Here is a 57274-nt window from a genome sequence, read left to right as displayed (position 1 = left end):
TTTTCAGCGTGGAGTGTTGCGGAAACCTTCGCGAAAGGGCGCCTCGTCGAAGGGGCGAGAATCATAGCGCCGCGCCGCGCATCTGGGAAGGGGGCGCATGCACTTTTCTCTCAGAAGCGCAGTTGGCCGCAGCGCTACACTGCTCCTCGCGTCTTCCCGCCCGCGACGAGTGCCTGCGATGAAACGATGGATTGTCCCGATGCTCTTCCTGCTGGCCGGCTGTTCCGGCAGCGCCCCCGCGCAGTCCGCAAAGCCGGCGGTCGAGCTGCATGGGCAGCGTTTTTCGGTGGAGCTCGCCACCGACGACGCCAGTCGACAGCGCGGCCTGATGATGCGCACCACGCTGGCGCCCGACCACGGCATGCTGTTCGTGTTTCCCTACACCGGGCCGCAGGCGTTCTGGATGAAGAACACGCTGATCCCGCTGGACATCCTGTATTTCGATGCGGAGCGCCGACTGGTCTCGATGCGGCTGGACGTGCCGCCATGCAAGGCCGATCCCTGCCCGACCTATCCCAGCGACGCGCCGGCGATCTACGTACTGGAGCTGTCTGCCGGCACGGCGCAGCGCATCGGGGCGAAGCTGGGCGACGCGCTGAAGATCGACGGCGACATCGGGCCGGTGCGCTGAGCGGCTGCACGCGGCGCGTCGAGCATGCCGACACGATAGGGAATCAGGTCTTCGGGACGCAGGTTTTCCAGTGCGTCCCAGTCGTCTTCGAGCGGAATGAACTGTTGCATGGGATGTTCCCCGTATGGCGCGCCGCGTGGCCGGGCGCAGGAACATCAGAGCAGGCGGCCCGGTCAATGCACTGACGGGATCGGGCCGTTTGCGGGCAGGAATCGGCGCTCAGTCGAGCTCGATCATCTCGAAATCGTCCTTGGTGGTGCCGCAATCCGGGCAGGTCCAGGTATCGGGCACATCTTCCCAGCGAGTACCGGCGGGAATCCCTTCATCGGGCACGCCCACGGCTTCGTCATAGATGTAGCCGCAGACGACGCACATCCATTTGCGCAAGGCGGTTTCGGTGGAACTCTGGCTCATGATCAGGCTTCTTCGGATCTCTGGGGAATGGAGCATTCTCGCAACTCGCCCGACAATACGAAAGCGCGACGACGTCGCCACCCTTTCCACCACGCTCGCGAGGCCATGATTTGATGATGCCCCCACCCCACCCGGGCCGCGGCCTGTACGCCATCACCGATGGGCCGCGCGCCGATCTGCTCGACGTCGTCGCGCAAGCACTGGCCGGCGGCACGAGGCTGCTGCAATACCGCGACTTGAGCGACGACACGGCGCGGCGCCGTGCCGAAGCGACGGCGCTCGCACAGTTGTGTCATGCCCACGGCGTGCCGCTGATCATCGACCACGATATCGCGCTGGCTCTGGCCGTTGGCGCCAGCGGCGTGCATCTGGGCCGCGACGACGACGATCCGGTCGCCGTGCGTGCCGTGCTGGGCGAACACGCGATCGTCGGCGTGTCGTGCTACGGCTCGCTGCCGCGTGCGCAGGCCGCCGCGCGCGCCGGCGCCAGCTACGTGTCGTTCGGCGCATTCTTTCCCTCGCCCACCAAGCCGCTGGCAGCGCGCGTCCCGATCGACCTGCTGAGACAAAGCGCCGCGCTCGGCGTGCCGCGGGTGGCGATCGGCGGGATCACGCCGGACAATGGCGCTTCGCTGGTCGAAGCCGGCGCCGAATACCTGGCCGCGATCACCGCCCTGTTCGCCGCTGCCGATGTGCGCGCCGCCGCGCGACGTTTCGCCGACCTGTACTCCCTCGACCGAGAATCCGCACGATGACCAACCACGAACTTTTCCAGCGCGCCCTGAAGCTGATGCCCGGCGGCGTGAACTCGCCGGTGCGCGCGTTCAAGTCGGTCGGCGGCGAGCCGTTCTTCACCGCACGGGCGGACGCCGCGTACCTGTGGGACGTCGAAGGCACGCGCTACATCGACTACGTCGGCTCGTGGGGGCCGATGATCGTCGGCCACAACCATCCCGCCGTGCGCGAGGCGGTCGAACGCGCGGTGCAGCATGGCCTGTCGTTCGGCACGCCCTGCCCGGCCGAGGTGACCATGGCCGAGACGATCACCCGGCTGGTTCCCTCGGTCGAGATGGTGCGCATGGTCAACTCCGGCACCGAGGCGACGATGTCGGCGATCCGCCTTGCCCGCGGCGCCACCGGCCGGGCGAAGATCGTGAAATTCGAAGGCTGCTACCACGGCCACGGCGACAGCTTCCTGGTCAAGGCCGGCTCCGGCGCGCTGACCTTCGGCGTGCCGACCTCGCCGGGCGTGCCGAAGGCGAACGCCGACCTCACCCTGACCCTGCCGTACAACGACCTCGACGCCGCGAAGGCATTGTTCGCCGAACAGGGCAACGAGATCGCCGGCCTGATCATCGAGCCGGTCGCCGGCAACATGAATTGCATCCCGCCGGTCGATGGCTATCTGCAGGGCCTGCGCGAACTGTGCACGCAGTACGGCGTGCTGCTGATCTTCGACGAGGTGATGACCGGTTTCCGCGTGGCGCTCGGCGGCGCGCAGGCGCACTACGGCGTGACACCGGACCTCACCACCTTCGGCAAGATCATCGGCGGCGGCATGCCGGTGGGCGCTTACGGCGGCCGCCGCGAACTGATGGAACAGATCGCCCCGGCCGGCCCGATCTACCAGGCCGGTACGCTGAGCGGCAATCCGGTGGCGATGGCGGCGGGCCTGGCGATGCTGGAGCTGATCCAGGCGCCCGGCTTCCACGACAAGCTGGCCGCTCGCACGCGCCTGCTCTGCGATGGCTTGCAGTCGGTGGCCGACGGCGAAGGCGTCGCGTTCAGCACCAACCGCGTGGGCGGCATGTTCGGCCTGTTCTTCAGCACCGAAAAAGTGCGGAGCTACGCGCAGGCGACGGCGGCGGACGTGGCGCTGTTCAACCGTTTCTTCCACGGCATGCTGAAGCGCGGCGTGTACCTGGCGCCATCGGCGTTCGAGGCCGGCTTCATGTCCAGTGCGCACACCGACCAGGACATCGCCGACACGCTGGAAGCCGCGCGTGGCGCCCTGCGCGACGCGAAGGGCTGATTCACCAGCTGCCGGTATTCGGCATCGACGCCCACGGCACGCGCGGCGGCAGATGGCCTTCCTGCAGCAGCTCGATCGAGATCAGGTCGGGCGAGCGCACGAAGGCCATGTGGCCGTCGCGCGGCGGGCGGTGGATGGTGCAGCCCATCGCCTGCAGGCGCGCGCAGGTGGCGTAGATGTCCTCGACGCGGAATGCCAGATGGCCGAAGTTGCGCGCCGAACCGTAGTCCTCCGGCGAGTCCCAGTTCCAGGTCAGCTCGATCTCGGCCTCGGGACTGTCCGGCGCCGACAGGAACACCAGCGTGTACTTGCCCTCCGGCACTTCCTTGCGGCGCACCTCGCGCAAGCCGAGGCCTTCGCAATAGAAACGCAGCGATGCGTCGAGATCGCGCACGCGCACCATGGTGTGCAGATATTTCATCGGTATGCTCCTGATTGGCGGGCGGTACGAGAGTCTCGACTCAGCCTGCCACAAAGTCGTCCAAGGCCGCGTGCAGGCGCGCAAGGCCCTCCGCCAGTTCTTCGTCGGTGATCGTCAGCGGCGGCACGAAGCGCAGCACGTCGGGCCCAGCCTGCAGCAGCAGCAGGCCATGCGCGGCGGCACAGTCGAGGATCGCTCCCGCCTCGCCCTTGTAGGCATCCGCCAGCACCGCGCCGATCATCAGGCCGCGACCGCGCACCTCGGCGAATACCGGCAACTCGCGATTGATCCGGGCCAGCCCGGCGCGCAGGTCGTTCGCCTGCCGCTCCACGTTCATCAGCACTGCCGGCGAGGCCAGCTTGGCCAGCGCGACACGTGCGACCGCGGCGGCCATCGGATTGCCGCCGAAGGTGGTGCCGTGCGCACCGTACTGCATCACCTCGGCCACCCTCGGGCCGGCCAGCATCGCACCGATCGGAAAGCCGCAGCCGAGCGCCTTGGCCAGGGTCACGATGTCCGGCGTGACGTCGTCGTGCGCGTGCGCGAACAGCGTTCCGGTGCGGCCCATGCCGCACTGGATCTCGTCCAGCACCAGCAGCGCGTCATGCTGATCGCATAGTTCGCGGACGCGCTTGAGGAAACCCGGCGCGGCCGGCAGCACGCCGCCTTCGCCCTGCACCGGCTCCAGCATCACGGCGGCGATGTCGCCCGTGGCGAACGCCGCCTCCAGTGCGGCGACATCGTTGAAATCCGCGTAGCCGAAACCCGCCGGCAACGGCTCGTAGCCCGCCTGGTACTTCGGCTGCGCGGTGGCGGTGACCGTGGCCAGCGTGCGGCCGTGGAACGATCCCCTGAACGTGAGGATGCCGCGCTGCTCCGGCGCGCGCCCCTTCGACGCCGCCCACTTGCGCACCAGCTTGATCGCCGCCTCGTTCGCTTCGGCGCCCGAATTGCACAGGAACACGCGCTCGGCGAAATGCGAGGCGCGCACCAGCTCCTCGGCCAGCCGCAGCGGCGGCTCGGTGTAGAACACGTTGCTGCTGTGCCACAACTTGTGCGCCTGCGCGACCAGCGCGGCAAGCAGATCCGGGTCCTGGTGGCCGAGTGCGTTTACCGCGATGCCGGCGCCGAAGTCCACATAATCGCGGCCTTCGGTATCCCACACCCGGGCGCCCTTGCCGTGGTCGAGCACCAGTTCGCGCGGCTTGTATACCGGCAGCCAGTAGCGCTTGCCGAGTTCGATCAGGGCAGAGGGTTGTTCGTGCATGGGGGTTCTCGAGGTGGCGGCGCGGACCGCTGGATGGACGACGGGTGTTGCGTGGCGCGCATCGTAGAGCCACGCCGCGGCCACGCACAATCACGCCTGCCGTTGTAACACCTGCCGACGGACTGTATCGCCCGCGTTACAACCCATCACAACGCAGTTGCAGCGCACCGCCACGCGCACGCGCCGCCCGACGCGGATCGCCGGTGTATCCGCGACGATACGACGACGCCACGGCTCGAACCGAGCCCGATCGCCGCAAACCGCGCTGCAACGGGCTTTGTCGCGAATGGCACGTGGATTGCTCATCCGGCGTGGGGACCCATGCCGAGGAAGCGTCATGTATCCGTGCCACCGTCGTCGGTTCATCGAGACTGCACCGTGCTGACGCTGGGTGCGCTGCTGCCAGCCAGCCTGCTTGCCGCCGACGCCCAGCAGGCCGTGAAGGCCCGGCCGGGGGATGTCGTGCTCCTGGCCGACGTCTCCACGCGTCCGGCGCATCACCCGGCGCCGCCGGGAATGGCGCTGATGGTCGATCCGTCGCCCCGGTACGGGATAGCCCGCGCGCTCGGCAGACGAACAGCCTGGCGCAGGCCGTGGCGCAACCGGACACGGCAACCCCACCGCCCTCGGGCGGTGGCGGCGAATGACACGGAAAGCCGCGCAAGCGGCTAACGAGGGCGGTAACCCGGCAACCTGTAGCCGGGCACCAACGGAACCCCCCCGGCCTGTCCCCTGCGGGCCGGGGGGACTTCCTCCTCAGGGAACGAATTCACGGGAAGTCGTCGATGCGACGTGACCACAACTGCGGCGTCGCCGATGTGGAGTGGATGAAACAGCGCTGCTTCCCCATGCTTGGCGTCAAGCACTACGTGGAATCACTCGGCATGCGCAGCCGCGGCACCGCATCGACGAGGAACGCCCGCGCCCGATGCCGCGCAACCGCCAGATGCCGCTGGCTTTCAGGATTCCCTACATGTTCTGAATCACCGGCCGCCTGGTGGCGTTCACACTTGCGACGGGTCGTCCAGCGCGAAAGGGGAGGCCATTGCCCCGCAACCCGTCCAGTTCCAGCCGGTGCTTCTTGCACAGGCGATACACGGTGACCCGCGACACGTTGAGTCGCCGCGCGCATTCGCTGATGTTGTAGCGGCTTTCGCGCAGGCAGTTCAGCACCGCCTCGCGCTCGGCCGAAACACGCGTCAGGCCGAGGCTGGAACGAGGAGTGGCAGAGGGCTGCGCATCCTGCAGGTCGAGATCGGCCGCGCTGATCAGCGTGCCCTCGGCGACGACCGCGGCACGCTGCACGCGATTGAGCAGCTCGCGCACATTGCCGGGCCAGTCGAATTCGCGCATGGCCTGCCGCGCGCTGCCGCTGAACGTGCGGGCACGGCCCGGGTGGCGGAGACGGAATGCGTCCAGGAAATTCTGCGCGAGCAGCTCGACGTCGCCCCCGCGTTGGCGCAATGCGGGCATGCGCAGACGCAGCACGTTGAGCCGGTAGTACAGGTCCTCGCGGAAGCCGCCCTGCGCCACCACCGACTCCAGGTCCACGTGCGTGGCGGCCAGCACGCGCACGTCCAGCTTGACCGGCTGGCTCGAGCCCACGCGCACCAGCGTGCCTTCCTGCAACAGGCGCAGCAGGCTGGCCTGGGCATCGGGCGGCAAGTCGCCGATCTCGTCGAGGAACACCGTGCCGCCGCAGGCGGCCTCGAAATGTCCGATGCGCCGCGCATTCGCGCCGGTGAAGGCGCCGCGCTCGTGGCCGAACAGTTCGGACTGCACCAGGTTCGGCGGCAACGCACCGCAATTGATGGCGACGAAGGGCCGCTCGCGACGCGCCGACAGGGCGTGCAGCGCACGCGCCGCCACTTCCTTGCCGCTACCGGTCTCGCCGGTGATCAGCACCGGCAGGTCCACCGGCGCATATTTGCGCAGGCTGGCCACCGTGGCGCACATCGCCGGGCTCTGCGCGGCCATGATGCCGGGGATATCCGCCTTTTCCGCGGCCGGCGTCCAGCCCTTGCCGCACTTCATCAGGGTATCGGTCAGGCGCTTCATGTCGACTGGCGCCGTGAAGAAGTCCACGCTGGCGCGCAGGATGCGTTCCACTTCCGGCGTATTGGCGGCGGTCTCCTGGGACACCAGGGCCAGCCAGGGCAGCCACGGGTGGTTGGCCATCAACTGGGCCATCGCCTGCACCGTGTCGGCATCGCTGCGGCGCAGATCGGCCATGGCCACCACGATATCGTCGCGCCGCATGCCCACGCCGCCCCGCAATTGCGCATCGCCGATCCTGGTACGCCAGCCAGCCCGCGCCAGGCAGGCGCATTCCTCATCCGTCGGCTGGCCGAACCAGACCACGCAACGCCTGGCTACCTGATTGTCCGTCATGGCACTGACCCCCCTGTCCCCAAGGTCGCAGTTGCGGTTCGGGACGACACGCCGGGCTGGCGTGCGATCCCGCTGACTCTTGCAGCCGCATCCTGCGCCCCGGTTGCTGCAAAAGTGTGATGTGCGTCACGCAATATACGCCCGAAAAAATGGGCAATATGTGAAAAAACAAAATCTTCTGGACGACCGCCTGGGAAGGGACGGCGCCTGCGGACATAGGCGAATCACCTTGATCGCTGCCGGGTTTCGCCCTGGTCGCGAGAGCCGGGCTCTCAGTCCAGGAACAGGTCCGGCAGCAGCGGCGTACCCGGCTGCACGGCATAGCCGTCGAAATCGCTGACCCCCGCTTCGCGCAGGATCTCTTCGTCGATCGCGAAGTGGCCCGTGTAGTCGCGTGCCGGACGGATCAGGATCGCATGGGCGGCATCGGCCACGATCTCCGGTGTGCGGCACTGTTCGGCCCTCACGCCGTCGATCATGCCGATCGCCGCGGTGGCGATCACCGTGCGCGGCCACAGCGCGTTCACCGCGATGCCGAGCGGCGCGAACTCCGGGCTCATGCCAAGCACGCACAGGCTCATGCCGTACTTGGCGATGGTGTAGGCGGTGTGCGGCGCGAACCATTTCGGATCGAGATTCGGCGGCGGCGACAGCATCAGCACATGCGGATTGGCCGCCTGCTTCAGGTACGGCAGGCAACTGCGGGTGACCAGGAAGGTGCCGCGGGTATTGACCTGCTGCATCAGGTCGTAGCGCTTCATCGGCGTGTCGGCGGTACCGGCCAGCCAGATCGCGCTGGCGTTGTTCACCACGATGTCGATGCCGCCGAAGCGTTCGGCCGCCTGGGCGGCGGCGGCCACGACCTGCGCTTCCTCGCGGATATCCACCTGCAGCGCCAGCGCCTTGCCGCCGGCCGCCTCGACCGCCGCCGCCGCGGTGTGGATGGTGCCGGGCAGCTTCGGATTCGGCACGCCGCTCTTGGCCGCGATCACGATGTTCGCGCCGTCGCGCGCGGCGCGCAGCGCGATCGCCAGGCCGATGCCGCGCGAGGCACCGCTGATGAACAAGGTCTTGCCGGCAAGACTGGCCATGCGCGTCACTCCATCACGGGTGCGAGAGAAACCCGGCCAGTGTAAAGCCCGTCGGCTGGTTCACGGCTTCTGGAAGCGCGGCAGGATGTCGCGCAACTCGGCCAGCCGTTGCACCGGATCATTCAGTTCGAGCATGCGCTGCTGTTCGCCGGCGTCCAGCGGCAGCAGCTCGGCCAGCCGGAAGCCCAGCCAGCTCGCGTCGTCGTAGGCGCTGCGCGGCGCATCGCGCCAGTGTGGCGCCATCGTCTCGATCAGCCTCTCGAGGATGGTCTGCAGCAGCGCAAACTCCACCGGCACCTGCAGCTCCGGTTCGTCCGGCCAGACCTCCACGTCGCCACGCAGCAGGCCATCGGAGCGCACCCGGCTGCGCGCGACACGGAAACGCGCGCCGCCTTCGGCGACGATGCCGAGCAGGCCGTCGTCGTCGCGATGGAAATCGCTGATCCGCGCGATCGTGCCGATCGCCGCCGGCACCGCCGGCTCGCCCACTTCCTGTCCCTGCAGGATCAGGCACACGCCGAAGCCGGTGCCGTGACGCGTGCACTCCCGCACCAGGTCGAGATAGCGCGGCTCGAAGATGCGCAATTGCAGCTGGCCGCCGGGAAACAGCACGGAGGCCAGCGGAAACAGGGGCATCTCGACGAGCGGCGACTGGGACTGGGCAACCATCCGGCGAGTGTAACCAGAGCGGGCGCCGTGGTCAGCCGCGACCCGGCTCAGGCTTGCCGCAGGCTTTCCACGAAACGGCGCGGCGCCGCTTCGAAACCGCCGTTGGACATGAAGATCACCTGGTCGCCGGGCCGTGCCTGCGCACGCAAGGCGGCGATCAGCGCATCGACCGACGGCGCCGTCGTGCCGCGCCCGCCCAGCGCCGCGGTGATGCGGCCGGCATCCCACGACAACTCGGGGCGATGCAGGAACACCACCGCATCGGCGTCGGCCAGCGACGGCGCCAGCGCCGCGGCGTGCGCGCCCTGGCGCATCGAATTGGAGCGCGGCTCCAGCGCCACCAGGATGCGCGCCTGGCCGACCTTCGCGCGCAGCCCGGCCAGGGTGGTGGCGATCGCGGTGGGGTGATGGGCGAAGTCGTCGTAGACGCGCACGCCGTCCACTTCGCCGACCAGTTCCATCCGCCGCTTCACGCTCTCGAAGCTGGCGAACGCCGGCAACAGCGCACGCGGGTCGGCGCCGGCAGCCGCGGCCGCGGCCGCGGCGAGTGCGGCGAGCGCGTTCATCACGCTGTGATTGCCCAGCAGCGACCAGCGCACCTCACCGATCGGTTCGCCGTTGTGACTTACGGTGAACGCCGAGCCATCCGCTTCGACCAGCATGGCCCGCCAGTCGCCGCGGCCGATACCGAAGGTTTCCACCGGCGTCCAGCAGCCCATCGCCAGCACCTCGGCGAGCCGCTCGTCGTGCGCGTTGACGATCAGCCGGCCGTTGCCCGGCACGGTGCGCACCAGGTGATGGAACTGGCGCTGGATCGCGGCCACGTCGGGGAAGATGTCCGCGTGGTCGTATTCGAGGTTGTTGAGGATCGCGATGCGCGGGCGGTAGTGCACGAACTTCGAACGCTTGTCGAAGAACGCGGTGTCGTATTCGTCCGCTTCAATCACAAACGGCTTGCCCTGCCCGAGCCGCGCCGACACACCGAAATTGCCCGGCACGCCGCCGACCAGGAAGCCCGGCGCGAGGCCCGCGCTTTCCAGCAGATGCGCCAGCAGGCTGGTCGTGGTGGTCTTGCCATGGGTGCCGGCCACGGCAAGCACCGTGCGCTCGGCCAGCACCGTCTCGCCCAGCCACTGCGGGCCGGAGATGTAGCGCAGGCGCGCATCGAGCATGTATTCGACGGCCGGATTGCCGCGGGTCATCGCATTGCCGACAACCACCAGGTCGGGCTGGGCGTGCTGAGGCCCGGGCTGCAGGTGTTCGGCGGTGTAGCCGCTCATCAGGCCGATGCCCAACGCCTCCAGCTGGGTGCTCATCGGCGGATAGACGTTCGCGTCGGAACCTTCGACCGTGTGGCCCAGCTCGCGCGCGAGCGCGGCGACCCCGCCCATGAAGGTGCCGCAGATGCCGAGGATGTGCAGACGCATGGTGAGCGGTTCCTTGAAGCCCGCTCTGCAGGGAGCGGGACGTGTGCTCAGCCGTTCGCCGCGGCGGCTTCGTTCTGCAGCGCGCGCTCGATCCGCGCGGTGACCTCGGCCAGCTCGCCGACGCCGTCCACCACCTGCAGCTTGCCGCGGCTGGCGTAGAAGTCCGCCACAGGCGCGGTCTGCTCGGCATAGATGGCCAGGCGCTTGCGCACGGTGTCCGGGTTGTCGTCGGCACGGCCTTCGGCCTTGAAGCGGATCTCGCAGCGCCCGATGATCGCCTCGTTCGGCACGTCCAGCTTCACCACCGCATCCAGCGGCTGGCCCAGCTTGGCCAGCAGGTGGTCGAGCGCATCGGCCTGGGCCAGGTTGCGCGGATAACCGTCGAGGATGAAACCGGCTTTCGCGTCGGCCTGGGCGAGGCGCTCTTCCAGCATGCCGAGCAGGATGTCGTCGGAAACCAGTTGGCCGGCGTCCATCACCGCCTTGGCCTTGAGCCCCATCGCGGTACCGGCGGCGACGGCGGCGCGCAGCATGTCGCCGGTCGAGATATGCGGAACGCCCAGCGCCGCCTTCAGCCGGGCCGCCTGCGTACCTTTGCCCGAGCCGGGCGCACCAAGTAGGACGAGTCGCATAATGCTCCACAAGTTCGGCGGGCCGCCGCACACTGCGACAACCCGCCCGACGCACAGAATTGTCCGTCAAATTAGCCGCTGCACCGGGTGCCGTCAAACAGAGACCTTCGTCGCACCCAGCCAAGTGCTTGTTGCAGAAAAAGATTTGCCGACAGCCACCGCCATCCTTACCACCGCCTGATCGAGGATCCCATGAGCCCGAGCCGCCGTTCGCCCGCCGTCACCGGTCACCTGCTGTATGCCCAGTCCGGCGGCGTCACCGCCGTGATCAACGCCACCGCCGCCGGCGTGATCGAGGCCGCCCGCCGCAAGGGCGTGAAGGCGTACGCCGCGCGCAACGGCATCCTCGGCGCGCTGCGCGAAGAGCTGATCGACACCTCGAAGGAATCGGCCGCCGCGATCGCCGCGTTGCGCCACACCCCCGGCGGCGCGTTCGGCTCGTGCCGCTACAAGCTGAAGTCGCTGGACGAGAACCGCGCCGAGTACGAGCGGCTGATCGAGGTGTTCCGCGCGCACGACATCCGCTGGTTCCTCTACAACGGCGGCAACGATTCGGCCGATACCGCGCTGAAGATCTCGCAGCTGGGCAAGACGATGGGCTACGACATCCGCTGCATCGGCGTGCCGAAGACGGTGGACAACGACCTCGCCGTCACCGACTGCTGCCCCGGCTTCGGCTCGGTGGCGAAATACACCGCGATCTCGACGCTGGAAGCCAGCCTGGACGTGGCCTCGATGGCCGAAACCTCGACCAAGGTGTTCATCCTGGAAGTGATGGGCCGCCACGCCGGCTGGATCGCCGCCGCCGCCGGCCTGGCCGGCGAAGGCGCGGACGCGCCGCCGCACATCATCCTGTTCCCCGAGAACGCGTTCGACGAAGCGGCGTTCCTGGCGAAGGTGAAAGCCACCGTCGAGCGCGTGGGCTGGTGCACCGTGGTCGCCTCCGAAGGCGTGCGCAACGCAGCCGGCCAGTTCCTCGCCGAGGCGGGCACGCGCGACGCGTTCGGCCACAGCCAGCTCGGCGGCGTGGCACCGGTGCTGGCGGCGCTGGTGAAGGAAAAGCTCGGCTACAAGTACCACTGGGCGCTGCCCGACTACCTGCAGCGCTCGGCGCGGCACGCCGCCTCGCAGGTCGACGCCGAACAGGCCTACGCGGTCGGCCAGGCCGCGGTCGACTACGCGCTGGCCGGCATGAACGCGGTGATGCCGGTGATCGTGCGCACGGCCGACGCGCCGTACCGCTGGAAGATCGCGCCGGCGCCGCTGGCGAAGATCGCCAACCGCGAAAAGAAGATGCCGAAGAATTTCATCAGCCGCGACGGTTTCGGCATCACCGCGGCGGCGCGCCGTTACCTGGCGCCGCTGATCCGCGGCGAGGCGCCGCTGCCATACGGCAAGGATGGCCTGCCGCGCTACGTGCGGCTGAAGAACGTGGCGGTGGCGAAGAAGCTGGCGGCGTTCCGGCGCTGAACCGGCCGGGTTCCGTGACCGGTTTCGCAAAGCTGAGCGCCACCTGAAACCGCTTCGCCGATATCGGACTACGTTCAGCCGCAACTTCCTACGATCCGTCCTGCCCGGGTCGATCGCCGCGCTGTCGCGGCCACGACACCCAAGGAGGAGCCCTGAGATGAAACTCTTCAGTCGCCTGCTCATCGCATTCGCCCTGCTCACCACCGGCAGCCTCGCGCTGGCCGACCAGGGCGGTCACGGTCACGACCGCCGCGGCCAGGGCCACGGCTACGCCGACCATCGCCACGATGGCCGCCACGGCGACTACCGCCGGCACGACGATCGCCGCCACGACTACCGGCGCTACGACACCCGCCGCTACTACGGTTACCGGGACTACGGCTACCGCGACGGCTACCGGCACTATCGCCACCATCCGCGCTGGGAGCGCGGCCATCGCTACTACGGCCCGACCTATGTCGTGCGCGACTACGGCTACTACCGCCTGCGTCCGCCACCGCGCGGCTACCACTGGGTACGCGCGAACAACGACTACCTGCTGGTCGCGATCGCCACCGGCATCATCCTGGACATCGCGCTGCAATAAATCCGCGCCGACGTGAATGAATCGGGGCCATGCCTTTCGTGCATGGCCCTTTTCTTTGCCGGACGGCGCTGCGCCGCACAACGGCCTGCGCCGCAACGTCTGCCTATACTCCCCGGGACCGCCCGTTCCGGACGGCCACTTACAACCCATGGGGAGGCTCCGATGCTGCAGCAGTATGGCTGGTGGATCGTCGTTGCGTGTGCGGTGGTGGCGGTTTTGTATGGCGCGTTCTCCGCGCGCTGGATCCTGGCGCAATCGCCAGGCAACGCACGGATGCAGGAAATTGCGGCGGCCATCCAGGAAGGCGCACGCGCCTACCTCAACCGCCAGTACACCACCATCGGCATGGTCGGCGTGGTGCTGTTGCTGCTGATCGGTTTCTTTCTCAACTGGCCGACCGCGATCGGCTTCCTGATCGGCGCCATCCTTTCCGGGGCGGCCGGCTATATCGGCATGAACGTGTCGGTGCGGGCGAACGTACGTACCGCCGAGGCGGCGCGACGCGGCCTGGGCGCGGCGATGGACGTGGCATTCCGCGGCGGCGCGATCACCGGCATGCTGGTGGTCGGCCTGGCCCTGCTCGGCGTGGCCGGCTACTGGCTGGTGCTGGGCCATTTCGGCGTCGCCGGTGAAACCGCGCTGCATGCGCTGGTCGGCCTGGCGTTCGGCAGTTCTCTGATCTCGATCTTCGCGCGCCTGGGCGGCGGCATCTTCACCAAGGGTGCGGACGTCGGCGCCGACCTGGTCGGCAAGGTCGAGGCCGGCATCCCCGAGGACGACCCGCGCAACCCGGCGGTGATCGCCGACAACGTGGGCGACAACGTGGGCGACTGCGCCGGCATGGCCGCCGACCTGTTCGAGACCTATGCGGTGACGGTGATCGCCACCATGCTGCTGGGCGGCCTGATGATCGGCGAGGTGGGCGCCAACGCGGTGCTGTACCCGCTGCTGCTCGGCGGCGTGTCGATCATCGCCTCGATCATCGGCACGCTGTTCGTCAAAGTGAAGGAAGGCGGCTCGATCATGGGCGCGCTGTACAAGGGCGTGATCGTCTCGGCCGTGCTCGCCGCCGCCGCGTTCTACCCGATCACCATGCAGCTGATGCCCGACTTCGGCCACGGCGCGATGAACCTGTGGGGCTGCTCGCTGATCGGCCTGGCGCTGACCGGCGCGATCGTGTGGATCACCGAGTACTACACCGGCACCCAGTTCAAGCCGGTGCAGCACATCGCCGCGGCATCCACCACCGGCCACGGCACCAACATCATCGCCGGCCTCGGCGTGTCGATGAAATCGACCGCGATGCCGGTGGTGGTGATCTGCGTGGCGATCTGGGGCGCGTACGGCCTGGGTGGCCTGTACGGCATCGCGATCGCCGCCACCGCCATGCTGTCGATGGCCGGCATGATCGTGGCGCTGGACGCCTACGGCCCGATCACCGACAACGCCGGCGGCATCGCCGAGATGGCCGACCTGCCGCCGGAAGTGCGCGGCGTCACCGATCCGCTCGACGCGGTCGGCAACACCACCAAGGCGGTGACCAAGGGCTACGCGATCGGCTCGGCCGCACTGGCCGCGCTGGTGCTGTTCGCCGACTACACGCACAACCTGCAGGCCAGTCATCCGGGCGAGGTATTCACCTTCGACCTGTCCGACCACATGGTGATCATCGGCCTGCTGATCGGCGGTCTGATCCCCTACCTGTTCGGCGCGATGGCGATGGAGGCCGTGGGCCGCGCCGCCGGCGCGGTGGTGGAGGAAGTGCGCCGGCAGTTCCGCGACATCGCCGGCATCATGCAGGGCACCGGCAAGCCGGAATATTCGCGCGCGGTGGACATGCTGACCAAGTCGGCGATCCGCGAGATGATCGTGCCGTCGCTGCTGCCGGTGGCGGTGCCGATCGTGGTCGGCCTGCTGCTCGGGCCGAAGGCGCTCGGCGGCGTGCTGATCGGCACCATCGTCACCGGCCTGTTCGTGGCCATCTCGATGACCACCGGCGGCGGCGCCTGGGACAACGCGAAGAAGTACATCGAGGACGGCCACCACGGCGGCAAGGGTTCCGAGGCGCACAAGGCCGCGGTCACCGGCGACACCGTGGGCGACCCGTACAAGGACACCGCCGGCCCGGCGGTGAACCCGCTGATCAAGATCATCAACATCGTGGCGCTGCTGCTGATTCCGCTGCTGTAAGCCTGCCACCGCAACGACAGGAATCCCGCCCGCGTGGCGGGATTCCTGTTTCCGGCCCGCGCTCCTGACTTTAGTCACAGGCAGCCGTGCGCTCGGCCGGTTACGCTCGACTGACGACGAGCCGCGCCCGTCATGCCCATTACGTTCACTCGCACATCTGGGAGCACACGATGAAATCGCTCTGGCTGACGCTGGCACTCGGCGTCACACTGACGGGCATGAACGACATCCATGCCCGCGACACGACACCCGATCCCGCAGCCACTGCTCCGGCCAGCGACGACCCGTTCCTGTGGCTGGAGGACATCCACGGCGACCGCGCGCTGGACTGGGTGAAGCAGCAGAACGCGGCGACCGCGAAACAGTTCGTCGACAACGCCGAATTCACACGCACCCGCGACAGCATTCTCGAAGTGCTCGACTCGGAGGCGCGCATCCCCTACGTCAACCGCATGGGCGGCCACCTTTACAACTTCTGGCGCGACAAGGCGCACCCGCGCGGCGTCTGGCGGCGCACCACGCTGGCCGAGTACCGCAAGGCCGAGCCGGCGTGGGAGGTGCTGCTGGACGTCGACGCGCTGAACAAGGCCGAGAACAAGCGCTGGGTGTTCAAGGGCGTGGAATGCCTGAAGCCGGCGTACGAACGCTGCCTGGTCTCGCTGTCGCCGGACGGCGGCGACGCGACCGTGGTGCGCGAGTTCAGCATTCCGCACAAGGCATTCGTGAAGCGCGGCTTCGAGTTGCCGGTGGCGAAAAGCCAGGTCGGCTGGATCGACGAAAACACCCTCTACGTCGGCACCGACTTCGGCCCCGGCTCGATGACCGAATCGAGCTACCCACGCATCGCCAAGGAGTGGAAGCGCGGCACGCCGCTGGCGGCGGCCAGCACGGTGTACGAGGGCAAGCCGGGCGACCTCGCGGTCAGCGCGTACCACGACCGCACGCCGGGCTACGAGCGCGATTTCGTTTCCGTCGCCAGGGATTTCTACCACAGCGACCTGTACCAGCGCGTCGAAGGCAAGCTGGCCCGCGTCGAAGTGCCGGCCGACGCGGAGGCCGACGCCCATCGCGATTGGCTGCTGGTGCGGACCCGCTCGCCGTGGACCGTCGACGGCACCACCTACCCCGCCGGCGCGCTGCTGGCGACGCAGTTCGACAACTTCATGGCCGGCAAGCGCCACTTCACCGTGCTGTTCGAACCCGACGCGCATACCTCGCTGGACTCGTACGCCTGGACCAGGAACCACCTGATCCTCAACCTGATGGACGACGTCAAGAGCCGGCTGGAGGTACTGACCCCACCGCAGATGGCAGCGCCCGGCGGCGACTGGAAGCGCGAGCCGATGGCGGGCGCGCCGGCGATGAGCACGATCAACGTGGTCGACACCGACCCCGACCACAGCGACGAGTACTGGCTCGACGTCACCGGCTTCCTGGCGCCGTCGTCGCTGCAGCGCGGCGTGCTGGGCGGCGCGGCGGCCGAGACGGTCAAGCAGGCGCCGGCGTTCTTCGATGCGGCGAAGTTCACGGTCAGCCAGCACTTCGTGAAGTCTGTGGACGGCACCCGCGTGCCGTACTTCGAGATCGCCCCGAAGGACCTCAGGCGGGACGGCGCCAACCGCACCCTGCTGTACGGCTACGGCGGCTTCGAGGTCTCGCTGCAGCCGCAATACAGCGGCAGCGTCGGCCGCGCCTGGCTCGAGCGTGGCGGCGTCTACGTGATTGCGAACATCCGCGGCGGCGGCGAGTACGGCCCGCAGTGGCACCAGGCTGCGCTGAAGGCAAACCGTCCGCGTGCCTACGAGGATTTCGCCGCAGTGGCCGAGGACCTGGTCCGGCGCGGCGTCACTTCGGCGAAACACCTCGGCGCCGAAGGCGGCAGCAACGGTGGCCTGCTGATGGGCAACATGCTCACGATGTACCCGCAGCTGTTCGGTGCGATCGCCTGCGAAGTGCCGCTGCTGGACATGAAGCGCTACATCCACCTGTCCGCCGGCGCCTCGTGGATGGCCGAGTACGGCAACCCGGATACGGCCGACTGGAACTTCATCAAGACCTTCTCGCCGTACCAGAACGCGAAGCAGGGCGGCCACTATCCGCCGGTGCTGTTCTACACCGCCACCAGCGACGACCGCGTCGGCCCGGTGCAGGCGCGCAAGATGGCCGCGCGGATGCAGGCGCAAGGCCACCCGAACGTGTGGTTCTACGAGAATCTCGAAGGCGGACACGGCGCCGGCGCGGACAACCGGCAGTCCGCGCACATGCACGCGATGGCCTACGATTTTTTGTGGGACCAGCTGAAGTAGAAGCCTAAGGGCTACTCTTCCTGCCGGCATCACCCGGAGCGGCATGACTTCGCTCCGGGCAATCCGCTCCTTCTGCCTGCACTCAACCCGCGCGATTGGCCTGGGCCAGCGTCATCTTCTGCGCATCGCCGCCGATGACGCGCGGCGCATAGCCCAGGCGATCGGCACGCCGACCAAGCTACGTGCACGATGCTGCTGACGATTCAGCTCGGCGGCATCGGCGCACTGGCTGCGGCCGACAATCGCCCGACCCATTCAGCACAAACGGCAGCGTCCCGCACGGCCATCGTCGATGCAGCACATGCCATGCGCGACGGTCGGCCTCGGCGGATGCAAACACCTTCGCCTGCATCTCGTTTACAGGGTGCGAGGACATGCGGCCGATGCGGCCTGACTGCGCTCCTTTCCGCGAGCGGCTTGTCTCTGCCTGGCGAATTGGCATTACCCGATTCCGCGGAATTGGTTATGTATCGAATCGGCTCCGGTCACTACGCTACAAAAAAAGACGCTTTTGTAACGAAATGTTGACATCGGAAAAAATCCCTCCCCCCGCCCAGCTTCGTTTTCAGTCTCGGATAAGGCTGATTCCCCACGGAGACCACCACTATGCCGACGATTGCGCCTTGCATTGAACCGCGCCCACCTCGCGTGCACGCGGATGCAGACCATGCAAACAACCTCATGCGCAACGACCCCATTGCTCGCGCTGCACCGCTGAAGCAACCACCCACGATGCGCGTGGTGGCGCCGTTTGCGCCGGAGTCGCCGCTGTCGACGGAACGCGTGCCCCATCCCGCACGCGGACTGTCGGCACGCATGCAACAGTTGATCGAACTTCAAGGCGGAACTGGCGTCATCGCCGAACAGTGCGGTTTTTCCGAAGGAGCGGTGCGCAGCTGGCGCGATGGTCGCAGCGATATCTCGCGCGAGCGCTGCGTCATCATGGCGCGGACTCTCGGCATCTCGCTGCTCTGGCTGGTTGCGGGCGAAGGACCCATGGGTACCGAGGCGAAAGTCCCGACACTCGCGGACGCGATTTCCGGCATTCCATCGGAATCCGAGCAGCGTGCACCGGACACGCCGCACGCACCGATGCTTGATTCCAAGCTGCTCGCGGCCGCCCTGCGTCTGCTGCAGTCGTACATAGGGCTCGTCGGCGGCTCGCTGGACCCGAACTCGCGCGCTGCCCGGCTGGCCGAGCTCTACGACATCCTCGGCCACGCCGGCGGCGGCACTCACGTCAGTCGCCTGATCGATTTCCATCACACGCTCGGCGAACAGCTTCGACGCAACCGTCCGCTGATCGCCTGAACCGTTCCGGGCAACGCCACCGCAAGTCTCCGGCACAAGCCGCCGCCTGCCCGAACAAGGCGGATCCATTGCACCGAATTTCCATTCCTAGGTGGACGCGGGTTCATTCCTCCGTATCCGCTTCCACCATCACTGAGACGGGGAGTTACATGAAAAACCGCAAGAGCAACATTGAACACGAGTCTCGCAAGCGCCGCTTGACGGGGCACGCATTGAGCCTCGCCGCCGCGATCACCCTGGGCCTGTACGGCGCTGCCGCACCGGCACCGGTCCACGCGCAAGCCACCACGGGCAGCATCTTCGGCCAGGCACCTGCCGGCAGCGGCGAGAGCGTGCTGGTCCGCAGCAATTCCGGCGTCTCCCGCCAGGTCGCGGTCGATGCGAACGGCCGCTACACGGTGGACTCGCTGCCGCTGGGCGACTACACCGTGACCTTGCAGCGCGACGGGCAGGCCATCGATACGCGCTCCCATGTCACGATGCGCGTGGGCGCCGGCACCGAGGTTTCCTTCGCGGGTGCGGCGGGCGCGCAAACGCTGAGCGCGGTCACGGTGCAGGCCAACGCGCTGCCCAGCATCGACGTGACCGGCGTCGACTCCCGTACCGTCATCACGTCCCAGCAACTGGCCCGCCTGCCGCTGGCACGCAGCGCCGAAGCGATCGCGTTGCTGGCTCCGGGCGTGGTTGAAGGCAGCGGCCTGTTCAACGGCTTGAGCACTACCGGCGGTTCGGTGGTGTCGCTGGGCGGCTCTTCCGTCGTCGAGAACGCGTACTACATCAACGGTTTCAACACCACCGACCCGCTGAGCGGCTTCGGCGGCTTGACCCTGCCCTACGGCGCGATCGACCAGCAGGAAGTGCTCAGTGGCGGCTACGGCGCCGCTTATGGGCGGTCCGACGGCGGCGTGATCAGCCAGGTCGGCAAACGCGGTACCAACGAGTGGCATTTCGGTGGCCAGGTGCAGTGGACGCCCACCGACCTGCAGGGCGACCCGAAGAATTTCTATTACGTCAACAGTGACGGTTCGCGCGGCAACATCTACCGTCGTCGCGTCGACAACAAGTCGTGGACGACCACGGTCGATGCCTACGTCGGCGGCCCGCTGATCAAGGACAAGCTGTTCTTCTTCGCCGCCGTCGAAGCCGAGCGCGAGCAGGGCAACGGCAACTCCAACAGTCCGGTCGACCGTGGCGTGGGTCCGGTGACGGCGCCGTTCGATACCCGCACCCGCGAGGACCGGCCGAAGTGGTACGGCAAGCTGGACTGGAACATCAACGACAGCAACGTGCTGGAGCTGACCGGCGCGTCCAGCAAGAATTCGTACCAGGGCACGACGTACAACTACGACTACGACAGCGACAAGCAGACCGACTACGTCGGTGGCGCGACCTCGACCAAGAACGGCGCCGATCTCTACTCGGCGAAATTCACCAGCTACATCACCGACGACCTCACGGTGAGCGCGCTGTACGGCAAGATGAAGGGCACGTATTACAGCGAGACACCCGGATTCGATCCGACCAACCCGTATCTTTTCCACCCGGAAAACCAGAACCCGGACGTTACCGGCGGCAACATCATCACCAACAACCAGACGGTGTCGACGATCAACCTGCCGGGGCATCGCTCGACCAACACCAATCTGCGCCTCGACGTCAGCTACAGGCTGGGCGACCACACGTTGACCGCGGGTATCGACAACCAGAACTCGTCCAACGTCGATGCCGGCACGTACTTCCCGCCCGGCGGCACCGGCTATGCCTGGTACTACGACCGGATGACCGATGGCGACGGCAATCCGCTGCCGAACCAGTACATCCTGGGCGGTCCGGGAACCGCGGCCGCGGGCGCCGACTGGCGCAACTCCCCGTGGGTCGCGGCAGCCGGCCCGGGCAGCAACGGCTACTACGTCTACCAGTACCGCTACCACGACAACGGCTCGTTCCGCGTCGCGCAGCGGGCGCAGTACATCGAGGACAGCTGGCAGGTCAACGACCGCTGGCTGGTCAAGATCGGCCTGCGCAACGACCAGTTCACCAACTACGGTGGCGACGGCCAACCCTATCTGCGCCTGACCTCGCCGCAGTGGGCGCCGCGCGTGGGCTTCAGCTGGGACGTCAACGGCGACTCCAGCATGAAGGTCTACGGCAATGCCGGCCGCTACTACCTCGCGTTGCCGAGCAGCGTGGCGCAACGCTCGGCCGGCACCTCTCTGTACACCAGCACCTACTACACCTACACCGGCATCGACGCGAACGGCGTGCCCACCGGCCTGACCCCGATCGACACCAGCGTCGGCGCCGGGCAGCCGCTGTCGAACAACGGCGAGTACGGCCAGGGACGCGATCCGCGCACCGCGGCGTCGACCAACCTGAAGTCGGAGTACCAGGACGAGTACATCCTCGGCTTCGACAAGAAGCTGGGCGACTCGTGGGTGTACGGCGCCAAGGCCACCTATCGCAACCTGCGCAACGCCATCGACGATGTCGCCGACAACGTATCGATCATCGCGAAGATGAACGCGATGGGCATCGATCCGAACAGCTACGACGCCACGCAGGTACCCGGCAGCATCCTGATCAACCCGGGCAGCACCTCCTACTTCAATATCCCGAAGCTGGCCGGCGGCTACTACACCGTGCAGATGGACTGGAAGAACGACTTCCACTTCAACACCACAATGAAGCGCAAGTACTACGGCCTGGATCTGTACCTGGAGCATCCGTTCGACGGCAAGTGGCAGGGCAAGATCGACTACCTGTGGTCGCGCAGCTACGGCAACAGCGAAGGCCAGGTGAAGACCGACGTCGGCCAGACCGACGTGTCGGCCACGTCCGACTGGGATTACGCGCAGATCATGGACTACGCCAATGGCGAGCTGGCCAACAGCCGGCGTCACCAGATCAAGGCGTACGGTTCCTACCAGTTGAACCCGGCGTGGATGCTCTCCGGCAACCTGACGGTCATGTCGGGCGCGCCCAGGAGCTGCCTTGGCCTGTATGCCAACAACACCAATCCGGGACTGGGCTACGGCACGTACTACCACTTCTGCAATGGCCAGCCCTCGTCGCCGGGCGAGACGCACAACCCGTGGACCTACCTGCTAAGCCTGAGCGCGGAGTACCGGCCGGAGTGGGCGCAGCGGCGCCTGGGCTTCAACGTGATGGTCTACAACGTGCTTGACCAGCAGGAGACGACGCAGACCTACGCGCGTCAGGGCGTCAACTACCTGCGTCCGTTCACGGCGCAGACGCCGCGCTACGTGCGCTTCGGCGTGAACTACGACTTCTGATCATCCGGAAGTGCTGAACCAGGAACACCGCCGGCATGCCGGCGGTGTTCCTGTTTTTTGACCACCGTGAAAACTTGCGCCACCTCGGCGTGCACATGCGGAAACAGCCCGGTCGACAAGGGCGGCGAAGACGATCCGCTTCGGCACCGGCGCATTCACCCGAAGGTCCCTGCTCCACCGCTGCCGATCGTTGTTCGCCATATCGACAGATCTGCCGACGGCATGACTTCTGCCGCACGTACCGGACCACCGCAGCACCTAAGCTCGCTTGCCATCGCAGCGCTTTCCCCCGCGTCGCGATGGAAAAATCCAACGACAGCATTTCTGAAACCCCTCGGAGATCTGGCATGTTTCTCATTCTTGACGGCAATGGGCCGCAGTACGCCCAGCTCACCCGAGCCTTGAGGGCCGCTATCCTCGACGGCCGCATCAGGGCGGGCTCGCGACTGCCTGCCACGCGAGAGCTGGCACAGCAACTGGAACTCTCGCGCACTACCGTGCTGGCGGCCTACGAGCAGTTGCGCGCCGAAAGCTTCATCGAAGCGCGAGTTGGTTCGGGCAGCTACGTGGCCAAGCTGCAGATAGGCCAACCGCCGCACCAGATCGAGCGTTCGATCACTCCCCCCTCGCGCTACGCGCATCGGGCGCGCGGGATACAGGATCGGAAGATCGCCCGCACCCATCAGGGTTTGCGCTACAACCTGCAATATGGCAATCCACTGCTCAATCCCTCCCTGAACGAGGCATGGGGGCGCGAGCTGGCGCGCGCGGCCACCTATACGCCAACCAGTGCCATCTCTTCCCAGGGTTCGCTGCCACTGCGCGAGCAGGTTTGCGAATACCTGGCCCGCCGACGCGGCGTGCAGGCGTTGCCCGAGAACGTGCTGATCGTCAGCGGAACCCAGCAGGCCATTTCGCTCACTGCCCGCGTGCTGCTGAACGAGGGTGATCCGGTAGTCATCGAGGAGCCTCATTATTTCGGCGCCTACCAGGCGCTGGTATCCCATGGCGCGCGCGTCTGTGCCGTGCCGGTGGACGAGGATGGCCTGCTCTGCGCCGCGCTGCCAAGGCCGTCCCCGCCACTGATCTGCGTGACGCCCTCGCACCAGTTCCCCACCGGCGTGGCCATGTCGCTGCCGCGGCGATTGGAGCTGCTGCGCCATGCGGAAGCGCAGCGCTGCTGGATTCTCGAGGACGACTACGACGGCGAGTTCCGTTATGACGCCCAGCCCCTGGCTGCCCTGCGATCGCTCGATCAGCACGACCGCGTGATCTATGTCGGCAGCTTCTCCAAGGTGCTGTTCGGATCCCTGCGGCTGGCCTACGTCGTGCTGCCGGTGGCGCTGCGGGACGACTTCATCAACGCGAAGTTTCTCAGCGACTTCTCCTGCCCAGGCATCGCGCAGGCCGCACTTGCGCATTTCATGGAAAGTGGCGGCTTCGAAAGGCATCTGCGACTGGCGCGCAAGGAGCTCAAGGCGCGCCGCGACGAACTGATTCGCGGCTTGCAGCAATACGCCGGGTCGCGGGTCGAAGTGGTCGATTCACCCGCGGGCATGCACGTGGTGGCGTGGATGCCCGGTTACGACCACGCGCAGGTGCAGCAGCTGATCGACCTGGCCCATGAGCGCGGCCTGGGCCTGTACACCATGGCGCCTCACTACATCCACGCGCCTTCGAGGCCTGGCCTGATGCTGGGCTATTGCGGCCTGTCCACCCAGGAATTGCGGGAGGCCATGCAACTGTTTGGCCGCTGCCTGGACGACATCGACATGCAGATCGCGAATGAATCGATCGAACCCCGGCAGCGCTGCAGTGTGAAGTAAGCTCTGCACGGCCTGATCAATCCTGTGAACCATGCACCCACGCACCACCATCAGCCCCGAACTGCGCGAATGGATCCTGGCCACGACCCGGGCCGGGCACGGCGTGCCGGAAGTGCTGCGGCTGCTGAAGGAGAACGGCTACGACCCGCGGCAGAGCCGCGGCATCGTCGCCGAGGTGCTGAAGCTGCCGCTGGCCACGCTGCTTGCCAGCACCGCCAAGGGATCGCCGCAGGGCCTGCGCACGAAACACCCCGAGGCGCCGGAAGTCTGCATCGACGGCCACGCCGTCGGCGTCTCGCTCAGCGTCGACGTGCCGGCGCTGCGGGTGCTGGAGAACATCCTCAGCGCAGAGGAATGCGACGATCTGATCGCGCTGGCGCGGCCGCGGCTGCAGCGCGCGCTCACCGTCGACAGCGAGGGCCGCCACCAGGTGGACCAGCGGCGCACCAGCGAAGGAATGTTCTTTACCTTGAACGAAGTGCCGTTGGTCGGCCGCATCGAGCAGCGCCTGGCTACCCTGCTCGGCGTGCCGGCGAGCCACGGCGAAGGCCTGCAGATCCTGCACTACCTGCCGGGCCAGGAATACGAGCCGCATTTCGACTGGTTCGACCCGGAGCAGCCCGGCTACGGCGCGATCACCGCGGTGGGCGGGCAGCGCGTTGCCAGCGTGGTGATGTACCTGAACACGCCCGCGCAAGGCGGCGGCACGGCGTTCCCCGAGATCGGCCTCACCGTCACCGCGCGGCGTGGCACGGCCGTGTATTTCGCCTATGAAGGCGGCGACCGGAGTTCGCTGCACGCTGGACTGCCGGTGCTGCAGGGCGAGAAGTGGATCGCCACCAAATGGCTGCGCGAGCGGCCTTACCGGAAGCCGAAGAAGGCCTGACCGTTGCCGTGGCGGGGTCGCCGTTGCTGCGTCGCAGCAGCGTTTGGCGTATTCTTGCGAACCTTCTTTCCCCCCTTACCGCCAAGGACATTCCATGGGTCTGCACCTCGTCTCCGCCGGTCGCAACGTGCCGGACGAAATCAACGTCATCATCGAAATCCCCAAGGATGCCGAGCCGGTCAAGTACGAGGTGGAGAAGGAAAGCGGCGCGATCTTCGTCGACCGCATCCTGTCCACGCCGATGCGCTATCCGTGCAACTACGGCTACGTGCCGCGCACGCTGGGCGGCGACGGTGACCCGCTGGACGCAGTGGTGATCCTGCCGCTGCCGCTGGCCGTCGGCTCGGTGATCCGCTGCCACCCGGTCGGCATGCTGAAGATGACCGACGAGGCCGGCAGCGACGAGAAGCTGGTGGTGATCCCGTCGCCCAAGGTGTTCCCGGGCTATGCGCACATCAACGACATGAAGGGCGTCTCGCCGCACTGGCTGGAACGCATCGGCCACTTCTTCGAGCACTACAAGGACCTGGAGAAGGGCAAGTGGGTGAAGGTGGAGGGCTGGGTCGGCGCCGACGAGGCGAAGGCCGAGATCGTGGCCGGCTTCCAGCGTTACCAGGATGCCATCAGCGACTGAGCCCGGTGGCCGCCGCGCCGGTGCACGGACAAACCCCGCTTCGGCGGGGTTTGTCCGTTCTGGTCAGCCGCGCTTGAGCAATTCGCGCAGGTCGATCAGCGCCGCGTTGGCGCGCGACACGTAGTTCGCCATCACCAGCGAGTGGTTGGCGAAGAAGCCGAACGGCGAACCGTTCAGCACCATCGGGCTGTGCAGCGGGCGCTGCGCTTCCTCCAGTTCGCGGATCACCTGCTGCAGGCTGACGTCGGCGTGCTTGCTGCGCAGGATCGGGCCGAAATCCTGCTGGAACGCCTTGAGTTGCTCCAACAGGGTCCAGGTGTAGCCGCGCGCCTCGTAGAAGTTGTCGTCGATCCGGGTCCACGAGGTCTTCACCAGGCGGCCGCCGCCGGGCGCGCGCGCCGTGCCGGCTTCGGCCGGCGCGTCGACCGAGGGAACATCGCCGAGGCGGATCTGGCCCACGCTGGCCGACAGCCGCTGCGACAGCGAGCCCAGCCGCGCCGAGGCGACCTGCAGGTAGTCGGCCAGGTTGTCGGCACGCGCGTAGAAGTGCGCGTTGCTGTCGTCGCTGTCGCCGAGCCGGCCCAGATAGCCGTCCAGATGCTTGATCGCCTTGCGGTACTGGCTTTCCGAGCTGGGCAGCAGCCAGCGGTCGTTCGGGCTGTTGAGCAGCGGATCGGCCTCGGCCAGGTCCTTGTCCTCGGTCGACTGCGTCTGCGAGCGGCTGAAGTCGTTGCGCAGCGCGCGCACCAGGTCGCGCAACGCGGTCAGCGAGCCGAATTCCCAGTTGGGGACGTTGTCCATGAACACGCCCGGCGGCAGCTTGTCGTTGCTGAGGTAGCCGCCGCGCTTGTCGAGCAGGGTGCGCACCGAGGTGATCAGGGTGACCGTGGTGGTGGCGCCGGTGCTGAGCGGACGCCTCAGTTGCTGCATCTGCGCCTGGGTCACCGCCGCCGGCTCGAACAGCGGCGGCTCGCTGTCCCACCACCACATCAGCGCCGCCACGCACAGCACCAGCAACGCGAGCAAGGCCAGGATGGCGCGGCGGATGCCGTGGCGCGGCGGGTTCGAAGTGTCCTGGGTCTGCATCGGGCGACTCCTGCGGGGGATGCTCGAAGCTTACAAGCTCAGCGCTCCCACGGCGGATGCTCGCCCAGCCGCTCGACCAGGAAATCCACGAACGCGCGCACCCGCGGCGGCACCAGCCGGCGCTGCGGCATCACCGCGTGGATGCCGGTGGCGGCGATCGGATAGTCCGGCAGCAGCACCTGCAGCCGGCCGGCGCGCAGTTGCTCGTGCACGTGCCAGACCGAATGCAGCGCGATGCCGAGCCCGGCCACCACCGCGTCGCGCAGCAGTTCGCCCTGGTTGCTCTCGAAACGGCCCTGCACCCGTTGCGCGATCTCGCGGCCCTTGCGGTCGGTGAAGCGCCAGACGTCCTGCCGGCCCTGGCTGCCGACCAGCAGCAGGCAGTCGTGGGTGGCCAGATCCGCCGGCGTGCGCGGCGCGCCATGCCGGCGCAGGTAATCCGGCGATGCGCACAGCACGCGCCGGTTGGTCGCCAGCTGGCGCGCGACCAGGCCGGAATCGCCCAGCGCGCCGACACGGATGCCCAGGTCGAAACCGGAACCGACCAGATCCAGGATCTGGTCGTTGAGGTTCACGCTGAGCTTCACCCGCGGATGCAGGGCGAGGAACTCCGGCAGCAGCGGCGAGATGTACTGCTGCCCGAACGAGGCCGGGATGGTCACCCGCAAGGTGCCGCTGACCTCGGTGGCGGACTGGCGCAGGCCGCCGGTGAGCGCTTCCAGGTCCTCCACCAGCGTACGCCCCTGCTCGGCCAGCGCGGCGCCTTCGGGCGTGGCGTGCAGTTGGCGCGTGGTCCGGTGCAGCAGGCGCACGCCGAGCTCGCGCTCCAGCCGCTTCAGGCGCTGGCTGGCCACCGCCACCGACAGGTCGAGGCTGCGCGCCGCGGCGCTGATCGAGCCGAGGTCGAGCACGCGCAGGAACAGACTGAGGTCGCCGATGCGATCCATGACTTTCAATCTTTTGTTGATAATGATTAGCCATCCTGGTGGTTCTTGGCGAAAAGGCAAGCGCCTAAGCTGCGTCTCTTTTCCTCCGGACGACCCCGATGCGCTCCCCTTCTCCCCGACCCCGTACACCGCTGGCGCTGTACGCGCTAACCGCCGGCGCGTTCGGCATCGGCACCACCGAATTCGTGATCATGGGCCTGCTGCTGCAGGTTGCCGCCGACCTGCACGTCGGCATCGCGGCCGCCGGTCTGCTGATCTCCGGCTATGCGCTGGGCGTGTTCGTCGGCGCGCCGCTGCTGACCGCGGCGACCAGCCGGCTGCCGCGCAAGACCGCGCTGCTCGCCTTGATGCTGATCTTCACCATCGGCAACCTGGCCAGCGCGCTGGCGCCAAGCTACAGCGTGCTGATGATCGCGCGGGTGATTACCTCGCTGGCCCACGGCACCTTCTTCGGCGTGGGCGCGGTGGTGGCGACCGGACTGGTGGCGGAGGACCGCAAGGCCTCGGCGATCTCGATCATGTTCACCGGCCTGACCGTGGCCACCCTGCTCGGCGTGCCGGCCGGCGCGTGGCTGGGCCACGCGTTCGGCTGGCGCGCCACGTTCTGGGCAGTCAGCGCGATCGGCGTGCTGGCCACCGCGATCATCGCCACCCTGGTGCCGGCCGACCGCGGCGACGCCGCGCCGGTGCGCTTCATGGAAGAGCTGAAAGGCATCGCGCGGCCGCAGGTATTGCTCGGCCTGCTGGTGACCGTGCTCGGCTTCGCCGGCGTGTTCGCGGTGTTCACCTACATCCAGCCGATCCTGACCCGCGTCACCGGCTTCGCCGACAGCGCGGTGTCGCCGATCCTGCTGGTGTTCGGCGGCGGCCTGGTGATCGGCAACCTGCTCGGCGGCCGCCTTGCCGATCGTGCCCTGGTACCGGCCCTGCTCGGCTCGCTGGCGGCGCTGGCGATCGTGCTGGCCGCGATGACGTTCGCCCTGCACAGCAAGCCGGCGACGATCGCGTTCACCGGCCTGCTCGGCATCGCCGCGTTCGCCACCGTGGCACCGCTGCAGTTGCGCGTGCTGCAGCAGGCCGCCGGCGGCGGCCAGGTGCTGGCGTCGAGCTTCAACATCGCCGCGTTCAATCTCGGCAACGCGATCGGCGCGTGGCTGGGCGGCGCGGTGATCAGCCACGGCCCCGGCCTGGGCGCAGTGACCTGGGCCGCGGCGCTGGTCACCGTGCTCGGCTTCGCCGTGGCGCTGTGGAGCGTGCGGTTGAGTTCCCGGCCAGCGCGCATCACGACCGCCGCGGCCTGCGCCGACACCTCACTCTGACTTCGAAGGACTGCATCATGGACCACCGCTATCTCGGCGCTTCCGGCTTCAAGGTGCCCGCGCTCGGTTTCGGCGCCGGCACGTTCGGCGGCAAGGGGCCGCTGTTCAGCGCCTGGGGAAATACCGACGTCACCGAGGCGAAACGGCTGATCGACATCTGCCGCGATGCCGGCGTGAACCTGTTCGACACGGCGGACGTCTATTCGGATGGCGCGTCGGAATCGATCCTGGGCGCCGCGCTGACGGGCCGGCGTGAGCAGGCGATCGTCTCGACCAAGATCTCGCTGCGCGCGGGCGACGGCCCGAACGACGCCGGGGCCTCGCGCCACCACCTGATCGGCGGCGTCGAGCGCGCGCTGAAACGCCTGGGCACCGACTACATCGACCTGCTGCAGCTGCACCACTTCGACGCAATGACGCCGGTGGAACAGGTGATGTCGACGCTGGACGACCTGGTGCGCGCCGGCAAGGTGCGCTACCTCGGCGCGTCGAATTTCTCCGGCTGGCAGCTGATGAAATCGCAGGCCGCCGCCGACAAGCTGGGTTACTCGCGCTTCGTGGCGAACCAGGCCTACTACTCGCTGGTCGGCCGCGACTACGAGTGGGAGCTGATGCCGCTGGGGCTGGACCAGGGCCTCGGCGCGATCGTGTGGAGTCCGCTCGGCTGGGGCCGGCTCACCGGCAAGATCCGCCGCGGCCAGCCGCTGCCGCCCGGCAGCCGCCTGCACGACACCGCCGGCTTCGCGCCGCCGGTGGACGAGGAGCGGCTGTACCGCGTGGTCGATGCGCTGGACGCGGTGGCCGCGGAAACCGGCAGGAGCGTGCCGCAGGTCGCGTTGAACTGGCTGCTGCAGCGGCCCAGCGTGTCCAGCGTGCTGATCGGCGCGCGCAACGAGCAGCAGCTGCGCGACAACCTGGGCGCGGTGGGCTGGGCGCTCGATGCGGCGCAGGTCGCGCGGCTGGATGCTGCCAGCGCGGTGACGCCGCCGTATCCTTACTACCCCTACTGGAACGGCATGTTCGCCGAGCGCAATCCACCGCCGGTGCCGTTCAACGTCCCCACGGAGTCGCAAGCATGAAAGCCGTCGCACTCACCCGCTACTTGCCGATCGACGACCCGCAGTCGCTGCTCGACGTCGAACTGCCCACGCCCGTGCCCGGCGCGCACGACCTGCTGGTGCGCGTCGAGGCTGTGTCGGTGAATCCGGTCGACACCAAGGTCCGCTCGCCCAAGCCGCAGGTCGAGGCGCAACCGAAGGTGCTCGGCTACGACGCCGCCGGCGTCGTCGAGGCCGTCGGCGCATCGGTCGACGGCTTCCAGCCGGGCGATCGCGTGTACTACGCCGGCGACGTCACCCGCCCCGGCAGCAACGCGCAGTTCCAGCTGGTCGACGCACGCCTGGCCGGCCATGCGCCGCGGTCGCTGGATCTGGCCGAGGCAGCGGCGCTGCCGCTGACCGCGATCACCGCGTGGGAGTTGCTGTTCCAGCGCATGCCGTTCGACAGCGAGCACGGCGGCGAAGACAAGTCGCTGCTGGTGATCGGCGGCGCCGGCGGGGTCGGCTCGATCGCTATCCAGCTGGCGCGGCGCGCCGGCTTCACCGTGATCGCCACGGCTTCGCGCAACGAGACCACGGAGTGGTGCCGCACGATGGGCGCGCTGCACGTGGTCAACCATCGCCACGCGCTGGCACCGCAGCTGGAAGCGCTGGGCTTCGGCCAGGTCGACGCGGCGCTCAACCTCGCCGATACCGATCACTACTGGGATGCGATCGGCCAGCTGCTCGCGCCGCAAGGCCACGTCGGCCTGATCGTGGAGCCGGCCGGCGCGCTGAGGATCGGCGACCCGTACAAGGCCAAATGCATCGGCATCCACTGGGAATTCATGTTCGCCCGCGCGCGCTTCAACACCCCCGACATGGCCGAGCAGGGCCGCATCCTCGAACGGATCGCCAGCTTGATCGATGCGGGTGAATTGCGCTGCACGCGCACCGAAACGCTGGTGCCGATCAATGCGGCGAACCTGCGCGAGGCGCATCGCCGGCTGGAATCGGGCAGCACGATCGGCAAGCTGGCGCTGGCCGGCTGGTGATGCGTCGCGCGGCGCGCGTGCACGCCGCCGCACGCGCACGCGATCAGCCGCGCTTGCCCGCGGCTTTCCGGGCCGGCGACGGCTTCGCCGGCTCGCCCTTCTTGCCGAGCTGTTCCAGCAGCGTGTTCATGTCCTCGGCGTGCTCTTCCTCCATCGCCAGGATGCCTTCCAGCACGCGGCGGGTGGTCGGGTCGTCGGTGCCGACATAGCTGATCATCTCGCGGTAGCTGTCGATCGCGATGCGCTCGGCGACCAGGTCTTCCTTGATCATGTCTACGATGTCCTCGCCTTCGACGTAGTCGGAATGGCTGCGGCTGAGCAGGCCTTCCGGCGACAGGTTCGGCTTGCCGTCGAGCTGGGTGATGCGTTCGGCGATCAAGTCGGCGTGGCCCTGCTCCTCGTTCGCGTGCTGCAGGAACTCGGCCTTGATCGCCTGCGAGTGGATGCCCGAGGCCATGTAGTAGTGGTACTTGTAGCGCAGCACGCAAACCAGTTCGGTGGCCAGCGCGTGGTTGAGCAGCTTGACCACGGTGGCCCGGTCCGCACGGTAGCCCGCCGTCATCGCGCCCTTGTCGATGTCCTGGCGTGCGCGCTTGCGGATGTTCTCGATGTCGCTGACGAACGGCTTGGTCTTGGCCATGGCTTGCTCCTGCGTGGAAGGGGAGTGATGTTCCGCGGCAGACCCGCAGGTGCCGTCGAAACCCCGCGCAGCGTAGAAACGTGCACGAAAAAGCCGAGTGAAGGCCGCGCGTGGCGGCTCGACGCAACACGCGACTTCAGCGCCCGACGAAGCGCTCCGCACGATCACGCGTGGCCTGCAGGGCGGGCAACACTTCCTCGATCAGATCGGCGTGGCGACGCCACTTGTCCGCTGACGGCTCGGACACGGTATAGCGCGACAGTGGCAGTGCCTTGTCCAGCGCCCGATCCCACGTCAGGTCTAGCCACTCACACAACCGCCCCACTTCATTGGCCGGATTCGCCAGGAAGGTGTCGTAATGCACCACCTGGCAGCGCCCGGCAGGCAGGGCGCTCAAGTCGTCCAGCAGGACTCGCGTGGTGATCTCCCACTGCGCCGCCACGATCTGCTGCAGCGGGCGCCCCTTCAGGTCGCGCCAGCCGGGCACCAGCAGCATCGACCACGGCAAGCCTTCCCAATCGGGGAGATCCGCATAAGTGCGGAAGCGGCCCGATTGCCACGCCTCGATCATGCTGCTGAGCGTCTGCCGCGGATCGCGATACAGGTAGATGAATCGTGCCTGCGGGAACACCTCGGCCAGGAACGGCACGCGCAGGGAGTTCTTCGGGGTCTTTTCGAGCACGCGCGACGGCGCGCCGGTCGGCGCCGCGCCATCGCGATCACGCAGCTCGGCCCACATCCGCCGGCGCAGTTCCTCCGCCACCGCGGGTGTGGCTGCACTCGCCGTCAAACGGTTGGATTCGAAGCCGAGCAACCCGGGATTCAACGCCATCATGTCTTCGATGAGAGCATGGCTTTCCTTGCCGATGGTATACAGCCCGTTCGCTTGCGCCAACGTTTCGAACAACAGGGTCGAACCTGAGCGGGGGGACGAAACAATGAACACGGGGCGATCGAAAACCGGATCATGCTCGCTCGAAGCCGGAGCGCCAAAGGCGGGTGGACGCGTCTCGCGCGCACCGAAATCCTGATTGCGGTCTGCCAGCGCCACGTCAAGCACGCCCGCGTGCAAACCCGTCATGAACTGCATTCCGCAGGCCAGCTGCAAGGGTTCCGCGACTTGCTCCATGTGCTGCCTGAACTCGTCCAGGGCCCTGCGATAGTCCGGCCAGCCGCTCCGGTCAGTACCGAATTGCGCCCACAGCGCCCGCCAGATGAAGTTGAAGCGCGCCACCGCGAATCGCGCGGCGTTGACCTGGGGATGCGCTCGTGTATCACCGAGCAGGAACGCCAGATGCTCCCGCATCTCCCACGGCGTCATCACCTGCGGCACGTTGTCCGATTCGTACATCAGCCTGGGGATGGTGTCGGACACCGGCATCACCGACTCGGCGCGCCAGTCCTGCACTTCACCGTGCCCGGGCACCCTGCCGGCTCCGACCAGTCGCCAGAACGGTTCGCTGCCGACGCTGTCCGCAACCAGATGGATCCGCTCGTCGTCGTCGCCATTGACGACGCGATGGTTGAGCCAGGTATTGAATATCCAGCACTCACCCGCCGCCATGTTCACTTCGCTGTCGCCGCAGAAGAAGCGCACGCTGGGCTTGGTGCGAATCGGCACATGCACGCGCACGCGCTCACGCCAGTAATAGCTGAGATCCGTATGCGGGGTCACCTCGGCGTGGCCGCTGAGTTTCATCAGACGGGTGCGCCCCCATACCGCGCCGACGCGATGGAGCACCTGCATCAGATACGGGCACTGCCCCAGCGAGGGGGTGGGTCGCATCGGCCCGGAAATCGCATCGCTGGCGGGATCGCCGTTGACCGAAATCAGCGGCAACGCAAAATTCCCAGGGTATTTCTGAGGATGCTCGATCCATTTATCTGCGCCGAGCGCATCGATCTCGGCCATCAGCCGGGCTGCGTCGAACTGCAGGGGCAATTGCACAAACGGTACTTGAAGCTTCATCAGACAACCTTCGCTCCGGAAGATGGGCGCTGAAAATCTCTCGGCGGAGTCTCGCACACCGGGCGGGTCCGGACCCATTAGCCAACGCGTGCCATCCGGCCCATGATCCAGAGCGTCGCGTCCGCAACCGGCGGCATCAAGCCGGGCAAAGGCCAGCCCGACTACCAGGTGATCTGTCGACTGGAGTCAGTGCGCGCGCGGTAGAAACGCACGCAGGAAGGTGGCCACGCCAGCACGCGCCGTCGCCTCGATTTCCTGGTTGTAACTTGCCGGGCATTCGGTGCAGCCGAACATCTGGCGCATCATCAGGTTGCCCTTGATCAGGCTGAGGAATTGCCCGCTGGCGCGCGCCACGTCGTCGATATCGAGTTGGCCGGCGTCAACCGCCTGCTGCAGCAGGCGTTCCATCAAACCATGCGTACGCGCCGCGCCCTCTTCCCAGATCAGCTTGCCGTAGCGCGGGTTGCCCTGGCGGCAGTCGCTGAGAATGGCGCGGAACGTGCCCACGGTCTCGGCGTTGCAATCGAGGTGGGCATGGGTCAACGCCACCCGCAGCAGGATGTCGCGGATGTCGGCGTGCGGATCGAAGAAATAGGTTTCCTCCGGCAGCAGGTCCTGGATGCGCGAACGGATCACTTCGCGGAACAGGTTGTCCTTGTCGCCGAAGTGGCTGTACACGGTGAGCTTGGACACGCCGGCATCCGCCGCGATCGCGTCCATGCTGGTACCGGCGAACGCGTTGCGGATGAACAGGGCCTTCGCCGCCACCAGGATGGCCGCACGCTTCTCCATGTCCTTCGGGCGACCGGGACCCTGGGGCCTGATTTGCGCGCTGGTATTCATGCCTCCACCTTCCCAAACGGAAATTCTCGCTTTATTATACGCGGCGGTTCAATTATTTTCCAAGATGGCGCCGGAACCATGGTTTCGGCGCCTTTCCGCCTGCGCGCGGCAACGGGTGACGCCCGTCAACCCCTCGCGATGACTTCCGGCACTTCGTGGCCTGCCATGCAACCGGCAGGCTTGTCACTGTCGGGGCACGTCATTGTAGGGGCAGGCGCCAGCGCTTATCCTTTTTGACCTTTTTCGATCCGCACGGGACACAAGCAGATGGCGATGAATATCGAGCAGGCGCGACTGAACATGGTGGAAAACCAGGTGCGCCCGTGGGAAGTACTGGACGGCCGCGTGCTGGACGTGATCAGCCGCGTGCGCCGCGAAGACTTCGTCGCCGCCGAACACCGCCAGCTGGCGTTCGCCGACCTGTGCCTGCCGCTGGGTCACGGCGAAGTGATGATGAAGCCGGTGGTGGAAGGCCGCGTGCTGCAGGCGCTGGAACTGCTGCCCACCGACCACGTGCTGGAAATAGGCACCGGTTCGGGCTTTCTCACCGCCTGCCTGGCCACCTTGTCCGCCCAGGTGACCAGCGTCGACATCCATGCCGATTTCATTGCCGCCGCCGCGCAACGCCTGCAGGCCGCCGGCATCGCCAATGCCACCCTGGCCACCGGCGAGGCGGTCAATGCATGGCAGCCCGATGGCCTGTTCGACGCACTGGTGGTGACCGGTGCGGTGCACGCGATCCCGCCGCGCTGGCTGACCTGGCTCAAGCCCGGCGCGCGCGCGCTGGTCGTCCGCGGCCAGTCGCCGGTGCAGCAGGCCACCTTGCTCACCCATGAAGGCGCCGGCCGCTATCGCGAGGAAACCCTGTTCGAAACCGATCTGCCCTACCTGACCCATGCCGAACCGCCGCAACGGTTCGTGTTCTGATTTCGCCCCCGAATCGATCCCCACGAGGCACCCCATGCGTTTGAAGCTGCTCACTCTTGCACTGGCCCTGGCCGCCATCTCGCTGCCCAGCCATGGCGAGGATCTGCTCGATGCCTATCGCGAAGCGCGCGCCAATGATCCGGTGCTGTCGCAGGCCGACGCCACCCGCCTGGCCATCGGCGAAGGGGTGGACCAGGCACGCGCGTCGCTGCTGCCGCAGATCGACGCAAGCATGAGCCTGAGCCAGACCAACGGCGGCAACCAGATCGGCCACAGCCGCGCGCGCACGATCAAGGGTACGCTCAGCCAGACCGTGCTCGACTTCAGCAAGTACGCCAACCTCAAGGCCGCCCACTCGGCGTCGGACGCGCAGGACGAGCTGTACCAGGCGGCGGCGCAGGAGCTTTACGGGCGCGTGGCCGCGGCCTACTTCGGCGTGCTGACCAGCGAAGACGAGCTGACCTACGCCAAGGCCAACGAGGACGCCTTCCGCCAGCAGTACGAGCAGTCCGACCAGCGCTTCAAGGTCGGCCTCTCGGCGATCACCGACGTGTACCAGGCCAAGGCCTATTACGAGGCGGCCAAGTCGCAGACCATCGCTGCGCAGAATGCGCTGAACGATGCGCGCGAGGCGCTCACCCAGATCACCGGCAAGCCGACCGGCGACCTGAAGAAGCTGCGCGACGACCTGCCGATGCAGCCGCCGGCGCCGGCCGACCAGGAAAGCTGGGTCAAGCAGGCGCTGGAAACCAATCCCAACCTGCTCACGCAGAAATACAACGTGGAGACGGCCCAGCACAACATCAGCGCCGCGCGCGCCGCCCACCTGCCGACGATCACCGCCGGCGTCTCCTACGGCAAGGGCGCCGGCTGGTCGGAAAGCGACGCCTCCGGCCGCTACCGCGACCCCGCCTCGACCACGATCGGGTTGACCTTGAACGTGCCGATCTTCTCCGGCGGCGCGACCCAGTCGCGCGTGCGCCAGTCGATCTACCAGCGCGATGCCGCCACCGACGCGCTGGAAGCGCAGCGGCGCCAGGTGGTACGCGACACGCTCAACTACTACCGCTCGGTGATCGCCGGCATCGCCCAGGTGGAATCGGCCAAGGCTTCGGTGGACTCCGGCCGCAAGGCGCTCGAGGCGACCCGTGCCGGCTTCGATGTCGGCACCCAGACGATGACCAACGTGCTGCTGGCGATCCAGACCCTGACCTCCTCGGAAAGCAGCTACTCGCAGGCCCGCCACCAGTTCATCCTGAACAAGCTGCTGCTCAAGCAGACCGCGGGCACGGCCGAGCTGAAGGACATCGAGGCTATCAACGCGCTGCTGCAGTAAACCGCCTCACGTTGCACGCGGAGACGGCCGGGCCACGCCCGGCCGTCCTGTTTTTGCACCGTCATTCCTGCAGCAAGGTGTCGATCAGCCGCATGACCCGCTGCACCGCGCCGCGCTCGCGATCGAACACGCACTGCGCAGCCTGCCCCATCCGTGCGCGCTTCGCCGCATCGAGCAGCAACTGCAGCACGGCCGGCCCCAGCCGCTCGGCATCCGCCACGCGCTCGGCGCCGCCTTCTTCGATCAGGCTGCGGGTGATCTCCTCGAAGTTGAAGGTCCGCGGACCCACCAGCACCGGCACCGACAGGGCCGCCGGCTCCAGCACGTTGTGGCCGCCGATCGGCACCAGGCTGCCGCCGACGAAGGCGAGGTCCGAGGCCGCGAAGAACGGCATCAACTGCCCCATGGCGTCGATCACGAAGACCTGGTGCGATGCGGACGGCACGCCCTCGAGACTGCGCGTGGCGGTCGTGAAGCCGAGGCTGCGCACCGCATGCTCGACTGCCCGGAAGCGTTCCGGATGGCGCGGCGCAAGCAGCAGCAGCGCATCGGGCAATCGCTTCAATACCTGCAGGTGCGCTTCCAGTACCGCCAGCTCCTCGCCCTCGTGAGTGCTGGCCGCCATCCACACCGGTCGCCGCGGACCCCAGTGCCCGCGCATCGATGCGCCTTCGGCCACCGCGCCGTCCGGTATCGGCATGTCGAACTTCATGTTGCCGGTCACCAGCACCTGCTCCGGATCGGCGCCGAGCAGGCGATAGCGCGCGGCGTCGGTGCGCGACTGCGCGGCGATCAGGCGCACGCAGCGCAGCGCCGAACGGAGCAACCCGCGCAGCGGCTTGTAGCCGCGCAGCGAGCGTTCCGACAATCGCGCGTTGACGATCATTAGCGGGATGCCGCGCCGGCGGCAGGCGAAGTACAGATTCGGCCAGATCTCGGTTTCCACGATCAGCGCCAGCCGCGGCCGGACCTTCTTCAGGAAGCGGCCCACCGCGTACGGCAGGTCATACGGCAGGTAGACGTGGAACACGCTGTCGCCGAACAGCTGCTGCACGCGCGCCGTGCCGGTCGGCGTGACCGTGGTGACCACCAGCGGCGCGTTCGGGTAATCCCGCCGCAACGCCTTGATCAGCGGCTCGGCCGCATTCACCTCGCCCACCGACACCGCGTGCACCCACAGGCTGCCGCTGAAGCCGGGCGGATCGAAGAAGCCGAACCGTTCCGGCCAGCGCCGGTGGTAGGGCCGCGAACGCACCCCGCGCGCCAGCAGCCGCAATACCAGCAGCGGCGTCACCAGGAACATCGCGAGGGTGTAGAGATAGCGCAACGTCAATGCCCGTCAGTCCAACGCGGCAGTATACGAGAGCGGGTGGGCGGGAACGGCACACGGGACTGAAGCATGCGACACGCTGCCGCCCGCCGTTCCCGCTTCCCCGCCTCCACTACAATGCGCACGATGCCCGGCATGCCCCGCCCCACCTTCACCCGTTCGCTGCTCGCGCCGCGCCACTGGCCGGCGTGGCTGGGCGTGGGCGCGATCTGGCTGATCGCGCGGCTGCCGCAGCGCGCGCTGATGTGGCTTGGCCGCCGGCTCGGCGCGCTGGTGCCGCGGGTTCCCTCCGCGCGACGGCGCATCGCCGCGGCGAACATCGCGCTGTGCTTTCCCGAACTCGATGCCATTGCGCGCGCCGCGCTGGTCGACGCGAACCTGCGCGACATCGGCCTGATGCTGGTGGAGTTCGCGCTGGGCTGGATGGGCAGCGACCGGCGCATGGCCAGCATCCCGACCCGCATCGAGGGGCTGGAACACCTCGAAGCGGCGCGCGCGCAGGGCAAGGGCGTGCTGCTGGTCGGCGGGCACTTCTCGCACCTGGAACTGTGCGCGCGGCTGGTCTCGCAGCGCATCCGCATCGCCGGCATGTACCGCCGGATGGACTCGGCCGTGTTCGAGTGGGTGGTGCTGCGCGCGCGGCTGGACTACGCCGACGCGATGTTCGAGAAGGACGATATCCGCGGCACCGTGAAGTACCTGCGCGGCGGCGGCACGCTGTGGTACGCGCCGGACCAGGACATGCGCAGCAAGGACACCGTGTTCGTGCCGTTCTTCGGCGTGCCGGCGGCCACCATCACCGCCACCCATCACCTGGCGCGGATGTCCGGCGCGCTGGTGATCCCGTTCTTCCATCGCCGCCTGCCCGGCGGGCAGGGTTACGCGCTGCGCCTCGGCGCGCCGCTGGATGGCTTCCCCGGTACTGACGTGGAAACCGACACCGCCCGCGTCAACGCCTGCATCGAGCAGATGGTGCGCGAGGCGCCTGAGCAATACCTGTGGGTGCACAAGCGCTTCAAGACCCGCCCGCCCGGCACACCCGCGATCTACTGACCCCTCCGACAGCCGGGTGAAAGCCTGGCCCGCCGAAAATTGCGCCGCTTTCGAGACCCGGGCCGCCGACGACCCGCCTCGCCGCCGAGTGGCGATTTTGCGCAACCACCTCGCCCCCGCAGACCGCCGGGCCTTTTCGGCTTGCGGCACGGCCGGGCTGGAGAAGACGCGATGGTTCGCCACTCCCTTGCACCGCACCCGCATAGGAGTTGGAAAAGTGAGCGACGCCGCTTCGCGGGGAACACCCGCCCTGCCCATCCTCATGTACCACAACATCGCGCGCGCACCGCGCGACCTGCACGTGTACCGCAGCTTGTTCGTGAGCCCGGCGGCATTCGCGCGGCAGATGTGGCTGCTGCGCCGACTCGGCTACACCGGGTTGTCCATGTCGGCCGCGATGCCGTACCTGCGCGGCGAACGCAGCGGCCGCATCGCCGTCATCACGCTGGACGACGGCTACGTGGACAACCTGGACTCGGCCCTGCCCATCCTGCAGCGGCACGGCTTCAGCGCCACCTGCTACGTGGTCAGCGGCAGCATCGGGCGATACAACCAGTGGGACGCCGAACGGCTGGGCGTGCGCAAGCCGCTGATGTCGGCGGAGCAGCTGCGCGATTGGCACCGTGGCGGCATGGAAATCGGCGCGCACAGCCGCAGCCACCCACGCCTGACGCAATGCGATGACGCGCAACTGCACGACGAGATCCACGGCAGCAAGGCGACGCTGGAGGATCGCCTCGGCGTATCGGTCACGCAGTTCTGTTACCCGTATGGCGACGCCGACGAGCGCGTGGCCGGCGTGGTGCGCGAAGCCGGCTTCGCCGCCGCGACCACGACCCGGCGTGGCCGGGCCTTCGCCGGCATGGACCTGTGGCAACTGCCGCGGGTGCAGGTGGCGCGCCACCACCTGCTGCCGCAATTCGCCATGCGGGTGCTGTCGCGCTACGAGGATCGCCGCGCATGAAGCTGCTCTTTGTCGGCACCAACCCCGAAAACACCGGGGCTGCCAGCCACTTCATCGCATTGGCGCAAGCCATGGCCGCAGCCGGGCATCAGGTCGGTGCGGCAGTCCATCCTGATGGCCCGATCTGGCAAGGGCTGGCCCGTTCCGGTGTGCGCCGGTACAGGGCGAAATTCTGCAACGTGTTTGACCTGCGCGGCTATGTCGCCGTCATCAAGGCAGCGCGGCAGCTGAAGCCGGATTGGCTGGTGGGAAATTTCGGCAAGGAATACTGGCCGCTGATCCTGATCGGACGGCTGCTGCGCATTCCGGTCGCGCTGTTCCGGCATCGCACGCCGCCGATGAAGCGCCTTTCCGCCTACCTGATCCCGCGCCTCGCGCAACGCTTCCTCGCCGTCTCGAAGCATGCCCGCCAGGCCTATCTGGATCGAGGCGTCCCGGGCCCTCTGGTGCGGGTGCTCTACAATCCCGTCAACATGGAACTGTGTCGGCCCGATCCGTGCTGGCGCAGCGAGATCCGGCGCTCGCTTGGCCTGGACGAAGAAGCGATCGTGCTCGGCTACAGCGGCCGCATGCACAACGGCAAAGGCATCTTCCCGCTGTTCGAAGCCGCCAGCGCGGCCATGACGGAACAGCCGCGGCTGCACTGCCTGTGGCTCGGCGACGGCCCGGACGCACCGACGCTGCGCGAGCGCGCCGCGTCGGATCCGACCGCGAGCCGGCACCACTTCCTGGGCTGGATCCCCGACGTCCAACCCTATTACAGCGCACTCTCCATGCTCGCCTTTCCGTCGATCGCCACGGAAACGTTCGGCCGGGTCTCGGTCGAGGCGCAGGCCGCCGGCGTCCCCGTGCTGGGCAGCGACATCGGCGGAATTCCCGAGACACTCGAGGCGGGCGTGAGCGGCCTGCTGCTGCCGCCGGGCGACGTGGTGGCGTGGCGCGACGCGATCCTGAAGCTGTGCGATCCGGCCCTGCTGGCGTCCATGGGCACAGCCGCACACGACTACGTGCAGCAGCATTTCAGCATGCAGGTGATCGCCGCCCAGTTCCTGCAGATACTGGCCGGCAACTGAGCCTGGAGCCCGTTCAATCCCGCGGCCGCCGCCGCTCGTACAGCTTGGCGTATTTCAGGAACGCATAGAACGCGTGGATGCGCGCCGCGATGAAGCCGGCCCAGCCGGAGCGCCAGTGTCCGCGCAGCACGTAGTAGCGCAGGAACGCCACGGCCGGATACGCCACCATGCGCAGCCGCAGCCAGCCGACCCTGCGCTTGGCCAGGTCGGCCAGTTGCAGGCTGGAGTAGCGGTTCGCCTTGGCCACGCGCCCGGCGATGTCGGGTTCGCCGTAATGATCGATGACCACGTCGAGCACGCCCACCGGGCCATCCACCTGCACTTCCTCGTGCACCTCGTGGGCGCTCATGCGCGCGCGTCGCCGGTCGAACAGGCGCACGTAGTGATTGAGCCGGCCGCGCCGCGACTGCCAGCGCCAGAACTGCCACTCGCGCCGCCACAGCTGGTAGCCCGCGTGGGCCGGCGCCAACAGCGCCTGCTGCAGGCGCGCGGCGGCGTCCGCGTCCAGCGATTCGTCGGAATCCAGCAGCAGTACCCAGCGATGGCTGGCCAGGTCGATCGCCGCCTGCTTCTGCGCGCTGTAGCCGGCGAACGGTTGCGTGTGGATGCGCGCGCCGTAGTGCGCGGCGATCGCCGTGGTGGCGTCGGTCGAACCCGAGTCCAGCACCACGATCTCGTCGGCCCAGCTCACCCCGCGCAGGCAGGCGTCGAGCGTGCCGGCGCTGTCGAACGTGGTCACCACCACCGACAGCAACTCACGTTCCATCGTGCGTCTCCACGTACAACCCCGCACACCACAGGCCCAGCAGCCAGGCGAACAGCAGCCCCCACCACGCCGAATAGAACGCCAGATGGGTATTCAGCGGAAACAGCATCACCCCCAGCGCCAGCGTGGCCGGGAACGCCCGCGCCCGCGCCGCGGTACCGACCCGGCGCCATGCGCGCCACGCCAGTATCACCGCGGCCAGCCACAGCAGCAGGCCGAGCGTGCCGGTCTCGGCGAGCACCTCCAGCACCAGCTGGTGCGCATGGCACGCGCCCTCGCCCACGCCGCAGGCTTCCGTGGTCACCACGAAGTGATCGTTCGCCGCGGCGTACTGCGGATACGCATAGCGGAAGCCGCGCACGCCGACGCCGTTGACCGGATGCGCCATGAACATGTTGACGCCGGTGCGCCAGATCTCGAGCCGGCCGCTGAGCGCGGTGTCGATGGACTGGTCGGTGCCGTGCAACGCGAACAGGGTGCGCTCGATGCGATCGTGGAAGCGCGCGGAAGTCTTCCACGCGATGCCGCCGGCCAGCGCCAGCAGCACCGCCGCGACCGCGCAGAAACCGGCGAAGCGCAGCGGCGAACGCGCCTCGCGCCAGGCAAAGCCCAGCGCCACCAGCGCGTAGCACAGCCAGGCCGCGCGCGAGCCGGCCAGCAGCACCGGCCCCAGCACCAGCGCGAACGCCAGCAGCAGGCCCGGCAGGCCCCAGCGCCGCCGCGCCGCCCACAATGCGAACGGCGACAGCACCGCCAGGGTCGGCCCCAGCTTGAGATTGTCGGCACCGAAGATGCCGGAGACGCGCTCGGCTTCGGCGTGCCCGCCCAGGCTCCAGCCGGTCAACGCCTGCAGCCAGGCGTCGGCGCACCACAGCGCCAGCACCCAGGCCACGGCCACGTACAGCGCCTGCAGCTTGTGCTCGCGGCGGATCGCGAAACAGGCGTACAGGCCCAGCGGCGCATAACGCAGCAACGCGGCCACGGTGCCCCAGCTCTTGCCCGGCGCGATCGCGTCGACGGCGGAGAGCAGCGCCGCGCCCACATAGGCGGCCAGCAGCCACAGCAGCAGTCGCGCGCCGGCATGCTGGCGCAGCGCCTGCGGCTCGCGCGCGAACAGCATGATCACGCCGAGCAGGCACAGCGCGGTGCCCAGTTCGGAACTGCGCCCGAACGGCAGCAGGGCGACCACCAGCCAGAACGGCAGCAGCGGGGAACGCAGCGCGGCCTTGAGTGAGGTGGTGAAGGAATTCATGCGCGGACCGTGGCGAAGACGATCACGCATTGTAGGCGAGTGCGCACACCCGCCAAGCGGGATCTCAGCCGGCGGTCACTTCGTCGTACAGCGCCAGCGTGGCCTGCTGCATGTCGACCAGGCGGTAGCTCTGCAGCGGCGAGATCGGCGGCGCCACCCGCAGCAGCTCGGCGGCCCGCTCGACCAGCCGCTCGCGATCGCCCGGCGGCACGCGGCCGGCCGGATACAGCTCGGCCAGCAGCTCGCCGACGCCGCCGTGCGCGTAACCCAGCACCGGCCGGCACAGCGACAGCGCCTCGATCACCGTGCGCCCGAACGACTCGGGCTTGTTCGACAGCTGCAGCACCAGCGCCGAGATCGCGTAGATGTCGCGCACGTCGTGGCGCGGCGGCGCCAGCACCACCTGCGAGGTCACCCCGCGCACGCGGATCAGCTCCCGCAATTCGGCCACGTAGGCCTCGCGGCCGGGTTCGATCACGCCCAGCAGCAGCAGACGCGCCTCGATGCCGCGGCGCTTCAGGTCGGCCAGCAGCTCGATCGCGTCGTGGTGTCCCTTCAGCCGCGTGCCGCGCCCGGGCAGGGTCAGCAGCGGCGCGCCGGCCAGCGCCGGGAATTCGGCGAAGAACGCCTTCTGCCACGCGTCGTCCGGCCGGTGCCCATAGGGAAATGCGACCGGATCGATGCCGCGAGGAATCACCCGCACCTTGCCCGGCTCCAGCCAGCGGTAGTGGCTCAGCACGTAGTCGCGCAGGGTCTGCGAGACCGCCACCACGCGCTCGCCGCGCAGCAGGATCGCGCTGTAGCGGCCCGGCGAGTTGAGCCCGTGCACGGTGGTGACGAAATGCGGCCGCGGCGTCATCCCCTTCAGCGCCCACCAGCCCATCCAGGCCGGCAGCCGTGAACGGGCATGCACGATATCGGGCTTCAGCTCACGCAGCGCCCGGCGCAGCGCGCCAAGCCGGGTCAGCGTGACCAGCGACTTGCGGCCCAGGTCCAGCGTGATGTGCTCGCTGCCCTCGGCCTGCAGCTGTTCGGCCAGCCGCCCGCCGGCCGAAATCACCACCGAGCGGTGCCCGGCCTGCACCAGCGCCCGTGCGATCTCCAGCGCCGAGCGCTCCGCACCGCCGGAATGCAGCGCGGGGATCAGTTGGACCACGGTCAGCAGCTTGACGGGCACGGCAATGCTGGACATGAGCTCGGGGCTGGAGGCTTTCATTCTCTGGAGACATGCAAAAATAGTGCCGCCAGCTGTTCGGGGAAACCCGGACGATCAGTCGCGCAGGACGTAATGCGCGCCACAGTAGGCGCAGGTTGATTCGCCGCCGTCGTCGACGATCGGCAGGTACACCTTCGGGTGCGAATTCCACAGCGCCATGCCGGGCATCGGGCAGGACAGCGGCAGGTCGGCGCGCGTCACTTCGTAACGATTTTCGGCATTTGCCGGCATCAATGACGCCGTCGCGGAAAGGGGGGGTGACATCAGTGGACTCCAGACTGGACATCAGGCCGCAAATGGTAGCAGGCTGCAGCCTTCTGTCGGGGGACAGCGCAGGGGAACTCCAGGAAAAACCACCGCCGCGGCGACCAGCTGTCCCACAGCTGCGGCGGCTGTCATGAAGTGAGCACACCATCCTCGACCCGGTGCCCTGCGCCGGGCCAACTGCAACGGGCTTAGGAGCTGACCATGGATTTCGGAAAGATCATTGAACGCATCAAGGCCATCCTGACCACACCCAGGACCGAATGGCCCGCGGCCGCCGCCGAACCGGCCACCGTGCAAAGCCTGTACGCCGGTTACATCGCGATCGTCGCCGCCCTGCCGATCGTCGCCGGCTTCATCAAGGGCAGCCTGATCGGCAGCAGCGCGTTCGGCATCACCGTGCGCACGCCGATCGGCATGGGCATCGTGGGCATGGTGCTGCACTACGTGCTGGCACTGGTGATCGTCTACGTGGTGGCGCTGATCATCAACGCGCTGGCACCCACCTTCGGCGGCCAGAAAGACATGGTGCAGGCGCTGAAGACCGTGGCCTACGCCTGGACCGCCAGCTGGGTCGCCGGCATCGCGGTGATCGTGCCGTGGCTGGGCTGGCTGATCGCGATCGCCGGCGGCATCTACAGCATCTACCTGCTGTACCTGGGCCTGCCGCACACCATGAAGTGTCCGCCGGAGAAAGCCGGCGGCTACACCGCGGTCAGCGTGATCATCGCGATCGTGCTGAGCTGGATCGTCGGCGCGATCGTCGTCGGCGTAGTCGGCACCGCCGCGATGACGGGTGCGGCGATGGGCGGCATGCACGTCACCGGCAGCAACGGCGAGAGCGTCACCATCGACAGCGACAGCGCGCTCGGCAAGCTGGCCGCGATGGGCCAGCGCGCCGAGCAGGCCAGCAAGGAACTGGACGCCGCGCAGAAACCCGGCGACGGCCAGGCGCAGTCCGCCGCGATGGGCAAGATGATGGGCGCCATGGCCGGCAGCAACGGCAGCGTCGAGGCGCTGGCGCCGGACCAGATCAAGGCGTTCCTGCCCGACAGCCTGGGCGGCCTCAAGCGCAGCAGCCTGTCGGCCGAACGCAACAGTGCGATGGGCATGCAGATATCCCAGGCCACCGCCAACTACGCCGCCGACAACGGCCAGCACGTCACGCTGGAAGTCTCCGACACCGGCGGCGCCAAGGGCTTCATGTCGCTGGCCGCCGCGATGGCGCCGGAGGAAGAAAAGCAGACCGACCATGGCTACGAGAAGACCTACAGCGCCGACGGCAACCTGGTCCACGAGGCATGGGACACGCAGTCGAAGTACGGCGAATACAGCGTGGTGGTCGGCAAGCGTTTCACGGTGAAGGCGAACGGCAACGTGGACAGCATCGACCAGCTGAAGCAGGCGGTCGCCAGCATCGACCTCGGCAAGCTGGAATCGCTGAAGGACGCAGGCGTGAAGGCGAATTGATCCGATTCGTCAACCCACAAAAAAACCGCGCCGATGATGGCGCGGTTTTTTTGTGGGTCACGGAAATTTACTTGGCCGCGATTTTCTTCGGCACCGAAGCCTCGGTGGTGATGCGGATGCTGAGCTCGTCGCTGACGTTCGGCACGTAGGCGCCGACGCCGAAATCCGAACGCTTGATGCTGGCGGTGGCGTCGAAGCCGATCGACGGCGCCTTGGTCATCGGATGCGGGCCGACCTTGTTCAGCGTGGCGTCCAGCACCACCGGCCTGGTCACGCCATGCACGGTGAGGTTGCCGGTGACCTTGAACTTGTTGCCGCCCAGCGGCTGCACTTCGGTGCTCTTGAAGGTCACCACCGGGTACTGGTCGGCATCGAGGAAGTCGGGCTTCTTCAGATGCTCGTCCAGCGCCGGCACGTGCGTGTCGAGGCGGGCCAGCGGCAAGGTCACTTCCACGCTGGAATTGGCCGGATGCTGCTCGTCGAACACCAGGGTGCCTTCGCCCAGGCCGAGGTCGGCGGTGGGATTGGAGTAGCCGAAGTGGTTCCAGCTGAACAACACCATCGTGTGGCCGGGGTCGAGCTTGTAGGTGACCGGGGCGGCCTGGGCCGAGACGGCGGCGCCGAGCAAGCCGGCGAAAGCGAGATACTTCAATGCACGCATGGAAAGGCTCCTGGAAAAAGTGGGGCGGAAAAGTGGGGACGGGAGGTGGACTTCAGGCGATCGTGCAGGCTTCGCCAAACGCGAGGCGGGGGCTGCGCGCGAACAGGTTGCGGCTGGCGTCGCCGTAACCGATGCTGATCAGGAAATTCGACTTGACCGCGGTGCCTGCAAAGAACGCCGCGTCCACGCCGGCATTGTCGAAGCCGGACATCGGGCCGCAGTCCAGTCCGACCGCCCGCGCCGCCAGCAGCAGGTAGGCGCCCTGCAGGGTGGCGTTGCGGAACGCGGTGGTGTCGATCAGCGGCTGGTTGCCGACGAACCAGCTGCGCGCGTCGGTATGCGGGAACAGCCGCGGCAACTGCTCGTAGAACTCGTGGTCGGTGGCGACGATCGCGGTGACCGGCGCTTCCATGGTCTTGGCGCGGTTGCCGTCGGACAGGAACGGTTCCAGCTTCGCCTTCGCCGCCTTCGACTTCACGAACACCACCCGCATCGGGGAGCAGTTCGCGCTGGTCGGCCCGAACTTGGCCAGGTCGTAGAGCTGGTGCAACTGCTCGTCGCTCACTTCTTTCGGCAGCCACGCATTGAACGTGCGGGCGCTGCGGAACAACTGATCCAGACTGGCCTCGGAAAGCAACTCGCTCATCGGTATCCTCCGTGGAAAGACGCGTCGGCAATGACGCCATCCTGCAAGTGTATAGGCGCTCGCACGCGAACAGTCCACCCATTAAGGGAACATACCGTGTTCATTCGAGAAACAATGCCGCGGTGCCTGCGCCCATGCTGAAGCTGCACGGCGAGTGCTGGGTGGTCACCGACAGCGCCGCCGGCAACCAGCGCCAGGCGCTGGCGCTGGCCGAGCACCTGCAAATGCCGCTGCGCCACCTGGTGCTGCAGCCGCGCGCACCGTGGTCGTGGCTGGCGCCACGGCTGGAACTGGGCGGCGGGCTCGCCCTGCCAGCCCGCCAGCGCCGCTTGTTCGCGCCGCCGTGGCCGGCCGTGGCGATCGGCTGCGGACGCGCCGCCGCGCTGTTCACCCGCATGCTGCGCCGGCTGTCCGACAAGCAGTGCTACACCGTGCAGATCCTGGACCCGCGCATCGATCCCGCGCACTGGGACACGGTGATCGCGCCCCGCCACGACCGGCTCGACGGTCCGAACGTGATGCGCCCGCTCGGCTCGCTGAACTCGGTCGACGACGAGTGGCTGGCCGACGGCCGCGACGCCTGCCCCAGCTTCGCCGAATTGCCGCAGCCGCGCGTGGGCGTGCTGCTCGGCGGCCCGCGCCAGGGCATCGCGCTGGACGCGGACTATGCGCGCCAGCTGGCCGCACGCCTGCTCGAACGCCAGCGCCGCGAAGGCGGCAGCCTGCTGGTGCTGGGTTCGCGACGCACCTCGGCGGCACTGATCGAGGTCTTCCGCAAGACGCTGCACGACGTGCCCGGCCTGGTCTGGGCCGGCCCCGACGACGGCCGCAATCCCTATCCCGGCGTGCTCGGCTGGGCCGATCGCCTGGTGGTCACGCCCGACTCGGTGAATATGCTGAGCGAAGCCTGCGCCGCCGGCTGCCCAGTCGAGACCTTCGTCACCGCGCCGCTGCCGGCAAAGATCGCGCGTTTCCATCAGGCGCTGCGCGCGGCCGGGCGGCTGCAGGATCTCGGCAGCCAGGCGCCGGCCTCGGCCAACCCGCTGCGCGAGACCGCCGACATCGCCGCCGAACTGCGCGCACGGATCCAGCGACGGCAGGCACAACAGGCGCTGGACTGAGCTGCTGCTCAGTCGAACGCAAAGCCCAGCGCATCGGTGACCTCGCGCACGCTGCCGCATAGCTGCTCCAGCTCCGCATCGCGCGGCGCGATGCGCGAGCGCAGGTCGAGCGTGCAGGCGAGCGCGCGTTGCAGCAGGTCGGCATGGGCTACGGTGAGGATCGCGGACTGGTCGCTGTCGAGCAGGCCGGCGACGCGGCACGCTTCGATCAGGCCGGCGTTCGCGGTGACGCCGAGCAGGCCCGGCTGCTCGGCCGCATGCGCCAGCACCAGCCCCTGCAGCGCGAATTCGATGTCGAGCAGGCCGCCGTGGCCTTGCTTCAGGTCGAGCTGGCGCTCGTCGGAGCGGTCGCGCTCGGCGCGCCAGCGCGCACGCATGCTGCCGACTTCGGCCAGCACCGTGGCGCGCTCGCGCGGCACGGCCAGGATGTCGCGGCGCACTCCGGCCAACTCGGCGTTGAGCGCCGCGTCGCCGGCCACCGGCCGCGCGCGCAGCAGCGCCTGGTGTTCCCACGTCCACGCGCGGCTCTGCTGGTACGCCACGAACGCGTCGAGGCTGCTGACCAGCAGGCCCTTGGAGCCGTCCGGACGCAGGCGCGTGTCGACTTCGTACAGGCGGCCGCCGCGGGTCAGCACGGTGAGCCAGTTCATCACCCGCTGGGCGAGGCGCTGGTACCAGCGCGAGCCCTCGATCGGCCGTGCGCCGTCGCTCATCGCCTGCGCGCGGCGGCTGTCGTAGACGAAGACGAGGTCGAGATCGGAGGCGAAGCCGAGCTCCTCGCCGCCGAGACTGCCGTAGCCCAGCACGGAAAAACCCGAGCCCGGCTGCATGTCGGTTCCCGGCAGGCGGCCGTGCTGGGCGACCAGCTCGCGCTCGGCCAGCGCCAGCACCGCGCCGATCACCGACTCGGCCAACGCGGCCAGCCGGCGCGCGGTGGCGACCGCGTCGGCGCGGCCGTCGTTGAACGCCAGGCCGAGCCGGAACGCGGTGGACGCCTTGAACTCGTTGATCCGGTCGAGCTCGGCCTCGGCCTCGCGTTCTTCCAGCGTGCCCAGCACGCGCGCGATCTCGGCGGTGATGTCGGCGCGCTTGAACGGCAATTGATCGATGCGCGGGTCGAGCACGTCGTCCAGCAGCAGCGGCTGCGCGATGACGCGCTCGGCCAGGAACGCACTGTCGGCGAACAGCCGCACCAGCCGTCGGCGCGCCGCCGGCTGCTCTTCCAGCAGGGCCAGGTAGGACGAGCGCCGCGCCACCGCCTGCATCAGCCGGCACAGCCGCAGCAGGCTGGCCACCGGCGCGGCGGTGGCGCGGGCGGCGTCGAACAGCTGCGGCATCAGGTGATCGAGGCGTTCGCGCGAGCGCGCCGACATCGCGCGCACCGCCGTGGCCTGCGGCAGTTTCAGCAGGGCATCGGCCAGCTCGTCGCCGGGCGCGAAGCCGGAGGCTTCCAGCGTGGCGGCGTCCAGCGATTCGTCGCAGGCGCGCTGCCACAGCACCCGGTCGGCGGCCGGCACGCGGGCGGCGCGACCGCCCTGCGGCATCAGCACGGCGGCGAATTCCTCGCTGACGATGGCGCGCTGCTTCGCCAGCGCCGCATGCAGGCTGTCCCAGTCGGGATAGTCGAGGCTGAGCGCGATGCGCTCGCGGCTCAGCGCGTCGGCGGGGATGTCGTGGGTCTGCGCGTCGCGCAGCATCTGCACCCGGTTCTCGACCCGGCGCAACAGCGCATACGCCTCGCGCAGCATGCGCGCGCGCGCCGCGTTGATGTGGCCGCGCGCCTCGCACGCGGTCAGCGCGCCCAGCAGGCCGCGCACGCGCAGGGACGGTTCGCGGCCGCCGCGGATCAGCTGGGTCAGCTGCACGATGAACTCGATCTCGCGAATGCCGCCGGGGCCGAGCTTGAGGTTGTCGGCGAGATCCTTGCGCGCCACTTCCGCGTCGATCAGCGCCTTCATCTCGCGCAGCCCGGCGAACGCGGTGTAGTCGAGGTACTTGCGGTAGACGAACGGGCGCAGCAGCTCCTGCAGCTGCTTGCCGGCAGCCCGGTCGCCGGCGACCGGGCGCGCCTTGATCCACGCGTAGCGTTCCCAGTCGCGGCCCTCGCTCTGGTAGTACTGCTCCATCGCGGCGAACGACAGCGCCAGCCGGCCGGCGTTGCCGAACGGGCGCAGGCGCAGGTCGACCCGCGCGCAGATGCCGTCCATGGTCGGCTCGTTCAGCAGGCGCACCAGCTGGCGGCCGAGCCGGATGAAGTATTCGCTGTTGTCGAGCGGGCGCGCGCCGTCGGTCTGGCCGGCGTTCGGGTACGCCAGCACCAGGTCGATGTCGGAGGAGAAGTTCAGCTCGCTGCCGCCGAGCTTGCCGAAGCCGATCACCAGCAGCCGCTGCAGGGCGCCGTCGTGGTCGCGGCTGTGGCCGTAGCGCACGGCCAGCGCGCGCTCGGACCAGTCCAGCGCCACGCCGAGCAATGCCTCGTACAGCACGCTGGTGGCGGACAGCGTTTCCGGCAGCTCGTCCAGCCCGTTGACGTCGCGAAACACCAGCCGCAACGCCTCGGCGTGGCGGAAGCGGCGCAGCGCGACCATGCAGGCGGTCTCGTCCCCGGGCAGTCTCAAGGCGTCGATGCGTGCGCTGGCGTCGCTGCCGGAGCGCAATCGCTCCAGTCCGGCCGGCGCCAGCAGCTGCGGCTGGCGGCACCACACGTCGAACGCGAAGTCGCTGGCCAGCAGGGTGCGGCGGATCCGCTCGGCCACGCCGGCGTCGTCGTGAAGCGGCACGCCGGCGGCGCGGCAACGGGCAGCCAGGTCGCCGTAGCGGTCGTCGATCAGCGCTCGCAGCGCGGCGGATTCCGGATGGGTCATCCGGTCATTGTGCCGCATGCCGGGCGGTTGCCGGCACCCGGCCGGGCGGACCGTGACGGCAGCTTGAACAAGCCGTGGCCAAGCTCGAAACTCGCCGGCCACACCCTACCCATTGTTCATCTGGATGCCATTACATTGGCGTGTCCAGACCATGACAGCAACCGCAGGACTGCCATGCCCCCGAATTTCGCCAACCCGCCCGCACGCTGGCGCGCCATCGTCCCGCGCGCCGCGCTGCTGCTGTTGCTGGCGCTGGCCTTCGTGCTGCTCACCGGACTGGTGGACGGCGGCGTCGGGGTGACTCCGCTGCGCCTGTTCGACCAGGCGCGCTACCCGCTGGCCAATGCGTGGCCGGGCCTGCTGCTGGCCGGCATCCTGCTGGCGATCAGCCGGCGCGCGTTGCTGTCGTTCGCGCTGGCGTTCCTGCTGCAGGGGTTGTTGTACGCGGTCAACCTGCTGAAGGTGGCGAACCTCGGCACGCCGCTGCTGCCGGACGATTTCCGTATCGTCGGCCAGTTGCACAAGGGCGGCATGCACCTGCTGTCCGGCTACCTGCCGCACAGTCCGTGGCCGTACCTGGGCCTGCTCGCCGCGGTGGCCCTGATCGCCGCGGCATGGCGACTGGAGCCGCCGTTGTTCCCGCGCCGCACGCGCGGCGCGCGCCTGCTCGGCGGCGGCGTGCTGGCGCTGGCGCTGGCCAGCATGCTGGTCGGCCTGCCCGCCTGGGCGAAAATCTACAACGGGAAGACGCTGTGGCTGGAACCGTGGTCGGCGATCTCCACCACCACCCACTCCGGCCTGGTCAGTTCGCTGATGCTGTTCCACCTCGAATACTCCAAGGGCGACCGCAAGCCGGATCGCGCCGCGGCCACCAGGCTGATCGAGCAGTCCACGCCGGCCCTGCTGCAATTCATGCAGACACCGACGGCCGGCGGCGAACTGCCCGACATCGTGGTGGTGCAGAGCGAGTCGTTCTTCGACCCGACCATCATGCGCGGCTACGAGCACAGCAACTTCGCGCCGAACCTGCGCCGGCTCGCCGCACATGGCACCAGCGGCAAGCTGCACGTGCCCACCTTCGGCGGCGGCACCATCCGCACCGAGTTCGAGGTGCTTACCGGGCTGTCCCTGCGCTACTTCGACAACCTGCAGTTTCCCTATCTGCAGATGAGCCACAAGGCGCTGCCGGGGCTGGTGCGCACGCTCAACCGGCACGGCTACACCACGCTGGCGCTGCACGGCAACGACCCGGCGTTCTGGAACCGAACCACCGCGTTCAAGGCGATCGGCTTCGACCGCTTCGTCTCGCAGTCGTCGTTCCCGCCCGCGTCGCCGAACGACGGCAAGTACATGGCCGACAGCGCGATGACCGACGAGATCATGACGCTGCTGAAGAACGACGGCCCGCCGCAGTTCATCTTCGCGATCAGCATCGAGGCGCACGGCCCGTACGACGTCGAGCCTGCCCGCGTCGCCGAACGCGACGCGATCCCGGTGCCCGACGGCATCAGCGGCCGCGACAAGCTGGAACTGCAGACCTACCTCTACCACCTCAAGCACGCCGACGCCGAGCTCGGCCGGCTGGTGAAGCTGCTGGCCCAGCGCCAGCGGCCCAGCGTGGTGCTGTTCTATGGCGACCACCTGCCGGCGCTGAGCAACAGCTACCAGATCACCGGCTTCGTCGACGGCGGCGACATGCTGAGCCAGGCCGGCGTATGGCTGCTGGTCGATCCGAAGCACCCGGGCAAGCGCAGCAAGGCCGATACCGCCTCCTGGCTGCTGCCCGGCAAGCTGCTGGCGCACATCGGCATCCACGACGATCCGTACTTCGCGCTGACCGAACTGGTCGGCCCGCAACTGGCCGCGCTCACCGAGGCACCCGGCGCGCCGCCGCTGGCCGAGGGCGACGACCAGCAGCAACTCGACAAGGCCATGGCCAGCATCGACCAGTTGCGCATGAGCAACAAGCTGGACAGCCTGCTGCCACAGCCGGCGACGCCTGCGCTCACGCCCGCACCCGGCAAGATCGCCCACAACGACGTGCCGCCAGCGCCATTGCCGGCATCCGCCGCACGATGATGCGCACGATTCGAACCCTCGCTCCGGGCTCGCCGTTCAGCGAGCTGTCCGGCGACTGAAGACCGCGGCACGATGTTCACACGACAGTGGGGCAGCGCCGTCTAGCGTCGACGCGTCCGTGAGGCGCGTGCAGTGTGCCTTGCGGCGGCATTCCCCCATTTGGAGGTCAATCTCATGCGCAAGACCATACTTTCCGCCCTCGTGATCGGTGCCAGCGTATTCACCGTGTCCGCCTTCGCCCAGGCCAACCTCGGCGGTGCCGCCCGGGTCGGTGCCGGCGCCCACGTCGGCGCAGCCGCACCGAGCGCCATGCACACCGTTGGTCAAACCACCGCGCAGACGGAGCAGACCCTGCACCGCACCGATTCCCACGTGAAGCACCGGACCCGCAAGGCCGCCGACAAGACCCGCTCGACCGTCAACGACCACGCCGATGCCAACGCCAACGCCAACGCCAACGCCAACGCGAATGCCAATGGCACGATCGGGGCAGGCGCCGGCGACTCGCATGCCGGCGCCAACGCCAACGTCGATACCGGTGCCGGTCTCGACACCGCCGCCACCGCGGGCAAGGCCGGCGACATGGGCCAGGGTGTGGGCGGCGACGTGCGCGACGCCGCGCATTCGGCGATCCAGTCCACCGACCGCTCGGCCGGCTCGGTCGGCGACGCGGTGCAGCAGACCGCCACCGGGCAGTCGGTCGGTGCCGGCGTGAAGGCGGACGCCAGCGCGCACGCGCACGGGCACTGAACCACGTCACCGGCCCGGCGAATACCGCCGGGCCGGTGCCAAAAAAGAAAACCCCGCCGTAGCGGGGTTTTCTTTTGTCGTGCCTTGGGCGTGGAACTTAGAAGTCCATGCCGCCCATGCCACCCATGCCGCCGCCCATGCCACCGCCGCCATGGCTGTGGCCTTCGTCCTTCTTCGGCAGTTCGGCAATGATCGCCTCCGTGGTGATCGCCAGACCGGCGACCGACGAGGCGTGCTGCAACGCGGTGCGGGTCACCTTGGTCGGATCCAGGATGCCCATCGCCACCATGTCACCGAACTCGCCGGTGGCGGCGTTGTAGCCGAAGTTGCCCTTGCCTTCCTTGACCTTGTTGAGGATCACGGACGGCTCTTCGCCGGCGTTGGAAACGATCGCGCGCAGCGGCGCTTCCAGCGCACGGCGGGTGATCGCGATGCCCAGGTCCTGGTCGGTGTTGTCGCCCTTCAGGCCTTCGACCGCCTTCAGCGCGCGGATCAGCGCGACGCCGCCGCCCGGGACCACGCCTTCTTCGACGGCTGCACGGGTAGCGTGCAGGGCGTCTTCGACGCGGGCCTTCTTTTCCTTCATCTCGATCTCGGTGCCGGCACCGACCTTGATCACCGCAACGCCGCCGGCCAGCTTGGCCACGCGCTCCTGCAGCTTCTCCTTGTCGTAGTCCGACGAGGTCTCCTCGATCTGTGCCTTGACCTGCGCGATGCGCGACTGGATCTTCTCCGCCTCACCGGCACCGTCGATGATCGTGGTGTTTTCCTTGGTGATGACGACGCGCTTGGCGCGACCCAGATCGGCGATCGTGGTCTTCTCCAGCGACAGGCCGACTTCCTCGGAAACGACCTGGCCGTTGGTGAGGATCGCGATGTCTTCCAGGATCGCCTTGCGACGGTCGCCGAAGCCCGGCGCCTTGACGGCGGCGACCTTGACGATGCCGCGGATGGTGTTGACCACCAGGGTGGCCAGCGCTTCGCCCTCGACTTCCTCGGCCACGATCAGCAGCGGCTTGCCCGCCTTGGCGACGGCTTCCAGCACCGGCAGCAGTTCGCGCACGTTCGACACTTTCTTGTCGTGGATCAGGATGTACGGGTCGTCCAGCTCGACCTGCTGGCTCTGCTGGTTGTTGATGAAGTAGGGCGACAGGTAGCCGCGATCGAACTGCATGCCCTCGACCACGTCCAGCTCGTTCTCCAGGCCCGAACCTTCCTCGACCGTGATCACGCCTTCCTTGCCGACTTTCTTCATCGCGGTGGCGATGATGTCGCCGATGTTGGCGTCGGCGTTGGCCGAGATCGTGCCGACCTGCGCGATTTCCTTGTCGTTCGCGGTGGGGTTGGACATCTTCTTCAGCTCGCCGACGGCGGCCGTGACGGCCTTGTCGATGCCGCGCTTCAGGTCCATCGGGTTGATGCCGGCGGCAACAGCCTTGAGGCCTTCCTGGATGAATGCCTGCGCCAGCACCGTGGCCGTGGTGGTGCCGTCACCCGCGACGTCGGAGGTCTTGGAAGCGGCTTCCTTGACGATCTGCGCACCGAGGTTCTCGTACTTGTCGGCCAGCTCGATCTCCTTCGCGACGGACACGCCGTCCTTGGTGATCGTGGGCGCGCCGAAGCTCTTCTCGAGCACGACGTTGCGGCCCTTCGGGCCGAGGGTGACCTTGACCGCATTGGCCAGGGTATTCACGCCCTTGAGCATGCGGGCACGGGCGTCTTCGCCGAAACGTACTTCTTTGGCTGCCATAATTTTTTTGCCTCAAAAAAATTGAACAAGAATGGGAAAATTTCGCGAGGTGCTACCAGAAGGAGCCAAAGGCGACTGGGTGCGCGGTTTTGATCTCGCGCTCAACCAACCAAAGCCCCCAACCCATCAGCCTTCGATCACGGCCACGATGTCGTCTTCCTTGAGGAAGACCAGCTCTTCGCCGTCGATCTTGATTTCCTGGCCGGCGTACTTGCCGAACAGCACCACGTCGCCGGCCTTCAGCGACATCGGGCGCACCTTGCCGTCGCTCATGATCAGGCCGGTGCCGGCGGCGACGACCTTGCCGCGGGTCGGCTTTTCGGTGGCGCTGTCGGGAATGACGATGCCGCCGGCGGAAACGCGCTCTTCTTCGAGACGCTTGACGATGACGCGATCGTGCAACGGACGCAGTGTGCTCATGGACGACTCCAGCTGACTAGATGGTTGATGGACAAGGCTTTCAAGACCCGGGACCGCGATCTTGTTAGCACTCAGAGTGAATGAGTGCCAATTTTACGGGTATGCGACCCCGCTGCAAGAGATCTTCAAAACGGGGGATGCAACAGCTAATTGGGCAACCAAGGCTGCGTTTCAAGGGCACGCCGCGAAATCGCCCGCGGGCAGGCGCCGCCGGCGCGAGCCGGGTACGCTTTGGCCATGACTGCGACCGATCCCGCCACCGTCCTGCTCTGCTATTGCAGCTGCCCGGACGCCGCCAGCGCCCAGGCCATCGCCGAGGCGCTGGTCGGCGAGCGGCTGGCCGCCTGCGTCAACTGCCTGCCCGCCGTTCGTTCCACCTACCGCTGGCAGGGCGCCGTGACCCGCGACAGCGAGGAACTGCTGCTGATCAAGACCACCGCCGCCCGCTTCGACGCGCTGAAAGCCCGCCTGCTCGAATTGCACCCGTACGAGCTGCCCGAACTGATCGCGGTGCCGGCGCGGCACGGCCACGAAGCCTATCTGGACTGGGTCCGCGCCAACGTCGACGGCTGAGTCGCAGGCACGCCTGCATCGTCAACGCGAAGCGCTTCCCAGGGCCTGCAGCTGCGCAGCGAGGCCGGCATCCGCGCCTTCGGTGCGGCGCACCACGCGCCCATCCGCGTCCGCCACCAGCACGGTCGGCACGCGCATCACGCCGAAGCGGCGGAACAGGGCGCCGGAGGCATCCAGGGCGAGCGGCATGCCGACGCGGTGCTCGTCGCGCCAGTGAACCAGGTCGTCGCGATTGGCCCACAGGCCCGAGCTGATGCCGATCCAGTGGGCCGACCCGCGCGCCGACAAGGCGGTCATCTGTTCGCGTACCTCACGGCAGCGGACGGAAAGGGCTGGCCGGCTGTCGGCCAGATACGACTCGCACCACGGCGAGAGGAACACCAGCA

Annotated in this window: 50 protein-coding genes (1 of these 50 running past the window's edge); 26 read left to right on the top strand and 24 right to left on the bottom strand. The window is 67.9% G+C overall.

Annotation, left to right across the window (positions count from 1 at the left end; genetic code table 11):
• The first annotated feature begins 199 nt into the window (after nucleotides 1-199).
• Nucleotides 200-631, top strand: a complete 432-nt coding sequence (locus KK131_RS10615) for a DUF192 domain-containing protein (protein ID WP_214556601.1) — start codon at nucleotides 200-202, stop codon at nucleotides 629-631.
• Between the two features lie 219 nt (nucleotides 632-850).
• Here KK131_RS10615 and KK131_RS10610 read toward each other — a convergent pair whose 3' ends face one another.
• Nucleotides 851-1045, bottom strand: coding sequence for a rubredoxin (locus KK131_RS10610; RefSeq protein ID WP_056391343.1), 195 nt, complete (start codon nucleotides 1043-1045; stop codon nucleotides 851-853).
• Between the two features lie 116 nt (nucleotides 1046-1161).
• Between KK131_RS10610 and thiE the strand changes: the two genes are divergently transcribed.
• Together thiE and hemL are read left to right on the top strand one after the other, a co-directional pair.
• Nucleotides 1162-1800: a thiamine phosphate synthase gene (thiE, locus tag KK131_RS10605; RefSeq protein WP_214556600.1), complete on the top strand. Its 639-nt coding sequence runs from the start codon at nucleotides 1162-1164 to the stop codon at nucleotides 1798-1800.
• A complete protein-coding gene (gene hemL, locus KK131_RS10600; RefSeq protein WP_214556599.1) occupies nucleotides 1797-3077 on the top strand; it encodes a glutamate-1-semialdehyde 2,1-aminomutase in 1281 nt (426 codons plus the stop codon). The genes thiE and hemL overlap by 4 nt, the downstream gene beginning before the upstream one ends.
• 1 nt (nucleotide 3078) lies before the next feature.
• Here hemL and KK131_RS10595 read toward each other — a convergent pair whose 3' ends face one another.
• Complete coding sequence (locus KK131_RS10595) at nucleotides 3079-3498, bottom strand: lactoylglutathione lyase (protein ID WP_214556598.1); 420 nt, start codon at nucleotides 3496-3498, stop codon at nucleotides 3079-3081.
• Nucleotides 3499-3538: 40 nt separating this feature from the next.
• The gene (locus KK131_RS10590) at nucleotides 3539-4765 is read right to left on the bottom strand and encodes an acetylornithine/succinylornithine family transaminase (RefSeq protein WP_214556597.1); all 1227 of its coding nucleotides are present in this window, start codon (nucleotides 4763-4765) and stop codon (nucleotides 3539-3541) included.
• A 378-nt stretch (nucleotides 4766-5143) separates the two neighbouring features.
• Here KK131_RS10590 and KK131_RS10585 point away from each other — a divergent pair, with 378 nt between their 5' ends.
• On the top strand, nucleotides 5144-5437 hold the full coding sequence (locus tag KK131_RS10585) for a hypothetical protein (RefSeq protein ID WP_214556596.1): 294 nt from the start codon (nucleotides 5144-5146) through the stop codon (nucleotides 5435-5437).
• A 297-nt stretch (nucleotides 5438-5734) separates the two neighbouring features.
• Here the strand turns inward: KK131_RS10585 and KK131_RS10580 are convergent, their stop codons facing one another.
• The 5 genes from KK131_RS10580 to KK131_RS10560 all read right to left on the bottom strand — a co-directional run bounded on the left by KK131_RS10580 (nucleotide 5735) and on the right by KK131_RS10560 (nucleotide 10975).
• Nucleotides 5735-7156 carry a sigma-54 dependent transcriptional regulator gene (locus tag KK131_RS10580; protein WP_214556595.1) on the bottom strand — a complete coding sequence of 474 codons (1422 nt, stop codon included), beginning with the start codon at nucleotides 7154-7156 and terminating at the stop codon, nucleotides 5735-5737.
• A gap of 272 nt (nucleotides 7157-7428) precedes the next feature.
• Nucleotides 7429-8247, bottom strand: coding sequence for an NAD(P)-dependent oxidoreductase (locus KK131_RS10575; RefSeq protein ID WP_214556594.1), 819 nt, complete (start codon nucleotides 8245-8247; stop codon nucleotides 7429-7431).
• Nucleotides 8248-8307: 60 nt separating this feature from the next.
• Nucleotides 8308-8916, bottom strand: coding sequence for an LON peptidase substrate-binding domain-containing protein (locus KK131_RS10570; protein ID WP_214556593.1), 609 nt, complete (start codon nucleotides 8914-8916; stop codon nucleotides 8308-8310).
• A 47-nt stretch (nucleotides 8917-8963) separates the two neighbouring features.
• Entirely contained in the window at nucleotides 8964-10343 is a 1380-nt protein-coding gene (mpl, locus tag KK131_RS10565) for a UDP-N-acetylmuramate:L-alanyl-gamma-D-glutamyl-meso-diaminopimelate ligase (RefSeq protein ID WP_214556592.1), read from the bottom strand.
• Between the two features lie 47 nt (nucleotides 10344-10390).
• Nucleotides 10391-10975, bottom strand: coding sequence for an adenylate kinase (locus tag KK131_RS10560; protein ID WP_214556591.1), 585 nt, complete (start codon nucleotides 10973-10975; stop codon nucleotides 10391-10393).
• Between the two features lie 192 nt (nucleotides 10976-11167).
• Between KK131_RS10560 and KK131_RS10555 the strand changes: the two genes are divergently transcribed.
• The 9 genes from KK131_RS10555 (at nucleotide 11168) to ppa (ending at nucleotide 25477) form a co-directional block, all read left to right on the top strand.
• Complete coding sequence (locus tag KK131_RS10555) at nucleotides 11168-12445, top strand: 6-phosphofructokinase (protein WP_214556590.1); 1278 nt, start codon at nucleotides 11168-11170, stop codon at nucleotides 12443-12445.
• Nucleotides 12446-12602: 157 nt separating this feature from the next.
• Nucleotides 12603-13031 carry an RcnB family protein gene (locus tag KK131_RS10550; protein ID WP_214556589.1) on the top strand — a complete coding sequence of 143 codons (429 nt, stop codon included), beginning with the start codon at nucleotides 12603-12605 and terminating at the stop codon, nucleotides 13029-13031.
• Nucleotides 13032-13193: 162 nt separating this feature from the next.
• Nucleotides 13194-15221, top strand: a complete 2028-nt coding sequence (locus KK131_RS10545; RefSeq protein ID WP_214556588.1) for a sodium-translocating pyrophosphatase — start codon at nucleotides 13194-13196, stop codon at nucleotides 15219-15221.
• 218 nt (nucleotides 15222-15439) lie between these two features.
• On the top strand, nucleotides 15440-17527 hold the full coding sequence (locus tag KK131_RS10540) for a prolyl oligopeptidase family serine peptidase (RefSeq protein ID WP_250887409.1): 2088 nt from the start codon (nucleotides 15440-15442) through the stop codon (nucleotides 17525-17527).
• 681 nt (nucleotides 17528-18208) lie between these two features.
• A complete protein-coding gene (locus KK131_RS10535) occupies nucleotides 18209-18838 on the top strand; it encodes a helix-turn-helix domain-containing protein (protein WP_214556586.1) in 630 nt (209 codons plus the stop codon).
• Between the two features lie 149 nt (nucleotides 18839-18987).
• Entirely contained in the window at nucleotides 18988-22131 is a 3144-nt protein-coding gene (locus KK131_RS10530) for a TonB-dependent receptor (RefSeq protein WP_214556585.1), read from the top strand.
• A 299-nt stretch (nucleotides 22132-22430) separates the two neighbouring features.
• A complete protein-coding gene (locus tag KK131_RS10525; RefSeq protein ID WP_250889377.1) occupies nucleotides 22431-23957 on the top strand; it encodes a PLP-dependent aminotransferase family protein in 1527 nt (508 codons plus the stop codon).
• 31 nt (nucleotides 23958-23988) lie between these two features.
• Complete coding sequence (locus tag KK131_RS10520) at nucleotides 23989-24843, top strand: 2OG-Fe(II) oxygenase (protein ID WP_214556584.1); 855 nt, start codon at nucleotides 23989-23991, stop codon at nucleotides 24841-24843.
• A gap of 94 nt (nucleotides 24844-24937) precedes the next feature.
• Nucleotides 24938-25477, top strand: coding sequence for an inorganic diphosphatase (ppa, locus tag KK131_RS10515; protein ID WP_214556583.1), 540 nt, complete (start codon nucleotides 24938-24940; stop codon nucleotides 25475-25477).
• A 63-nt stretch (nucleotides 25478-25540) separates the two neighbouring features.
• Here the strand turns inward: ppa and KK131_RS10510 are convergent, their stop codons facing one another.
• Nucleotides 25541-26563, bottom strand: a complete 1023-nt coding sequence (locus KK131_RS10510) for a DUF2333 family protein (RefSeq protein WP_214556582.1) — start codon at nucleotides 26561-26563, stop codon at nucleotides 25541-25543.
• Between the two features lie 38 nt (nucleotides 26564-26601).
• A complete protein-coding gene (locus KK131_RS10505; protein WP_214556581.1) occupies nucleotides 26602-27510 on the bottom strand; it encodes a LysR family transcriptional regulator in 909 nt (302 codons plus the stop codon).
• Between the two features lie 98 nt (nucleotides 27511-27608).
• Here KK131_RS10505 and KK131_RS10500 point away from each other — a divergent pair, with 98 nt between their 5' ends.
• From KK131_RS10500 to KK131_RS10490, 3 genes are read left to right on the top strand one after another with little or no spacing between them, the layout of a single operon-like run.
• On the top strand, nucleotides 27609-28829 hold the full coding sequence (locus KK131_RS10500; RefSeq protein ID WP_214556580.1) for an MFS transporter: 1221 nt from the start codon (nucleotides 27609-27611) through the stop codon (nucleotides 28827-28829).
• Between the two features lie 17 nt (nucleotides 28830-28846).
• On the top strand, nucleotides 28847-29908 hold the full coding sequence (locus KK131_RS10495) for an aldo/keto reductase (RefSeq protein ID WP_214556579.1): 1062 nt from the start codon (nucleotides 28847-28849) through the stop codon (nucleotides 29906-29908).
• On the top strand, nucleotides 29905-30921 hold the full coding sequence (locus tag KK131_RS10490) for a zinc-binding alcohol dehydrogenase family protein (RefSeq protein ID WP_214556578.1): 1017 nt from the start codon (nucleotides 29905-29907) through the stop codon (nucleotides 30919-30921). Before KK131_RS10495 ends, KK131_RS10490 begins: the two co-directional genes overlap by 4 nt.
• 43 nt (nucleotides 30922-30964) lie before the next feature.
• Here KK131_RS10490 and KK131_RS10485 read toward each other — a convergent pair whose 3' ends face one another.
• The 3 genes from KK131_RS10485 to KK131_RS10475 form a co-directional block, all read right to left on the bottom strand.
• A complete protein-coding gene (locus KK131_RS10485; protein WP_214556577.1) occupies nucleotides 30965-31561 on the bottom strand; it encodes a DUF892 family protein in 597 nt (198 codons plus the stop codon).
• Between the two features lie 136 nt (nucleotides 31562-31697).
• Nucleotides 31698-33530, bottom strand: coding sequence for a sulfotransferase (locus KK131_RS10480; RefSeq protein WP_214556576.1), 1833 nt, complete (start codon nucleotides 33528-33530; stop codon nucleotides 31698-31700).
• A 186-nt stretch (nucleotides 33531-33716) separates the two neighbouring features.
• Nucleotides 33717-34373 carry a TetR/AcrR family transcriptional regulator gene (locus KK131_RS10475; RefSeq protein ID WP_214556575.1) on the bottom strand — a complete coding sequence of 219 codons (657 nt, stop codon included), beginning with the start codon at nucleotides 34371-34373 and terminating at the stop codon, nucleotides 33717-33719.
• Nucleotides 34374-34640: 267 nt separating this feature from the next.
• On the opposite strand from KK131_RS10475, the gene KK131_RS10470 reads away from it, so the two are divergent.
• A complete protein-coding gene (locus tag KK131_RS10470) occupies nucleotides 34641-35300 on the top strand; it encodes a protein-L-isoaspartate O-methyltransferase (protein ID WP_214556574.1) in 660 nt (219 codons plus the stop codon).
• 34 nt (nucleotides 35301-35334) lie between these two features.
• A complete protein-coding gene (locus KK131_RS10465) occupies nucleotides 35335-36636 on the top strand; it encodes a TolC family outer membrane protein (RefSeq protein WP_214556573.1) in 1302 nt (433 codons plus the stop codon).
• 61 nt (nucleotides 36637-36697) lie between these two features.
• On the opposite strand, the gene waaA is transcribed toward KK131_RS10465, so the two are convergent.
• On the bottom strand, nucleotides 36698-37963 hold the full coding sequence (waaA, locus tag KK131_RS10460) for a lipid IV(A) 3-deoxy-D-manno-octulosonic acid transferase (protein ID WP_214556572.1): 1266 nt from the start codon (nucleotides 37961-37963) through the stop codon (nucleotides 36698-36700).
• A gap of 138 nt (nucleotides 37964-38101) precedes the next feature.
• Here waaA and lpxL point away from each other — a divergent pair, with 138 nt between their 5' ends.
• From lpxL to KK131_RS10445, 3 genes are all read left to right on the top strand, one after another.
• Nucleotides 38102-39019: an LpxL/LpxP family Kdo(2)-lipid IV(A) lauroyl/palmitoleoyl acyltransferase gene (lpxL, locus tag KK131_RS10455; RefSeq protein WP_250887387.1), complete on the top strand. Its 918-nt coding sequence runs from the start codon at nucleotides 38102-38104 to the stop codon at nucleotides 39017-39019.
• Nucleotides 39020-39281: 262 nt separating this feature from the next.
• Nucleotides 39282-39983 carry a polysaccharide deacetylase family protein gene (locus KK131_RS10450; protein ID WP_214556714.1) on the top strand — a complete coding sequence of 234 codons (702 nt, stop codon included), beginning with the start codon at nucleotides 39282-39284 and terminating at the stop codon, nucleotides 39981-39983.
• A complete protein-coding gene (locus tag KK131_RS10445) occupies nucleotides 39980-41056 on the top strand; it encodes a glycosyltransferase family 4 protein (RefSeq protein WP_214556571.1) in 1077 nt (358 codons plus the stop codon). The genes KK131_RS10450 and KK131_RS10445 overlap by 4 nt, the downstream gene beginning before the upstream one ends.
• Before the next feature lie 13 nt (nucleotides 41057-41069).
• On the opposite strand, the gene KK131_RS10440 is transcribed toward KK131_RS10445, so the two are convergent.
• The 4 genes from KK131_RS10440 to KK131_RS10425 all read right to left on the bottom strand — a co-directional run bounded on the left by KK131_RS10440 (nucleotide 41070) and on the right by KK131_RS10425 (nucleotide 44554).
• The gene (locus tag KK131_RS10440; RefSeq protein WP_214556570.1) at nucleotides 41070-41822 is read right to left on the bottom strand and encodes a glycosyltransferase family 2 protein; all 753 of its coding nucleotides are present in this window, start codon (nucleotides 41820-41822) and stop codon (nucleotides 41070-41072) included.
• On the bottom strand, nucleotides 41812-43074 hold the full coding sequence (locus KK131_RS10435) for an O-antigen ligase family protein (protein WP_214556569.1): 1263 nt from the start codon (nucleotides 43072-43074) through the stop codon (nucleotides 41812-41814). The genes KK131_RS10440 and KK131_RS10435 overlap by 11 nt, the downstream gene beginning before the upstream one ends.
• A 64-nt stretch (nucleotides 43075-43138) precedes the next feature.
• A complete protein-coding gene (locus KK131_RS10430; RefSeq protein WP_214556568.1) occupies nucleotides 43139-44266 on the bottom strand; it encodes a glycosyltransferase in 1128 nt (375 codons plus the stop codon).
• A gap of 78 nt (nucleotides 44267-44344) precedes the next feature.
• Nucleotides 44345-44554 (bottom strand): zinc-finger domain-containing protein, encoded by a 210-nt coding sequence (locus KK131_RS10425; RefSeq protein ID WP_214556567.1) that lies wholly within the window; start codon nucleotides 44552-44554, stop codon nucleotides 44345-44347.
• Nucleotides 44555-44758: 204 nt separating this feature from the next.
• Between KK131_RS10425 and KK131_RS10420 the strand changes: the two genes are divergently transcribed.
• A complete protein-coding gene (locus KK131_RS10420) occupies nucleotides 44759-46024 on the top strand; it encodes a Yip1 family protein (protein WP_214556566.1) in 1266 nt (421 codons plus the stop codon).
• Nucleotides 46025-46091: 67 nt separating this feature from the next.
• Here KK131_RS10420 and KK131_RS10415 read toward each other — a convergent pair whose 3' ends face one another.
• Nucleotides 46092-46685 (bottom strand): YceI family protein, encoded by a 594-nt coding sequence (locus KK131_RS10415; RefSeq protein WP_214556565.1) that lies wholly within the window; start codon nucleotides 46683-46685, stop codon nucleotides 46092-46094.
• A 52-nt stretch (nucleotides 46686-46737) separates the two neighbouring features.
• On the bottom strand, nucleotides 46738-47331 hold the full coding sequence (locus KK131_RS10410) for a malonic semialdehyde reductase (RefSeq protein WP_214556564.1): 594 nt from the start codon (nucleotides 47329-47331) through the stop codon (nucleotides 46738-46740).
• A gap of 134 nt (nucleotides 47332-47465) precedes the next feature.
• Between KK131_RS10410 and KK131_RS10405 the strand changes: the two genes are divergently transcribed.
• Nucleotides 47466-48452, top strand: coding sequence for a mitochondrial fission ELM1 family protein (locus KK131_RS10405; RefSeq protein WP_214556563.1), 987 nt, complete (start codon nucleotides 47466-47468; stop codon nucleotides 48450-48452).
• An 8-nt stretch (nucleotides 48453-48460) separates the two neighbouring features.
• Here KK131_RS10405 and glnE read toward each other — a convergent pair whose 3' ends face one another.
• Nucleotides 48461-51316 carry a bifunctional [glutamate--ammonia ligase]-adenylyl-L-tyrosine phosphorylase/[glutamate--ammonia-ligase] adenylyltransferase gene (glnE, locus tag KK131_RS10400; protein ID WP_250887388.1) on the bottom strand — a complete coding sequence of 952 codons (2856 nt, stop codon included), beginning with the start codon at nucleotides 51314-51316 and terminating at the stop codon, nucleotides 48461-48463.
• Nucleotides 51317-51490: 174 nt separating this feature from the next.
• Here glnE and KK131_RS10395 point away from each other — a divergent pair, with 174 nt between their 5' ends.
• Together KK131_RS10395 and KK131_RS10390 are read left to right on the top strand one after the other, a co-directional pair.
• On the top strand, nucleotides 51491-53395 hold the full coding sequence (locus KK131_RS10395; protein ID WP_214556561.1) for an LTA synthase family protein: 1905 nt from the start codon (nucleotides 51491-51493) through the stop codon (nucleotides 53393-53395).
• 174 nt (nucleotides 53396-53569) lie between these two features.
• Nucleotides 53570-54145, top strand: coding sequence for a hypothetical protein (locus tag KK131_RS10390; protein ID WP_250887389.1), 576 nt, complete (start codon nucleotides 53570-53572; stop codon nucleotides 54143-54145).
• A gap of 97 nt (nucleotides 54146-54242) precedes the next feature.
• Here KK131_RS10390 and groL read toward each other — a convergent pair whose 3' ends face one another.
• A complete protein-coding gene (groL, locus tag KK131_RS10385; RefSeq protein WP_214556560.1) occupies nucleotides 54243-55895 on the bottom strand; it encodes a chaperonin GroEL in 1653 nt (550 codons plus the stop codon).
• 126 nt (nucleotides 55896-56021) lie between these two features.
• Nucleotides 56022-56315, bottom strand: coding sequence for a co-chaperone GroES (locus tag KK131_RS10380; protein ID WP_007514157.1), 294 nt, complete (start codon nucleotides 56313-56315; stop codon nucleotides 56022-56024).
• A gap of 237 nt (nucleotides 56316-56552) precedes the next feature.
• Here KK131_RS10380 and cutA point away from each other — a divergent pair, with 237 nt between their 5' ends.
• Nucleotides 56553-56888: a divalent-cation tolerance protein CutA gene (gene cutA, locus KK131_RS10375; RefSeq protein ID WP_214556559.1), complete on the top strand. Its 336-nt coding sequence runs from the start codon at nucleotides 56553-56555 to the stop codon at nucleotides 56886-56888.
• A gap of 21 nt (nucleotides 56889-56909) precedes the next feature.
• Here the strand turns inward: cutA and KK131_RS10370 are convergent, their stop codons facing one another.
• Nucleotides 56910-57274: the 3' portion of a TlpA disulfide reductase family protein gene (locus KK131_RS10370; protein ID WP_214556558.1), read on the bottom strand. The gene runs 664 nt beyond the window's last position; 365 of the gene's 1029 nt are visible here — the last part of the coding sequence; its start codon lies off the right edge, out of view; the stop codon is at nucleotides 56910-56912.

Origin of the sequence: Rhodanobacter sp. LX-99 (assembly GCF_018599185.1) — a bacterium.
Classification (GTDB): domain Bacteria; phylum Pseudomonadota; class Gammaproteobacteria; order Xanthomonadales; family Rhodanobacteraceae; genus Rhodanobacter.
This window is presented reverse-complemented; position numbering and strand designations above follow the sequence as displayed.

Coding starts and splice junctions, on each gene's coding strand:
- KK131_RS10615 (WP_214556601.1), top strand. CDS start 200: ATGCTCTTCCTGCTGGCCGGCTGTTCCGGCAGCGCCCCCGCGCAGTCC.
- KK131_RS10610 (WP_056391343.1), bottom strand. CDS start 1,045: ATGAGCCAGAGTTCCACCGAAACCGCCTTGCGCAAATGGATGTGCGTC.
- thiE (WP_214556600.1), top strand. CDS start 1,162: ATGCCCCCACCCCACCCGGGCCGCGGCCTGTACGCCATCACCGATGGG.
- hemL (WP_214556599.1), top strand. CDS start 1,797: ATGACCAACCACGAACTTTTCCAGCGCGCCCTGAAGCTGATGCCCGGC.
- KK131_RS10595 (WP_214556598.1), bottom strand. CDS start 3,498: ATGAAATATCTGCACACCATGGTGCGCGTGCGCGATCTCGACGCATCG.
- KK131_RS10590 (WP_214556597.1), bottom strand. CDS start 4,765: ATGCACGAACAACCCTCTGCCCTGATCGAACTCGGCAAGCGCTACTGG.
- KK131_RS10580 (WP_214556595.1), bottom strand. CDS start 7,156: ATGACGGACAATCAGGTAGCCAGGCGTTGCGTGGTCTGGTTCGGCCAG.
- KK131_RS10575 (WP_214556594.1), bottom strand. CDS start 8,247: ATGGCCAGTCTTGCCGGCAAGACCTTGTTCATCAGCGGTGCCTCGCGC.
- KK131_RS10570 (WP_214556593.1), bottom strand. CDS start 8,916: ATGGTTGCCCAGTCCCAGTCGCCGCTCGTCGAGATGCCCCTGTTTCCG.
- mpl (WP_214556592.1), bottom strand. CDS start 10,343: ATGCGTCTGCACATCCTCGGCATCTGCGGCACCTTCATGGGCGGGGTC.
- KK131_RS10560 (WP_214556591.1), bottom strand. CDS start 10,975: ATGCGACTCGTCCTACTTGGTGCGCCCGGCTCGGGCAAAGGTACGCAG.
- KK131_RS10555 (WP_214556590.1), top strand. CDS start 11,168: ATGAGCCCGAGCCGCCGTTCGCCCGCCGTCACCGGTCACCTGCTGTAT.
- KK131_RS10550 (WP_214556589.1), top strand. CDS start 12,603: ATGAAACTCTTCAGTCGCCTGCTCATCGCATTCGCCCTGCTCACCACC.
- KK131_RS10545 (WP_214556588.1), top strand. CDS start 13,194: ATGCTGCAGCAGTATGGCTGGTGGATCGTCGTTGCGTGTGCGGTGGTG.
- KK131_RS10540 (WP_250887409.1), top strand. CDS start 15,440: ATGAACGACATCCATGCCCGCGACACGACACCCGATCCCGCAGCCACT.
- KK131_RS10535 (WP_214556586.1), top strand. CDS start 18,209: ATGCGCAACGACCCCATTGCTCGCGCTGCACCGCTGAAGCAACCACCC.
- KK131_RS10530 (WP_214556585.1), top strand. CDS start 18,988: ATGAAAAACCGCAAGAGCAACATTGAACACGAGTCTCGCAAGCGCCGC.
- KK131_RS10525 (WP_250889377.1), top strand. CDS start 22,431: ATGGAAAAATCCAACGACAGCATTTCTGAAACCCCTCGGAGATCTGGC.
- KK131_RS10520 (WP_214556584.1), top strand. CDS start 23,989: ATGCACCCACGCACCACCATCAGCCCCGAACTGCGCGAATGGATCCTG.
- ppa (WP_214556583.1), top strand. CDS start 24,938: ATGGGTCTGCACCTCGTCTCCGCCGGTCGCAACGTGCCGGACGAAATC.
- KK131_RS10510 (WP_214556582.1), bottom strand. CDS start 26,563: ATGCAGACCCAGGACACTTCGAACCCGCCGCGCCACGGCATCCGCCGC.
- KK131_RS10505 (WP_214556581.1), bottom strand. CDS start 27,510: ATGGATCGCATCGGCGACCTCAGTCTGTTCCTGCGCGTGCTCGACCTC.
- KK131_RS10500 (WP_214556580.1), top strand. CDS start 27,609: ATGCGCTCCCCTTCTCCCCGACCCCGTACACCGCTGGCGCTGTACGCG.
- KK131_RS10495 (WP_214556579.1), top strand. CDS start 28,847: ATGGACCACCGCTATCTCGGCGCTTCCGGCTTCAAGGTGCCCGCGCTC.
- KK131_RS10490 (WP_214556578.1), top strand. CDS start 29,905: ATGAAAGCCGTCGCACTCACCCGCTACTTGCCGATCGACGACCCGCAG.
- KK131_RS10485 (WP_214556577.1), bottom strand. CDS start 31,561: ATGGCCAAGACCAAGCCGTTCGTCAGCGACATCGAGAACATCCGCAAG.
- KK131_RS10480 (WP_214556576.1), bottom strand. CDS start 33,530: ATGAAGCTTCAAGTACCGTTTGTGCAATTGCCCCTGCAGTTCGACGCA.
- KK131_RS10475 (WP_214556575.1), bottom strand. CDS start 34,373: ATGAATACCAGCGCGCAAATCAGGCCCCAGGGTCCCGGTCGCCCGAAG.
- KK131_RS10470 (WP_214556574.1), top strand. CDS start 34,641: ATGGCGATGAATATCGAGCAGGCGCGACTGAACATGGTGGAAAACCAG.
- KK131_RS10465 (WP_214556573.1), top strand. CDS start 35,335: ATGCGTTTGAAGCTGCTCACTCTTGCACTGGCCCTGGCCGCCATCTCG.
- lpxL (WP_250887387.1), top strand. CDS start 38,102: ATGCCCCGCCCCACCTTCACCCGTTCGCTGCTCGCGCCGCGCCACTGG.
- KK131_RS10450 (WP_214556714.1), top strand. CDS start 39,282: ATGTACCACAACATCGCGCGCGCACCGCGCGACCTGCACGTGTACCGC.
- KK131_RS10445 (WP_214556571.1), top strand. CDS start 39,980: ATGAAGCTGCTCTTTGTCGGCACCAACCCCGAAAACACCGGGGCTGCC.
- KK131_RS10440 (WP_214556570.1), bottom strand. CDS start 41,822: ATGGAACGTGAGTTGCTGTCGGTGGTGGTGACCACGTTCGACAGCGCC.
- KK131_RS10435 (WP_214556569.1), bottom strand. CDS start 43,074: ATGAATTCCTTCACCACCTCACTCAAGGCCGCGCTGCGTTCCCCGCTG.
- KK131_RS10430 (WP_214556568.1), bottom strand. CDS start 44,266: ATGTCCAGCATTGCCGTGCCCGTCAAGCTGCTGACCGTGGTCCAACTG.
- KK131_RS10425 (WP_214556567.1), bottom strand. CDS start 44,554: ATGTCACCCCCCCTTTCCGCGACGGCGTCATTGATGCCGGCAAATGCC.
- KK131_RS10420 (WP_214556566.1), top strand. CDS start 44,759: ATGGATTTCGGAAAGATCATTGAACGCATCAAGGCCATCCTGACCACA.
- KK131_RS10415 (WP_214556565.1), bottom strand. CDS start 46,685: ATGCGTGCATTGAAGTATCTCGCTTTCGCCGGCTTGCTCGGCGCCGCC.
- KK131_RS10410 (WP_214556564.1), bottom strand. CDS start 47,331: ATGAGCGAGTTGCTTTCCGAGGCCAGTCTGGATCAGTTGTTCCGCAGC.
- KK131_RS10405 (WP_214556563.1), top strand. CDS start 47,466: ATGCTGAAGCTGCACGGCGAGTGCTGGGTGGTCACCGACAGCGCCGCC.
- glnE (WP_250887388.1), bottom strand. CDS start 51,316: ATGACCCATCCGGAATCCGCCGCGCTGCGAGCGCTGATCGACGACCGC.
- KK131_RS10395 (WP_214556561.1), top strand. CDS start 51,491: ATGCCCCCGAATTTCGCCAACCCGCCCGCACGCTGGCGCGCCATCGTC.
- KK131_RS10390 (WP_250887389.1), top strand. CDS start 53,570: ATGCGCAAGACCATACTTTCCGCCCTCGTGATCGGTGCCAGCGTATTC.
- groL (WP_214556560.1), bottom strand. CDS start 55,895: ATGGCAGCCAAAGAAGTACGTTTCGGCGAAGACGCCCGTGCCCGCATG.
- KK131_RS10380 (WP_007514157.1), bottom strand. CDS start 56,315: ATGAGCACACTGCGTCCGTTGCACGATCGCGTCATCGTCAAGCGTCTC.
- cutA (WP_214556559.1), top strand. CDS start 56,553: ATGACTGCGACCGATCCCGCCACCGTCCTGCTCTGCTATTGCAGCTGC.